This window comes from Streptomyces sp. NPDC058955 (assembly GCF_042741435.1).
GTDB lineage: Bacteria > Actinomycetota > Actinomycetes > Streptomycetales > Streptomycetaceae > Streptomyces.
The window spans coordinates 1-49,885 of the sequence record NZ_JBHYKM010000016.1; the positions used below are offsets into that span (position 1 = coordinate 1).

The window sequence follows — 49,885 nt, forward strand, 5'->3', positions numbered from 1 at the left end:
GCGCCACCGGGCGGTACAGCGACGCCGCCCGCGTGCCCTCGGTGCCGAGCCCGTCGCGGGGCCCCCGCGCCGGCCCGGGGGCGGGGGGCGGGGCCCGCCCCCGGGCCCGGGGCGGGGGGCGCCCCCCGGCCCGCGCCCCGGGCCCCGCGCCGGGGGGCGGGCGCCCCGGGGGCCGGGCGGGGGTGGGGGGCGGGCCGGGGCGCCCCGCCCCCGCCACCGTGCCGATCGGCCCCGGCCCGCGGGTCGCGGACACCCGGGCGGCGCTCGCCGTCGGCCAGGCCGCCGACCCGCACGCCACCGGCTGGCTCCGGCCGCCCGGCGGCGAGGCCGCGCCCGCGCCCTCGCCCGTGCCGCAGCAGGCCCAGCCGCAGGCGGCGCCGGAGCCCGGCCCGTGGCGGCCGTGGCGCTTCCGCATGTCGAACGACGTGTGGGGGACTCCGGTCGTCGACGGCGACCTGCTGTACGTGACCTCCTTCGAGGTGCACGCGCTGGACACCGCGTCCGGCCGGCGCCAGTTCAAGACCCGGGACGTGGCCTGGTCGATGGCCGTGGCCGGGGGCCGGATCCACGCCTCCGACGGGCCGACGCTGTACGCGCTGGACGCCACCGACGGCGGCGAGCGCTGGCGGCTGCGCACCGACGCCTGGGTGTACTCCCTCCGGGTGGACCGGGGCACCGTCGTCACCGGCACCCGGGGCGGCGGCGTCCAGGGCTGGGAGGCGTCCAACGGCGCCAAGCTGTGGGAGATCACCGGCTGTCAGACGGACTTCGAGACCCCGGAGGCGGGCCCGGCGATCCACGGCGACACCGTCTACGTGTGGCGGGACGCCCGGCTCCAGGCCCTCGACGCCCGCACGGGCACCGAGCGCTGGTCGTACCCGATCGGCGACGCCGCCTCCTGCGGGCACGTGCCGGTCCGGGTCGCGCCGGCCGAGGACGGCTGTGTGTACGTCTCGGCCGGCACCCGCGTCCTGTCCCTCGACATCGCCGCCGGGCACGTCCGCTGGCACTTCGAGGCGCCCGCCGTCTTCCTCTCCCCGCCCGCGTTCGCGCCCGGCCCGGCCGTCACCGGCGGCGGTGTCTACCTCGCCGACCACCTCGGCACGGTGTACGCCCTCGACGCCACCACCGGCCAGGACCGCTGGCGGATCGCGACCGAGCAGCGCCAGTCGTCCGAGCCGGTGCTGGTCGCGGACGGCAACGTGCACGTCGGCAGCGGCAGCGCGCTCTACACCCTGGACGCGGTCACCGGCACCCCCCGGTGGCGGTTCGCGGCCGGCTCCGAGCTGGTCGGCACCCCTGTCGTCGCCGACGGGCGGGTCCACTTCGGCTCCGCCGACCACGTCCTCTACACCCTGGACGCGACCGGCGGACAGCTCCGCTGGAAGCTCGCCACCGGCGGCGAGATCACCGGCTCGCCGGTGGTGCGCGGCGGCGTCGTGTACGCGTGCAGCAAGGACCGCTGCGTGTACGCGCTCGACGCGGCGAAGGGCACGGCCACGGGGCGGGGCTCGGCGGCCGCCCGCTAACCCCTCGGGTGTTCGTCCCGGTCGCGGTCGCGCGGCGGCTCGGCCGGGACGTCGTAGTGGCCCGGGGCGGCGTACGGCATGGCCCGGGTCTCGGCGTCGTACGGGGCCCCCGGGGGCGATGTGGCCGGCGGCTGCCCGTCGAGCGTCGGGTGCGTGGGCGGCGGCCCGGCCGGCTCCAGCCGGTGGGCCTTGGCGCGGCCGGACATGACGAGCGCGCCGAGCAGCAGCAGGACCCCGCCGCCGAAGGCGTTGGCGACGCCGTCGCCGAGGCCGCGCCCGTCCCCGGAGACCACCAGGCTCCCCTCGGCCTGCCCGACCCGGACCATCCACAGGACCGTGAAGCCGAGGACGACCAGCCCGGCGACGGCGACGAGCACCCGGGAGCGCAGCACCACGCCGAGGACGGTGACGAGGGCGGCGAAGGCGAACGGCAGCAGGATCGAGCCGATCACCTCGGCGCCGCCGTCGGTGATGCCGGTGAAGAGGTCCTCGATCGGATAGTCGCTGCCGTGACGGCCGTCGTACCAGGCACGGAAGGGGCTCCAGACGGCGGCCGTCGCTCCGGCGAGGGCCAGGACCGAGCCGACGACGTTGCGGATCATCGATCGGCCTCCTCGGGGGCTGCGCGGTCCGGCTCTCGCTGTCGACGCTACGCCCGGTGCCGGGGGCCCGCCACGCGGCGGCCGGGGCCGCCGATAGGGTGTGGCGCGCACACGGCGACGGGAGGGAAGAGACGGCGATGGTACGCACCCGGGTGAAGATGGCCGCCACGCTGACGGTCGTGGTGCTGGCGCTGACCGGCTTCCAGACGAGCTCCGGCGGCAAGGGCGGCGGCAGCGGCAAGAGCAAGAGCAAGAGCAGCGGCGGGGGCGGCTGCTCCAGCGACAAGAAGGACAACGACGACTACGCGGGCTCCGGCGGCGGCGACTCCGGCGGCGGCAGCGACAGCGGTGGCAGCGGCGGCGAGTACACCGCCGAGCCCGCGCCCAGCACCACCACCGCCATCGCGAAGGTGGTCGTCGTCGACTGTGTGAAGCCCGCGCAGAAGAAGCGCAAGGGCAGGCCGGCCCGCAAGGCGGACACCACGGCGACCCTGCGGATCACCTCGGACGCGCTGACCGAGACCACCTTCAAGGTGACGCTGGAGTTCAAGGGCGCCGCGGGTTCGGCGGTGGACTCGGCGGTCGTGGACGTGACCGTCAAGCCGTACGAGACGAAGACCTTCGACGTGAGGATGAAGAACCCGAAGGCCGTCGACCGCGTGCGGAACTGCTGGGTGTACGACGTCCGCGAGGCGTAGCCGCGCCCGACGGGCGCGCGGGGCGGCGGCTACCGCAGCCGGTGCCCCGCCGCCCGCCCCGTGAACAGCTCCGCCTGCCGGTCCGCCGGCAGGTTGCCGAGCGTCACCAGGTGCGGGGCCTGGGCGAGGGCCTGGGACCTGACGGACTCCTTGGCGGACCAGAGGGCGCGTACGGTCCCCTGGACGGCCCCGGTGGGGTACGAGGCGACGACGGCCGCCGCCTCCCGCGCGGCGGCCGCCGCCCCGCCGGGCTCCGTCACCTCGCTGACCAGCCCGGTCTCGTAGGCCCGCCGCGCGGAGATCCGTTCGGCGGAGCCCATGAGGGCCATCCGGGCGACCTCCCCGAACGGCATCCGCTGCGCCATGTGGACGGTCTCGAAGGCGCTGACCATGCCGTAGGTGGTGTGCGGGTCGAAGAAGGTCGCCGTCTCGCCTGCGATCAGGAACTCGGCCTCGCCGAGCAGGTAGAAGGCGCCCCCGCAGGCCATCCCCTCCACCGCGGCGATCACCGGTTTCCACAGGTCGTTGGCCTTGGGGCCGATGCGGAGCAGCGGGTCGTCGATGGTGTACGGGGACGAGGGCTGCGGCACCCGGCCGGCGTCGTCGCGGTCGATGCCGGTGCAGAAGGCCCGGCCGCCGGCGCCGGTGAGGACGATCGCCCGGATCCCGTCGTCGTAGCGGAACCCCCGCCAGACGGCGGCGAGTTCGTCCGCCATGGCGAGGGTGATCGCGTTGAGCCGGTCGGGCCGGTCGAGGGTGACGACGGCGACGCCGGTCTCCTCGTCCCGTTCCAGCGAGATCGTCATCCGCGCTCCAGGATCCAGCGGGGGACGGCGATGCCGTCGATCTCGGTGAAGGCGACGCGGACGGGGGCGCCGATCCGCAGGCGGGCGGGGTCGAGCGAGTTCAGGGGCGCGTCGGGGGCGGTGACGACGTTGCCGGCGAGGCGGATGCGGGGGGCGTCGGCGAGTTCGACGAGGACCGCGTTGTAGGGGGCCTGTTCGGCGTAGTCGGGGAGGAGCGGCGGGTGGGGGAGCACGTACGACCAGATCCGGCCGCGGCCGGACATGAGCCGCCACTCGGTGGCGAAGGACTGGCAGTGCGGGCAGCAGGGGCGGGGCGGGAAGCGGAGTGCGCCGCAGTCCGCGCAGCCCTGTACGCGCAGTTCGCCGCGGGCGGTGAACTCCCAGAAGGGGGCGCCGTCTTCGTCGATGACGGGGTTCAGCATCGGGTCAGCTCCTGAGGAGTAGGGCCGAGGTGGGGACGCCCTCGCCGGCGGTGACGAGGCAGGTGGCGGCGTCCGGCACCTGGGCGGTGGAGGTGCCGCGGAGCTGCTTCACGCCCTCGTTGATGAGGTTGAAGCCGTGGACGTACGCCTCGGAGAGGCCGCCGCCGCCGGTGTTGAGGGGGAGCCGGCCGCCGAGTTCGAGGGCGCCGCCCTCGGTGAAGGCGGCCCCCTCGCCGCGGCCGCAGAAGCCGTAGCCCTCCAGGGAGAGCGGGACGAGGGGGGTGAAGGCGTCGTAGATCTGGGCGACGTCGACGTCGTCCGGGCCGAAGTCGGCGGTCTTCCACAGGTGGCGGGCGGCGGTCCAGGCGGGGCCGCTGAGGGGGTCGTCGTTCCAGTAGTTGACCATGCCGTGGTGCTGGGCGGGCAGGCCCTGGGCGGCGGAGTGGACGTAGACGGGCTTCTGCCGGCAGTCGCGGGCGCGGGCGGCGGAGACGATGACGCAGGCGAGGGCGCCGTCGGTCTCCAGGCAGTTGTCGAAGAGGCAGAGGGGTTCGCTGATCCAGCGGGAGGTCATGTACATCTCGCGGGTCAGCGGGCGTTCGTACATGATCGCGGCCGGGTTCTGGTTGGCGCGGTTGCGGCAGGCGAGGGCGACGTTGAAGAGGTGGTCGCGGGTGGCGCCGTACTCGTGCATGTAGCGGCGGGCGAGCATGCCGATCTCGTCGGCGGGGCGGAGCAGCCCGTAGGGGCGGGTCCACTGGCCGGGGGTGGGGAGCTGGACGGCGGTGTTCTTCCAGGGGCGGGGGCCTGAGCCGCGTTTGCGGGAGCGCCAGGCGACGCCGACGCTCGCCTGGCCGGTGGCGACGGCGGCGGCGAGGTGGCCGACGGTGGCGCAGGAGCCGCCGCCGCCGTAGCCGACCTTGGAGAAGAAGGTGACGTCGCCGGCGCCGATGGCCTTGGCGACCTCGACCTCGTCGGTCTCCTCCATGGTGTAGGAGGCGAAGGCGTCGACCTCGGACGGGGCGATGCCGGCGTCGTCGAGGGCGGCGAGGATCGCCTGGCAGGCGAGCGCCTTCTCGGTCTCCGGGAGCTGTTTCGCGAAGGCGGTCTGTCCTATGCCGACGATGGCGGTGGCGTCCTTGAGCACCGGACCTCCTCATGGGGCAGCACTGCTGACAGCGCGTCAGGCTACAACTAATCTGACGGATAGTCAGCTACGGGACGGCTACCGGGAGGTTGGGGATGGACGTGCGCGGCGACCTGGAGTGGGGCACGATCCCGGGACTCGTCCGGTCGGCGGGGGAGCGGTGGGGCGACCGGGAGGCGGTCGCCGACGGCCGCACCCGGATCTCGTACGCCGGACTCGCCGCCCGGGTGGAGCGGTCCGCCGCGGCCTGCCTGGCCACCGGGATACGCGCCGGCGACCGGGTCGCCGTCTGGGCGCCCAACAGCCTCGACTGGATCGTCGCCGCCCTCGGCGCGGTCACCGCCGGCGCCGTCCTCGTCCCGCTCAACACCCGCTTCAAGGGCACCGAGGCCGCCGACGTCCTCGCCCGCTCCCGCGCCCGGCTGCTCTTCGTCACCGGCACCTTCCTCGGCACCTCGTACGTCGCCTCGCTGCGCCGCGCCGGGGTGCCGCTGCCGGACCTGGAGCGGGTCGTCGTCCTCGGTGACACCGCGCCCGACGAGGCCGAGTGGACCACCTGGAAGGAGTTCCTCGCCGAGGGCGACCGGGTCCCGGCGGAGCGCGTGCGGGCCCGTGCCGACGCCATCGACCCGGACGGTCCCTCCGACATCATCTACACCTCCGGCACCACCGGCCGCCCCAAGGGCGCCGTCATCAGCCACGCCCAGAGCCTGCGCTGCTACGCCGAGTGGGCCGCCCTCGCGGGCCTGGCGGAGGGCGACCGCTATCTGGTGGTGAACCCGTTCTTCCACACCTTCGGCTACAAGGCGGGCGTCCTCGCCTGTCTGATGCGCGGCGCGGTGATCGTGCCGCAGTCGGTCTTCACCGTCGACACCGTCCTCGCCAACATCGCCGCCGAGCGGATCAGCGTGCTGCCCGGCCCGCCCACCCTCCACCAGTCGCTCCTCGACCACCCGGCCCGCGCCGCCCACGACCTCTCCAGCCTCCGCCTGGTCGTCACCGGCGCCGCGGTCGTGCCGCTGCTCCTGGTCGAGCGGCTCCGCTCCGAGCTGGGCATCGGCACCGTCCTCACCGCCTACGGCCTCTCGGAGGCGAGCGGCCTCGTCACCATGTGCCGCCGCGACGACCCCGACGAGGTCGTCGCCACCACCTCCGGCCGGGCCGTCCCGGGCGTCGAGGTCCGGCTCTCCGGCTCGGGCGAGGTGCTGGTCCGGGGGCACAACGTGATGCGCGGCTACTTCGAGGACGAGGAGGCGACGGCCGCCGCGATCGACGCGGACGGCTGGCTGCGCACCGGCGACATCGGCGTCCTCGACGGGGCCGGGAACCTGCGGATCACCGACCGGCTCAAGGACATGTTCATCGTCGGCGGTTTCAACGCCTATCCGGCCGAGATCGAGCAACTCCTCGGTCTGCACCCGGACATCGCCGACGTCGCCGTCATCGGCGTCCCCGACGCCCGGCTCGGCGAGGTCGGCAAGGCGTTCGCGGTGCGGCGGCCGGGCGCGCGGATCACCGCCGACGACCTGATCGCCTGGTCGCGGCGGGAGATGGCGAACTACAAGGTGCCCCGGGAGGTCGAGTTCGTGGCGGAGCTGCCGCGGAACGCGGGCGGGAAGGTGGTCAAGGGGGAGCTGCGGAGGCGGGGTTGAGGCGGGCGGGAGACCGTTCCGGAGGATTGGAATCCGTTTACAGAAAGCCCTCCGCGGACGCAACCACTCCGCCGCGTGTACACGTCATAGAGGCGCGCACTCCCCGTCCCCCTCCGATCCGAGGAGCAGCAGGTGTCCACCCAGGAGATCCCCCTCACCCTCACCCCGCAGCAGGCCGCCACCGGAGTCGTCATCCCGGTCACCCTGCCCGGCGGCCCCACCCAGCTCCACGTCCCGCCCTGCCGCCACGGAGACGTCGTCCCCGTCCGGCTCGGCGGCGGGACCGTCCTCCTCCGCATCACCGTCGCCGGCGGCCAGGCCCCGCAGCAGCGCAGGTCCGGCGTCGCCGGCTGCCTCGTCCCGCTCCTCGTCATCGGCGCGATCATCGGCGGCCTGTACCTCCTCGACGCCAACGACGAGAAGGACACCCCCGACGCCCGGCCCACCGTCCCCACCTTCTCCGTCTCGCCCTTCCCCAGCCTCGACCTCGGCGACCTCGCCCCCACCGCGACCGCCACCCCCACCGAGGAGGAGCCCGACCCGTACGACAAGGGCACCTGCCTCAACGGCACCCTGCCGGACTCCGAGACCGCCCAGTCCGTCAGCGGCGTCGAAGAGGTCCCCTGCTCGGCCTCGGACGCCCACTACAAGGTCATCCAGACCTTCCCCTTCACCTCCGACATGAACAAGTGCAACGCCAACCCCAAGACGGAGTACGCCTTCTCGCACCGCTACACCATGAACGGCACCACCATCAGCGAGTACGTCTACTGCCTCGTCGGCCTCGGCTCCTACGCCCGCAGCTAGGGCCTCTCACGGCGCAGCAGCACGATCCCGGCCTCCTCCGACACCACCCGCCACCCCGGGTCGCCGGCCGCCTCCCGCAGGACGCCCTCCGTCGCGCCCGCCGGAAAACCGTCCGCCCGGTCCACCACCAGCCACTCCACCGCCGGCTCCCGGCCCGGCAGCCCCGGCGCCGCGAGCCGCACCACCGTCCGGTCCGTGAGGTGCGGGGCGAGTGCGTTGCTCGCCGCCACCCGCACCCCGTCCGGCACCCGCGCCACCGCCGCCCGCGCCGCCGCCTCGCGCGGACCCTCCCGCCAGAAACCCGGCGTGACGAGCTGGGCGGTCGGCTGGAGGGGCAGGAGCAGCAGGACGGCTCCGAGCGGTACGGCCAGGGGGAGCCGCGCCCCGCGCCGCAGCGCGTCCACGAGGGCCGCGAACGCGATCGGCACGAGCACGGCCGAGTAGTGCAGCCCGGGCTCCCAGTGGGACGGCACCGACGAGGTGAACCGCCAGGCCAACGTGGGCAGCAGCAGCCACGCCAGCGGGCTGCGCAGCACCAGGCCGCCGGTGACGGCGAGCAGCGCGAGGAGGGTGAGCACCTTCACGGACCAGCCGTCGAGGAGCCCGTACCCGCCGTCGACCTGCTCGGCGTACAGATAGCGTCCGTCGGGCGCGAAGCCCGGGACCACCACCTTGAGGACGAGCAGCGTGGCGAACACCGACCCGACGACGAGGAACCATCCCGTCCGCCGGTCCCGCCCGTGGTGCGCGACCAGCAGCCCGAGGACGGCGGCCGTCGCCCCCAGGTCCTCCTTCACGAGGAGCAGCCCCGCCGCCCACCAGGCCGCCGCCCGCAGCCGCCCGTCCAGATACGCCCGGCAGGCCAGCGCCAGCAGCGGCAGCGCGAACGCCACCTCGTGGAAGTCGAAGCCGACCAGCGTCTGCACGCCCCACGCCAGACCGCAGGCCGCGCCGACCACGGGACCGGCGAACGGCCGTGCGGGCAGATGCCGCTGGGCGGTCCGCCCGGTCACGTACACCGCCACCGCGACCAGCGCCGTCTGCGCCACCAGCAGCAGCTCCACCCGCGGCACCAGCCGGTACACCGGACCGAGCAGCGCCAGCACCGGATGGAAGTGGTCCCCGAGCAGCGGCAGCGCCTCGCCCCCGAAACCGGCCGGGGCCGTCGCCGTCCGGATCTCCGACGCGGGCAGCCGCCCCTCCGCCCACGACCGCACCGCCTGCCCGAAGATCCCCAGGTCGTAGCCGGTCGTCCGGAACCGGGCGTGGTTCCGCAGCGCGAACGCGGTGTGCAGGACGAACAGGACGACGGCGACGAGCGCCGGCCCCCGCCGGGACGGATCCGCCGGCCTGCGCAGCGGCGGCGCCTCGGGTGCGGTGATCATGAGCATGGGAGGCAGCTTCGGCGGCACCCCCTGAAGGGCCCCTGAAGCTCCCTGAGGAATTCCTCAGGACCGGCCCCGGCCAGAGGCGATACTCGGGGCCATGCGCATCCTGGTGATCGAGGACGAGGAACGGATAGCCGCCTCGCTGCGGCGCGGTCTCACGGCCGTCGGCTACACCGTCGACGTGGCCCACGACGGCGTCACCGGACTCCACCTGGCCCGCGAACACCGCTACGCCGCCGTCCTCCTCGACCTGATGCTGCCCGGCCTCAGCGGCTACCAGGTCTGCGCCCGGCTGCGCGCCGAGGGCAACGACGTGCCGGTGCTGATGCTCACCGCGAAGAACGGCGAGTACGACGAGGCCGAGGGCCTGGACACCGGCGCCGACGACTACCTGGCGAAACCGTTCTCGTACGTGGTCCTGGAGGCCCGGCTGCGGGCCCTCGTCCGCCGGGGCGGCGCCCGCACCCCCGCCCTCCTGGAGGCCGGCGACCTGTGGCTCGACCCGGCCCGCCGCACCTGCGGCCGGGGCGCCGAGCAGATCGCCCTCACCCCGAAGGAGTTCGCCGTCCTGCACTGCCTGCTCGGCCGCCTCGACGAGGTGGTGCCCGTCGTCGACGTCCTCGACGAGGTGTGGTCCGCCGACTTCACCGGCGACCCGAACATCGTGCACGTCTACATCAGCGCCGTGCGCAGGAAGATCGACGCCCCCTTCGGACGCGAGACCATCGAGACGGTGAGAGGCGCCGGCTACCGGGTGAGCGGCCGTGCGTGAGCCCGGCCGCCCCGTGTGGGCGACCCGCCCGGTCTGGGCGTCCGGCCTCGCGGCGACCCTCGTCGTCGGCTGCGCGGTGGCCTGGCTCCAGTACGCGGACCGGGCGGCGGGACCGCGCTCCACCTGGCCCGCCGTCCACCTGAACGACGACCGGGTCGGCCCGCAGATCGAGTGGATCACCACCTGGGGCACCTGGCTCGGGGCCCTGTACGTGGCCGTCGTCTGCCTCCTGGCTGGGAAGGGCGGCCCGTGGTGGGTACGGCTCCGGGGCGCGGCGGTCGCCGCCGTCGTGACGGCCTGCCTGTACGCCACCTACGGCCTCTGGCTCGTCCGCGAGAACGAGCACGGCAAGGTCGACGTCGCCGAGAAGGCGTTCCGCTGGGCCATCGCCTGCGTCGGTCCCTCCGCGGGGCTCATCACCGCGGCGGCGGTCGCGGCGGCGATGGGCCGGGGCGGCACCAGGATCTCCTTCCGCGGCCGGGTGGCGCTGACGGCGGCGGGAGCGACGGGCGTGCTCTTCTTCGCGGCGGTCCGCACCTTCCAGACCCTCAACGACGCGCACGACACGCTCGACAAGGTCTACTGGATCGCCGTCACCACCGGCGTCCCGCTGACGGCCCTCCTGACGGGCTTCCTGGTGCACGTCATGGTCGCCCGGGCGCTCCGCCCGGTGGAGGCGATCCGCCGCGAACTCGCCGACATCACCGGGCAGTCGCTCGACCGCCGCGTCCCCGTCCCGCCGACCGCCGACGTCATCGCCGACCTGGCCCGCACGACCAACGCGACCCTCGACCGCGTCGAGGCCGCCGCCACCCGGCAGCGCGAGTTCACCGCCGACGCGGCCCACGAACTCCGCAGCCCGCTGGCGGCGCTGCGCGCCCAGCTCGAATCGTCCCTGCGGCACCCGGAGTCGGTGGACGACTGGCGGGAAGTGGTGGCGGGGGCGGCGGCGGACGTCGTCCGCCTCCAGCGCCTCGCCGACGACCTGCTGCTCCTCGCGAGCCACGGCTCGGTCCCACCGGTCCGCGAACCGGTCGACCTGTCGGCGCTCGCGGAGGACCTGGTCCGCGAACACCAGCACCTCCCGGAGGCGGCGGCCCTCACCCTCCACTGCGAGGCCCCGACCCCCGCGGTCCTCCCGGGCAACCCGGGCCACCTGGACCGCCTCCTCCGCAACCTCCTCACCAACGCGTGCCGCCACGCCCGTACGAAGGTCACGGTCACGGTCCTGAAGTCGGCGACGGAACTGACCCTCTCGGTCCAGGACGACGGCCCCGGCATCCCCCCGCCCGACCGCACCCGCGTCTTCGACCGCTTCACCCGCCTCGACGAAGCCCGCACCCGCACCACCGGCGGCGCCGGCCTGGGCCTCCCCATCGCCAGAGACCTCGCCACCACCCACGGCGGAACCCTCACGATCGAGGACCCGGGGGAGCGAGGCGCGCTGCTGGTGGCCCGCTTCCCGGTGGGCGCTCGCCCGTCCGGATGACACCCGGCGTACCGGAACGGACTGTGGGTGGTTCAGCCGCGTCCGGCTTCCATTCGTTCTCGGATCTCGGCCGCGCGGGCGCGGACCCGAGGGGCGGGGAGGGCGGCCGGGCGGGGGTGGGGGAGTGCGGGGTGTTCGCCTCTGCAGGGGGCGCAGTCGCCGTCGTGGAGGGTGTCGGTGTAGCCGGGGGCGCCACATTTTCCGCATTCGAGGATGCGTGGGGGTGCGGGTTCACGGCGGGTGGGGAGGGGCGGGAGTTTGTCGTTGAGGCGGCGGCGGACGAGGCCGGCGGGGTGGTGGACGGGCTGGGGGAGGCCGCTGGTCATGGCGCGCAGGATGGAGGTCTCGTCGGCGTCCCGGGCGAACCACTCCTCGACGAGGGGGACGAGGGAGCGGCACTCGATGTGGGAGAGGGACAGGGCGGGGTTCTCGCGTCCGAGAGCGGCGAGGAGGATGTAGGCGCGGGAGCGGGTCTGCCTCGTGGCCTCCCGGGGCACGTCGCCCTGCTGGAAGGCGGACCACCAGGCGCTGTCGCGGGGTGTGCGGGAGAACCAGGTACGGGTGATCCACTTCCCGTCGAGGTGCTCGCGCCCCCGGCGCAGATGGCCGGCGCGCTGGATGCGGTTGAGGGAGGTGCGCAGGGCGCACTGGCCGTAGGGGAGATGCCTGGCCAGCGTCTTCACGGAGATGTCGCTGCCGTCGGGCAGGCGGTCCACGTAGGCGGCGACGGCGGCTTCGCGGGCCGGGAGATGGGCGAAGTCCTGCGGGCCGCGGGGTTCCTGGTGCGGCGCGGTGCGTTTGCCGTAGCCGGGATTGGCCAGAGGGTGTGCGGCGTCACTAAGATTGGCGTCAGTCATGGATCGACTCTGTTCTGGAGAGTTCGGTCTGGTGGCGAGACCCCCGCGGGTGTTACAGCACCTTCGGGGGTCGCCTGTTTTCGCAGGTTCAGGGGCACGGTAAAGGCATATGACACTGTGTGGCAAGTTGGCGACGCTTCGTGCTTGTCGGGCCAACTCGCCGGGTGGTAGGGCGGGTTAAGTCCAGGCCCGTACCCCTTCCGTAGAAACACGGCTCGAAGGTCGGAGCTTGAGCTTCGGGGCGGCGGGGGCCACGACCGCGCATCGTCGGGCAGCGGGCAGCGGAACGGCCCGCCCCCCGAGCCTCCCGGGTGCGGGCCGTGTCGATCCCAGGCGTTACGCGGTACCGCCGAGCTCCCCGGCCGCGACCGCGCTGACGAACGCGGACAGCTGGGGCCGGGACAGGAGCAGGGCGGGGCCGTTCGGGGCCTTGCTGTCTCGGACGGCGACGGTGTCGGCATCGACGAGGCCGCACTCGACGCACTGTGCGGTGGTGTCCGAGTACGTCGACTTCCACCAGGTGACGGGCAGGGTGGAGGCGTCGGCGATGTGGTTCATAGAGTGTTCCTTCCAGGCCCACGTGCGGGGGAGCGTCGGTACGGAGAACCTGGATGTTCACGTTCGGACGGGCTCCGAGAGAAAGCAACCGGCCCAGTTGGTCACGCATGATCGTCGGGTCGGAGGTCCGAGCGCGCAGCGCTCCCTCGGAGAGAATGGCCCACGAGGTCAGAGGCTGCTCGCGCGTCAGAATCGACTGCCGTGCGAGGCGTACCTCGGCGAGGGCGTCGACCTTGGCCTCGACCGCGTCCGACATGGCGGTCGCCCGGATGATCTCGCGCGCGTACTCCGCCGTCTGGAGGAGGCCGGGAATCGCGCCGGGCTGCCAGGTGGAGACGGAGGCCGCGTCTGCCTCCAGGCTGATCACTCGCAAGTCGAACGCCGGTGCTATACGGAATCTGCTGCTTCGTCAGGTAGTTCTACGTGCATCAAAACGACAGCAGGGGCCGGGCAGATGCCCGGCCCCTGCCGTCGGTGGTCCGATCGTGTTGCGCGCGGTCCCTGCCGGGCGGATCCCCCCTGGTTCCGCCCGGAGTCCCCCGGGACCGTGCGCTCCCCCGTCGACCGGCCCCCTGTGGATGGCACCGGCGGCTCCCCCGAAGTCGCCGCCGGTGCCGATATCCCCGAGGGAAATGGTCTACTTGACCGGCTCCGTCGTGATGTGGAGGTCGTCGGTCGAGGGGCCGTCGCCGAGGACCTTCTCGGCGATCTCGTTGGCCGGCTCGGACGTGATGTGCAGGTCCTTGGTGCCGATCTCGCCCTCTCCTCCGCCCGTGATGTGCAGGTCCTCGGGCTTGGCGATCGGGTCGGTGGCGTTGATGTCGGCCATGTCTTCCCCTCCTGAATGGGTTCTTTCGCTGGCTGGTGGACGGGGCCCGTCCGGCTGTTCCCCCGTTGGACGGCCGGGCGGGCCCCGCTGGGCCGGCTCACCCTAGTGCGTCGGGCCGACGGCCTCACCGGCGACCCGTCTGCCCCCCGACACGACGGATCGTTGAGAATTACTCTGCCGCGACGCGATAAACGAATGATGAACGAGCGAACGCTCCTGGTCAGGCGGCGAGCCGCCGGGTCAGCAGCGCCCGGACCCCGACCGCTTCCGGCGCGTTCGACTCCTCGTAGATGGCGAGCGCCTCGCGCCAGCAGACCTCGGCCCGCCCGGACTGGCCGACGGCGTCCAACGCCTGGCCGAGCACGGTGAGGATGTTGCCGCGCCGCCAGGGACCTCCGATGTCCCTCAGCACGGTCAAGGCCTTCTCCGCACTCGACGCGGCCGACCCGTAGCGCTTTGCGGCGATGTCCACCTCGGCGATGCGGAACAGCGCCATGCCTTCCCAAAGCCGCTGCCGGCAGTCCACGAACACGGCCAGAGCCTCCCGGAGCCGCTCACCGGCCGCCATGAGCTGTCCGCTCTCGGTGAGCGCCAGCCCGAGGGCATAGCGTCCGTTCGCCCCCCTGAGCGCATGCCCCATCTCGTCGTACATGCCGACGCCTTGCTGAGCCATGCTCACAGCGTCGGCGTGCCGACCGGTGGCGAGGCGGATCCGGGAGAGGTTGCAGAGTGCGGCGGCCTCTCCGGCACGGTCCGCCGCACTGCGGAACGCCGCGATGGCCGCGGTCAGATACCGGTCGGCATCCTCGTAACGCGCCTGGTAGTGCGCGATGGCGCCTTGGGCGTTCCGCGCCCAGCAGACAGGGAGGACGTCCTCCACGGACCGGGCCATGCGGACGACCTCGTCCGCTTCCCGGTCCGCCTGGTCGAAGCGGCCCTGGTGGTGGTGGACATACGCCAGGGTCAGGGCCGCGCGCCCCTCCGCCCGTACGTCGCCCGCCTTCGACGCCGCCTCCCGCAGGACGGTCGCGACCGCCTCGTACTCCTTGGAGTTGGCGCCGGACTCGGCGAGGTCGAGGGAGGCCCAGAGGAGGTCCACCGCGCGGCGGAGGGTCGTGGGGGAGGAGGCGGACTGGCGGACGCAGGCGAGGAGGCAGTGGGACTCGGCGTAGAGCCAGTCCTGGGCGTCGTGGCGGTCGGTGAAGGACAGGCCCTCGTACTCGGTGGGTTCGAGGTGGTCGACCAGGCGGTCGCCGGGGCGCTCGATGGCGTACACCCGGGCCGCCGTCGACAGGTAGAAGTCGAGGAGGCGGGAGAGGGCCGTCTGCTTCTCCGACGGGGGGTGCTCGTCCCGGTCGGCGCACGCGCGCGCGTACAGGCGGACCAGGTCGTGGTAGCGGTAGCGGCCGGGCGCGGCCGATTCGAGGAGGGACGTGTCGACCAGGGCCTCCAGGAGGTCCTCGGTGTCCCAGAGGGGGAGGTCGAGGACGGCCGCCGCCGCTGCCAGGGAGATGTCCGGGCCGTCCGCGAGGCCGAGGAGGCGGAAGGCGCGCGCCTGGGCCGGCTCCAGCTGCCCGTAGCCCAGCTCGAAGGTCGCCTTGACCGCGAGGTCGCCCGCCTGGAGCTCGTCCAGCCGGCGGCGCTCGTCCGCCAGCTTGGCGGCGAGGACCGAGACCGTCCAGGTGCGGCGGGCCGCCAGGCGTGAGGCGGCGATGCGGATCGCCAGCGGCAGGAAGCCGCACGCCGCGACCACGTCCAGCGCCGCCTCCCGCTCCGCCCGCACCCGCTCCTCGCCGACGATCCGGGTGAAGAGCTGGAGCGCCTCCTCGGGGGACATGACGTCCAGGTCCACGAGGTGCGCGCCCGCCAGGTCGACCATGCGGATGCGGCTGGTGACGAGCGCGGCGCAGCCGGCGGTGCCGGGCAGCAGGGGGCGGATCTGGGCGGCGTCCCGGGCGTTGTCGAGCAGGATCAGGACGCGGCGGCCGTCCAGCGTCGAGCGGTAGAGGGCCGCCCGGTCCTCCAGGGAGTCCGGGATGGCCGAGTCGGGCGTGCCGAGGGCGCGCAGGAAGGAGCCGAGGACGGTCTCGGGCGCGGCGGCGCGGGCGCCCGCGCCCTGGAGGTCGACGTACAGCTGTCCGTCGGGGAAGTGCGGCCGGGCCTCGTGGGCCACGTGCACGGCGAGGGTCGTCTTGCCGACGCCGCCGATGCCGGCGAGCGCCGAGACCGCCATGACGGACCCCTCGGCGGTGGCGAGCCGCGCGCCGAGTTCCCGGACGAACGCGGCCCGGCCGGTGAAGTCGGCGACGGTGGCGGGGAGCTGGGCGGGGCGGGAGACCGGCGCGGCGGCGGGGGCCTGCTCCTCGACCGGGCGGGCCAGTTCGGCGTCGCCCTGGAGGATGCGCTGCTGGAGCCGGGAGAGTTCGGGGGTCGGGTCGACGCCGAGCTCGTCGGCGAGGAGCCGGCGGGTGTCGGCGTACACGGCGAGGGCCTCCGCCTGCCGTCCGCTGCGGTAGAGCGCGAGCATCAGCAGTTCGCGCAGCCGCTCGCGGAGCGGGTGCGCGGCGGTGAGCGCGGTCAGTTCGGAGACGGCCTCGGCGTGCGCGCCGATCTCCAGGTCGACGTCGACGCGGGTCTCCAGGAGGGTGAGCCGCCACTCCTCCAGGCGGGTCCGCTGGGCGTCGGCGTACGGCCCGGGGACGGAGGCCAGGACCTCGCCGTCCCACAGGTCGAGGGCCTCGGCGAGCCGGGCGCGGGCGGCGGCCCGGTCGCCGCCGGCCCGCAGCTTCTCGGCGTCGGCGGCCAGTTCCCGGGCGCGGGTGAGGTCGAGCGCGGTGGTGCGCAGCGCGTAGCCGCCGGACTCGCTGACCAGGACCTCGGCGCCGAGGACCTTGCGGAGCCGGGAGGCGTACGTGCGGAGCGCGGCGAGCGCCTGGGAGGGGGGTTCCTCGCCCCAGAGGGCGTCGATGAGTTCGGCGGCGGTGGCGGTGCGGCCGCTGCGCAGGAGCAGGGCGGCGAGCAGGGCCCGCTGCTGGGGCGAGCCGGTGGCCAGCGCCTCCCCGTCCCGCCAGGCCCGTACGGGCCCGAGCACGCCGAACCGCAGCCCGGTGCTGGCGTCCCGCGCCTCGGGGACCGCCGCGACCGCCGTGGCGGGGGCCGTCGCGCCCGGATCGTCCGCCGTCGGTCCCGTGGCGTCTCCGGCCGTCCCCGCCCGCTGCCGGGGCACGCCGAATCCGGGCCCGGCCCCGTGCCCGCCGGGGCCCTGCGCCGGGACGCGCGGCCCGTTGTCCTGCCCCATGGCTCCCCCTCCCCCTACCGGTGGTATCGCCCCGGACAGTCTGCCTTGTCCGGAGGGAGCGCGTCAGCATCGGGGCGCTGTTGTGGAGGAGCTGTGACCGGGACCGGCCGTCACGATAGCTGACGGTTCGTCAGATCGGCGCTACCGTGAAGGACATGGAGACCCAGGAGACCTTCCCCAGGATCATCTCGGTGGACGACCACACCGTGGAGCCCCCGCACGTCTGGCGCGACCGGCTCCCGTCCCGGTACCGCGACACCGGCCCGCGGATCGTCCGCGCCCCGCTGAAGGAGATGACCTTCCTCGGCGGCAGGTTCGCGCCCGTCATGGGGGCGCCGGGCGACGACGGGCCGATCGGCGACTGGTGGGTCTACGAGGACCTTCACCGTCCCCTCACCCGGCTCGACACGGCCGTCGGCTACGACCGGGACGAGATACGCCTCGAAGTCATCACCTACGAGCAGATGCGGCCGGGTTCCTTCTCCGTTCTGGACCGGCTCGCCGACATGGACGTCAACCACGTCCAGTCCGCGCTCTGCTTCCCGACCTTCCCGCGCTTCTGCGGGCAGACCTTCACCGAGGCGTCCGACCGCGAGCTGGGCCTGCTCTGCGTCCGCGCGTACAACGACTGGATGGTCGAGGAGTGGTGCGGCCCCGAGGCGCACGGCCGGCTGATCCCGCTCACCCTCATCCCGCTCTGGGACCCGGAGCTGGCCGCCGCCGAGGTGCGGCGGAACGCGGCGCGGGGCGTGCGGGCGGTCGCCTTCTCCGAGATCCCGCCGCACCTGGGGCTGCCCTCGGTCCACACCGACCACTGGGACCCGTTCCTCCGGGCCTGCGACGAGACCGGCACGGTCGTCGCGATGCACATCGGCTCGTCCAGCCGGATGCCGTCCACCTCGGCGGACGCGCCGCCGGCCGTCGGCTCCACGATCACCTTCGCCAACTGCTGCTTCTCGATGGTCGACTGGCTGATGAGCGGCAAGTTCGAGCGCTTCCCGAACCTGCGGATCATGTACGCGGAAGGCCAGATCGGCTGGATCCCGTACATCCTGGAGCGGGCGGACGTCGTCTGGGAGGAGAACCGCGCCTGGGGCGGGGTCGCCGACAAGGTCACCCGGCCGCCGTCGGAGCTCTTCGCCGGGCACGTCTTCGGCTGCTTCTTCGACGACGCCTTCGGGCTGCGCAACCTGGACGCGATCGGCGCGGCGAACGTCCTCTACGAGACGGACTACCCGCACTCCGACTCCACCTGGCCGAAGTCCAAGGAGGTGGGGGAGGCGCAGATGGGCCACCTGCCGCCGGACGTCGTCGAGCGCATCGTCCGCGGCAACGCCGTCGACCTGCTGGGGCTGAGCCCGGAGGGCCTCTGGAGGCCGTGAGGCGCGGGGCGGGGTCCCTCCAGGGCCTCCGCCCCGTGCCGCCTAGGGCAGGACGTTCCGGACGTTGTGCTCGCTCACGTCGGGCGCGTGGCGGGCGACCGTTCGGTAGTCGTCATCGTCGTGGAGGACGGTCAGTCCGTGGTGAGCGGCGGTGGCCGCGATGATCAGGTCGACGGCCGAGGCGCTCCGATGCTCCCCGGCCCTCGCCATCCGGCGCTGTACGGAGTCGATCCAGCGGCCGGCGTTCTTGGGCACCGCGACGTCGGGGTACAGCTCGGCGAACATCTCGGCGATCTCGTCGTACTCGCGGCCGTTCCGGGCGCTGTGCAGGAACTCGGCGCGCTGGGGGTAGCACGACGCGATCGTCTCGGCGTCGATCGCGTCGTACCAGGCCGACTGGAGTGCGGGGTCACCGAGCAGCCGGACGAGTCCGGACGTGTCGAGAAGGTAGATCACCCTGCGTCCTTCTCGGCCCGGTGCCGCTGTTCGGCGTCCTCGACCGCCCCCCAGTGGCGTGCCCGCTCGAAGTGGCGCCCGATGCGTGCCGCGCGCTCCTGACGGTCGGCGTAGAACCGCAGGGCCAGGTTGACGGCCTCCTTCTTGGTGCGCGCCTTGGACAGGGCCATGGCCCGCTCCAGCGCGTCCTCGTCTATGTCGATCTGGGTCACAGCCATGCGGGGCCCTCCGTTCTGTGGGTCATGTACAAAAAATTGTACTCCTTCCACATGTCGCCCGCACGGCGATGTGGCAGGACCCTTGCCTGATGGTCCGTCAGGCGACAGCATGGCCCCGTCGCCGTAACTGACGAATCGTCAGATGAGGGGGTCCCCATGGTGGTCTACGGCATGCAGCTGCCGGTCCAGTCCCAGTCCGTGATCTACGCCGAGCCCTGGGAGGCGACCGCCGGGCCCGGGGACCTGCTCGCCGTCGCCCGGGCCGCCGACGCGCACGGCTTCGACTACGTGGCCTGCTGCGACCACGTGGCCATCCCGCGCCGGCTCGCCGCCGGGATGAGCACCGTCTGGTACGACCCGGTCGCCACGCTCTCCTTCCTCGCCGCCGCCACCGAGCGGGTCCGGCTGCTCTCGCACGTCGCCGTCGTCGGGCTGCGGCATCCGCTGGTCACCGCCAAGGCGTACGCGACCGTCGACCACCTCTCCGGCGGCCGGTTGGTCCTCGGGGTGGGGGCGGGGCACGTGCAGGAGGAGTTCGAGGCGGTCGGGGCGGACTTCGCGCGGCGCGGCGCGGTCCTCGACGAGACCCTCGACGCGCTGCGGGCGGCGCTCGGCCCGGAGGAGTACCCGGAGCACCTGGGGGAGCGGTTCGCCTTCAAGGACCTCGGGCAGCGGCCCCGGCCCGCGCAGGAGCGGGTCCCGGTCTGGGTCGGCGGCTCCTCCCCGGCGGCGGTGCGGCGGGCCGCGCTCAAGGGCGACGGCTGGCTGCCGCAGGGCGACCCGCGGGACGTGCTGGCCCGCCGGATCGAGCGTATCCGGCGGCTGCGCGAGGAGGCCGGGCTCACGGAGCCCTTCGTCGTCGGCGCGATCGCCGAGCCGCTGTACGTCGGCACCCCCGGCTGGGAGGTCGGGCGGCGCACGCTGGCCGGCCCGCCGGAGGAGCTGGCGGCCTCGCTCCGGGCGTACGGGGCGATGGGCGTCGACCAGCTCCAGGTGCGGTTCCGCAGCCGGAGCCGTACCGAACTCATCGACCAGATGGCGGCCTTCGGGTCGGAGGTCGCCCCCATTCTGTAGGGAGTACGCGCATGGGCAAGCTGGACGGGCGGGTCGCGATCGTCACGGGGGCGGCGCGCGGGCAGGGCGAGCAGGAGGCGCGGCTCTTCGCCGCCGAGGGGGCGAAGGTGGTCCTCGCGGACGTGCTGGACGGCCCCGGCGAGGCGCTCGCCAAGGAGCTGGGGGAGGAGCGGGCCGCCTACGTCCACCTGGACGTGACCCGCGAGGAGGAGTGGGCGGACGCGGTGGCCGCCGCCAAGGAGCGGTTCGGGAAGGTCGACGCGCTGGTGAACAACGCCGGCATCCTCCGCTTCAACGAACTCCTCTCGACCCCCCTGGAGGAGTTCCGGGCCATCGTCTCGGTCAACCAGACCGGCTGCTTCCTGGGCATCCGGGCGGTCGCGCCGGAGATCGCGGCGGCCGGCGGCGGCACGATCGTGAACACCGCCTCGTACACGGGCCTGACCGGCATGGCCGGGGTCGGCGCCTACGCGGCCTCCAAGCACGCGGTGGTCGGCCTGACCCGGGTGGCGGCCCTGGAGCTGGCGGCGAAGGGGATCCGGGTGAACGCCGTCTGCCCGGGCGCGATCGACACCGCCATGAGCAACCCGGAGGGGGTCGACCCGGCCGCCACCGCCGAGCTGTACCGCACGCTCGTGCCGCTCGGCCGGATCGGCCGCCCGGCGGAGGTGGCCGCCCTCGCCCTCTTCCTGACCTCGGACGACTCCTCGTACGTGACGGGCCAGCCGTTCGTGATCGACGGCGGCTGGCTGGCCGGGGTCTCCCTGTTCTGACCGCACCTGACGACTCGTCAGGTATTGACACGGCGCAGCACATCCAAGAATCTGACGACACGTCAGAAACTCACGAGGACGGTGACTTCCGTGGAATTCGGGATCTTCGTACAGGGATACGTCGGCAAGCGCGCCGAGACCGATCCCGAAGCCGAGCACAAGGCCCTCATGGAGGAGACCGAGTACGTCATCCAGGCGGACAAGTCCCACTTCAAGTACGCCTGGGCCTCCGAACACCACTTCCTGGAGGAGTACTCGCACCTCTCGGCCAACGACGTCTACCTGGGCTACCTCGCCCACGCCACCGAGCGCATCCACCTCGGCTCCGGCATCTTCAACCCGCTCGCCCCGGTCAACCACCCGGTGAAGGTCGCGGAGAAGGTCGCCATGCTCGACCACCTCTCCGCCGGCCGCTTCGAGTTCGGCTCCGGCCGCGGCGCCGGCTCCCACGAGATCCTCGGCTTCTTCCCGGGCATCACCGACATGAACCACACCAAGGAACTCTGGGAGGAGACCATCGCCGAGTTCCCCAAGATGTGGCTCCAGGACGAGTACGTCGGCTTCCAGGGCAAACACTGGTCCCTGCCGCCCCGCAAGATCCTCCCCAAGCCGTACGGCGCCTCCCACCCCGCCATGTGGTACGCCGCCGGCTCCCCGTCCTCGTACGCCATGGCCGGGAAGATGGGCCTCGGCGTCCTCGGCTTCAGCGTCCAGAAGGTCTCCGACATGGAATGGGTCGTCGAGTCCTACAAGAACGCGATCAAGGAGGCCAAGGCGGTCGGCGACTTCGTCAACGACAACGTCATGGTCACCTCGACCGCGATCTGCGCCGAGACCCACGAGAAGGCCGTCGAGATCGCCGTCGGCGGCGGACTGAACTACCTCCAGTCGCTGCTCTTCCGCTACCACGACACCTTCCCCCGGCCCGAGGGCATCCCCGAGTGGCCCGAGCTGCTCCCCGAGTACTCCGCCGAGATCATCGAACTCCTCATCGCCGAGGAGCTGATGATCTGCGGCGACCCGAGCGAGGTGCTCGCGCAGTGCCGGCGCTGGGAGCAGGCCGGCGCGGACCAGCTCTCCTTCGGCCTGCCGATCGGGATCTCCTACGAGGACACGATGAACACGATCAAGCTGATCGGCGAGCACGTGATCCCCGAGATCGACACGGACCCGATCCACCGCACGACCCGCTTCCGCCAGTCGGCGGGCTCCTGACCGAGCCGGCCCGGACGGGCGCCCCCCATGGCGGGCCGGCGCCCGCCCCCACCCACCCCCGTGTGGGCAGGCGTCCCGCTGGGGGTCCCCCCTGGACGAAGTCCTTGGGGGAGGGACGGGTGGGCACACGGGACGGCGCCCTTCGCGGCGCCTCCGCGTTCCGCGCCTGGACCCGCACCCCTAGCGCGGCGCCGTACCGGTGCGGGCCCAGGCCCGGAAGCCTCACGCGCCGGCAAGGGCGCCGTCCGTTGTGCCCACCCTCCCCCAAGCTCTCGGCTTCGCTCGAGCAGGGGGGACCCCCATCGCCCCAGCGGAACGATTGCCCACAACGGGCGGCGGAACACAAGCGCGAGCCGTCGGCTTCCCGGGCCGTCGGCTCGTCACCCGCCCCGGCCGGCGGCCGTTCCGCGGCGGCCCCGGCCGGGGCACACGCGTGGCCTTGGACAGAAAGGGACGTCATGCTCGACCACCTGATCAAGGGCGCCACCGTCGTGGACGGCACCGGCGCCCCCGCCCGCGTCGCCGACGTCGGCATCCGCGACGGCCGGATCGTGTTCCCGCCCCCCGGCGCGGAAGCCCGTACCACCGAGGACGCCACCGGACTCGTCCTCGCCCCCGGCTTCGTCGACCCCCACACCCACTACGACGCCCAGCTGTTCTGGGACCCGTACGCCACCCCCTCCATGAACCACGGCGTCACCACCGTCGCCGGCGGCAACTGCGGCTTCACCCTCGCCCCGCTCCACCCCGACCGGCCCGAGGACGCCGACTACACCCGCCGCATGATGTCCAAGGTCGAGGGCATGGCCCTCGCCGCGCTCGAAGAGGGCGTCGACTGGAGCTGGTCCACCTTCGGCGAGTACCTCGACGCCCTGGAGGGCCGGATCGCCGTCAACGCCGGCTTCATGGTCGGCCACTGCGCCCTGCGCCGGTACGTGATGGGCGAGGACGCCGTCGGCGGCGAGGCCACCCCCGAGCAGCTGGCGCGGATGACCGCCCTCCTCAAGGAGGCCATGGAGGCCGGCGCCTGGGGCCTGTCCACCACCCAGTCGTCCACCCACTCCGACGGCGACGGCGCCCCCGTCGCCTCCCGCCACGCGGGCCCCGCCGAGCTGATCGCCCTGTCGAAGGCGGTCGGCGAACACGAGGGCACCCAGCTGGAGGCGATCCTCGCGGGCTGCCTCGACCAGTTCTCGGACGCCGAGATCGACCTCTTCGTCGAGATGACGGCCGCCGCCGGACGCCCCCTGAACTGGAACGTCCTCACCATCGACGCCGCCGTCCCCGAACGCGTCCCCCGCCAGCTCACCGCCTCCGAACGGGCCCGCAAGTCCGGCGGCCGGATCGTCGCCCTCACCATGCCGATCCTCACCCCCATGAACATGTCCCTCGGCACCTTCTGCGCCCTCAACCTCATCCCCGGCTGGGGCGAGATCCTCGGCCTCCCCGTGCCCGAGCGGATCGCGAAGCTCCGCGACCCCGACGTACGGGCCGAGATGCTGCGGCGCGCCGACTCCCGGGAGGCCGGCGTCTTCCGCCGCCTCGCCCACTTCGGCCGGTACGTCATCGGCGACACGTACAGCCGCGAGAACGAGGGCCTGACCGGCCGGGTCGTGAAGGACATCGCCGCCGAACGCGGCCAGGACCCCTTCCAGTGCCTCGTCGAGATCTGCGCCAACGACGACCTCAGGACCGTCCTGTGGCCGATGCCCACCGACAACGACCCGGCCTCCTGGGCGCTGCGCGCCGAGACCTGGCAGCACGAGGACGTCATGCTCGGCGGCTCCGACGCCGGCGCCCACCTGGACCGCATGTGCGGAGCCCCGTACACCACCCGCTTCCTCGGCGACTGCCTGCGCGGCCGGAAGCTGGTGCCGCTGGAGCAGGCCGTGCGGATGCTCAGCGACGACCCGGCCCGGCTCTTCGGCCTCCGCGAGCGGGGCAGGATCGCCGAGGGCTTCCACGCCGACCTGGTCCTCTTCGACCCGGAGCGGATCGACGCCGGACCGGCGACCCTCGTCCACGACCTGCCCGGCGACAGCCCGCGCCTGGACTCGCGGGCGGTCGGGATCGTCTCCGTCCGCGTCAACGGGGTGGAGACCGTCAGGGACGACGAGGTGACCGGGGCGATCCCGGGCAGGGTGCTGCGCTCGGGCCGTGACACGAGGACGGTGGGCACCCGGTGAGGTCGGAGAAGCTCTACATCGGCGGCGAGTGGACCGAGCCCGACGGCGGCCACTACGAGGTGGTCAACCCGGCCACCGAGGAGGTCGTCGGGCTCGCCCCCGAGGCGTCCAGGGACCAGGTGTACGAGGCGGCCGCCGCCGCCCGCGACGCCTTCGCCCGCTGGTCGCGGACCAGGCCCGAGGAGCGGGCCGCGATCCTCGACCGGGCCGCCGCGATCATGGCCCGCGACGCCGACGCGCACACCCTCCTCGCCCGTGCCGAGACCGGCGCCACCACCGGCACCGCCCGCGGCATGCAGGTCGCCGTCGGCTCCGCCCGCTTCCGGCGGTACGCGAAGGGCGCCCTGGAACCGGTCGAGGAGGCCCTGCCGCCGCAGATCAACGAGGCCGGCCCGATGGGGAGGGCCGGCGTCTTCGGGGCCGTCGCCGTGCGCCGCCCGGTCGGCGTCGTCACCTGCGTCACCTCGTACAACAACCCCTGGGCCAACCCGGCCGGCAAGATCGCGCCCGCGCTCGCCATGGGCAACACCGTCGTGGTGAAGCCGGCCCCGCAGGACCCGCTGTCCGTCTTCGCCATGGTCCGCGCCCTGGAGGAGGCGGGCGCCCCGGCGGGGGTGGTCAACCTGGTCACCGGCTCCGCGCCCGCCGTCGGCGAGGCCGCCGTCGACTCCCCGGACGTCGACATGGTCTCCTTCACCGGCTCCACCGCCGTCGGCCAGGCCATCGGCGAGGTCTGCGGCCGGGCCATGAAACGGCAGCTGATGGAGCTGGGCGGCAAGGGCGCCGCGCTCGTCTTCGACGACGCCGACCTGGACTCGGCGGTCATGGGCATCGGCACCACCTTCGCCTTCTACAGCGGCCAGATCTGCACCGCCCCGACCCGCGTCCTCGCCCAGCGCCGGATCTACCGGCAGCTGATCGAGAAGCTGACCGGCTACCTGGCCTTCATGAAGGTCGGCGACCCGGCGGAGCAGGGCACGGTGGTGGGCCCGGTGATCTCGGCGGCCCACCGCGACCGGGTGGAGTCGTACGTGGAACTGGGCCGCAAGGAGGGCGCCACGGTCGTCGCCGGCGGCGAGCGCCCCGCCTTCGACCGCGGCTTCTACGTGGCCCCGACGCTGCTCGCCGACTGCACCAACGAGATGCGGGTGGTGCGCGAGGAGATCTTCGGCCCGGTCGTCGTGGTCGTCCCCTTCGACGACGAGGAGGAGGGGATCGCCCTCGCCAACGACAGCGACTACGGCCTGCTCGACTACGTGTGGTCCGGCGACGTGGCCCGCGCCTTCCGGGTGGCCGCCCGGCTGCGGGCCGGCGGCGTCGGGATCAACACCATCGGCCGGAACATGGAGGCGCCGTTCGGCGGCTTCAAGAAGAGCGGGATCGGCCGGGACGTGGGCTCGTACGCCCTCCACGCCTACAGCGAGCTGCAGGCGGTGGTCTGGCCGGGCTGACCGGTCGGTACAAAGGCCGGAACCCAGTCCTCCCAAGGGTTCCGGCCCTCCCGCCGGACGGCGGGAAAATTCCTCGGGAAAATTTGGAAACGGACATTCCGGGCTTCGCTGCGGTTCCCGCATATCGGACACCCGGCGGTCGACCTACCGGTTGGTCGGTCCTGCGGGGTGGTCGATCTTTCAATCATTGGCAGGTGTCCGGTCTGACCTCTCAATGCAAGGCATTGATCGATCACCTGAGCGGAGTCCGATCCTCCGGATAAGGAAACCGCAGCACTTAACGTCCTGTTCATGACTCAGGTGGAAGCACGGCCCCAGGCCGGAGACACGGTAAGGGGCGTCACCGCCCCGGGCGACACGCAGGGCGTGCGCACGAAGGGCCTCGGCGGCAACTCCGTCGGCCTCTTCGGCAACGCGATCATCGGCATCTCGACCGTCGCTCCGGTCTACTGCCTGACCTCCACCCTCGGCTCCACCGCCGGCGAGGTCGGCCTCCAGATGCCCGCCGTCTTCCTCGCGGGCTTCCTCCCCATGCTCCTCGTCGCCTTCGCGTACCGGGAGCTCAACCGGGCCATGCCCGACTGCGGCACCTCCTTCACCTGGACCGTGAAGGCGTTCGGCCCCAAGATCGGCTGGATGTGCGGCTGGGGCCTGGTGATCGCCACGATCATCGTGCTCTCCAACCTGGCCGGCGTCGCCACCTCGTACTTCTGGCTCCTCGCGGGCGAGATCTCCGGCAGCGAGTCCATCGCCGCCCTGGACGACAACAAGGCCGTCCACATCGTCACCTGCCTCGCCCTGATCGCCGTCGCCACCGCGATCAGCTACCGCGGCATGACGGCCACCAAGGGCGTCCAGTACACCCTCGTCGGCCTCCAGCTCGTCGTCCTCGCCGTCTTCGTCGCCCTGGCCCTCTCCAAGGCCGGCTCCTTCGAGACCTCGGTCGACTTCTCCTGGTCCTGGATGAACCCCTTCGCGGTCCAGTCCTTCGCCGCCTTCACCGCCGGCCTCTCCCTCTCGATCTTCATGTACTGGGGCTGGGACGCCTGCATGGCGACCAACGAGGAGACCGTCGGCAGCGAGAAGACCCCCGGCCGCGCCGCGCTCATCGCGATGGTCGTCCTGGTCGGCTCCTACCTCGCCACCGGCATCGCCGCGCAGATGGCCGTCGGCTCCGGCGACCAGGGCCTCGGCCTCGCCAACCCGGAGACCTCCGACAACGTCTTCGCCGCCCTCGCCGGCCCGGTCATGGGCCCCGTCCTCGGCGTCCTCCTCTTCGTCGCCGTCCTGGCCTCCGCCGCCGCGAGCCTCCAGACCACCTTCATCCCGGTCGCCCGCACGGTCCTCGCCATGTCCACGTACGAGGCCCTGCCGAAGTCCTTCACCAAGGTCCACCCCGTCTTCAAGACCCCCGGCAAGGCCACGATCGTGGCCGGCATCGCCACCGGCGCCTTCTACACGGTGATGACCCTGGTCAGCGAGCACGTCCTGGTCGACACCATCTACGCCCTCGGCCTGATGATCTGCTTCTACTACGCGCTGACCGCCTTCGCCTGCGTCTGGTACTTCCGCGCCGAGCTCTTCCGCTCCGCCCGCGACCTCGCCTTCAAGGGCCTCATGCCGCTCCTCGGCGGCCTGATGCTCACGGCGGTCTTCGGCAAGACGCTCTACGACATGTGGGACCCGGCCTACGGCTCCGGCTCCGCCGTCCTCGGCGTCGGCTCGGTCTTCGTCATCGGCGTCGGCCTGCTCCTCCTCGGCGTGGTCATCATGCTGGTCATGCAGCGCCGCAGCCCCGCCTTCTTCCGCGGCGAGGTCCTGACCAAGGAGACCCCGTCCCTGGTGGTCGCCGACTGACCCTCGGCACGCACACCTGAGTCACCCGGAAACGCGAAGGTGGCGGCCCCGTGGGGGGTGCCGCCACCTTCGTCCGTTCTCCGGGTTCAGTGCTGCCCGGGCAGCAGCCTCTCCACCGCCGCGTTGGCGGCCGGCATGTCGGCGGCCTGGGCGGGCTTCGCCTTCGGGGTCAGGACGCCGCTCAGCGGGACGACGGACGGGAGGTTCAGGCCGCCCGTGTCGGCGGCGGCGGTGCCGGCGGAGGCGAGGGCGCCGGTGGCGGCGACGGCGGTCAGGGCGGCTGCGGTGAGGATCCTCTTCATGACCGCTCCAACGGGGACCGGGCGGCAGCGGTTACGACGGCACTCCTACGATCACGCCATGAGCGAGCGGTACGGGAACGGCGACGGGGAATGGCGGCTGCGGCCGGGGCGGGCCGAGGACGTCGAGAGCGTCGCGGAGCTGCGGGCCGTCGTGATGCGCGCCGACCTGGAGCGGCTCGGGCGGTACGACGAGCGGCGGGTCCGGCAGCGGCTGCGGGACGGCTTCTCGGTCGCGTACACCTCGGTGATCGAGACCCCGGACGTGCCGCTCGCCGGCTGCGTCACCCTCCGGCCGGAGGGGACGGGCCTCTGCCTGGAGCACTTCTACCTCGCCCCGGACCTCCAGGGCCGCGGGCTCGGCACGGCCGTCCTGCGGCACCTGCTCGACCGGGCCGACGCGGCCGCCGCCCCCGTCCGGCTCTCCGTCCTCCAGGGCAGCGCCGCCCGCCGCCTCTACGAGCGGATGGGGTTCACCCGGGAGGCGGAGGACGAGGTGGATGTGTACATGGTCAGGGAGCCGGCGCCTCGGCGATGAGGGCGGTCGCGACCGTGCGGAAGCCGAGGCGGGCGTAGAGGCGCTCCACGTCCGCGTCCGAGGCCGTCAGGAAGACCAGACCGGCCCCGCGCGCCCGGGCGTCCGCGACCAGCGCGGCGGTCACTGCCAGACCCAGGCCCCGGCGCCGGGCCTCCGGGCGGGTGCCGACGCCGACGACCTCCGCCACCTCCCCGACGGGCTGCACCTGGCCGCCCGCCAGGGCCTCCCCGCTCACCGCGTCGAAACCGGCGGCGAGGACCGTCAGACCGGCGGCGATCCGCGCGGCGACCCGGGCCGCGTCACCGGGGCCCGGGGTCGCGCCGAAGGCCGCGTACGGGGCGGCGACGGCCGCCGCCAGCTCCGGATCGTCCGCGCCGACCGTCCGCACGCGCGCCCCCGCCGGCTCCGGTACGGCGAGCGGCGCGCCGTCCAGGACCATCAGCGGATGCTCGTGCACCACGAGCCCGCTCTCCTCCACGGCGGCCCGCAGCCCCGGCGTCGTCTCCGCCACCCACTCGAACGCCTCCGGCACCCCCAGCTCCCGCTGCCGGGCCCGCACCCCCTCCACGGCGGCCACCGGCACCGGCCCCGCGTGCCCCAGCGCGGGCCGCGCGTAGAAGGGCCAGCCGTCGGAGCCCTCGCGCACGAACAGGGTCAGCGGCCCGAAGTCCTCCCCGCGGGCGGAGCTGCGGGGCACGGCGTCGTAGTACGTCTCGATTCGGTTCAGCACGCGCGCCACGGTAGGCCCGGCGGGGGAGACGGGCACCCGGATTTCCCCCGCCGTTCCCGCCGACAACAGCCGTCCGGCCCCTCGGAATCGCGCGCCGCAGCCCCTACCGTGCCGTCATGCGGATCTCGACCACGATCTTCCTGACCGACGAGACCATCTCGCCCGTGCGGCTCGCCCGCGAGCTGGAGGCGCGCGGCTTCGCCGGGCTCTATCTGCCCGAGCACACCCACATCCCCGTGTCCCGGGAGACCGAGCACCCGGCGGGCGGCCGCGCCGCCCGCGAGTACGAGCGGACCCTCGACCCCTACGTCGCCCTCGCCCAGGCCGCGGCCGTCACCGACCGGCTCGCGCTCGGCACCGGCATCACGCTGCTCGCCCAGCACGACCCGATCGCCCTGGCCAAGCAGATCGCCACCCTCGACCACCTCTCCGGCGGGCGCCTCACCCTCGGCATCGGCTACGGCTGGAACCGCGAGGAGGCCTCCGACCACAACGTCGACTGGCCCGCCCGCCGCGACCTCGTGCACGACCGGCTCGCCCTGATGAAGGCCCTGTGGGCCCCCGAACCCACCGCGTACGAGGGCGAGTCCGGCTACTCCGTCCGCGCCTCGGAAGCCTGGCCCAAGCCGGCCGGCGGCGCGCCCCGGATCCTCCTCGGCGGAGCCGCCGGCCCGAAGCTGTTCCGGGCGATCGCCGAGCACACGGACGGCTGGATGCCGATCGGCGGCCGCGGCCTGACCGAGTCCCTCCCGGTCCTGCGCCGGGCCTGGGAGGAAGCGGGCCGCGACCCGAAGGCCCTCCAGGTCGTCCCGTACGCCGTCCTCCCCACCCCCGGCAAACTCGCCCACTACGCCGAACTCGGCTGCGAGGAGACCGTCCTCCAGCTCCCCCCGGCCGGCGGGACCGAAGTCCTCCGCGTCCTGGACGCGTACGCGGAGCACCTGGGGTGACGGGCGGATGACAAGGTGCGGGACCCCGGCCCGGCACCGGGGCTCCCGCTCGTATGCTCGGGGCATGACGGACCACCAGACCGGCCGGGAGGCCGACCAGCAGGGGGCTGCCCCGACCAGGAACGCGATGCGGCGGGCGCTGCGGCGGGCGCGGGACGGGGTCGCGCTCGACGTGGCCGAGGCGGCGGTGCTGCTGCGGGCGCGCGGCGAGGACCTGGACGAGCTGGTCGGCGTGGCGGGGCGGGTGCGGGACGCCGGGCTCGAGGCGGCCGGGCGGCCGGGGGTGATCACGTACTCGAAGAGCGTGTTCATACCCCTGACCCGGCTGTGCCGGGACAAGTGCCACTACTGCACCTTCGTCACCGTGCCGGGCAAGCTGCGGCGGGACGGCCACGGGATGTTCCTGTCGCCGGACGAGGTGCTGGACATCGCCCGGCGCGGTGCCGAACTCGGCTGCAAGGAAGCGCTCATCACGCTCGGCGACAAGCCGGAGGAGCGGTGGCCGGAGGCGCGGGAGTGGCTGGACGCGCACGGGTACGACGACACCCTGGCGTACGTGCGGGCGATGTCGGTGCGGATCCTGGAGGAGACCGGGCTGCTGCCGCACCTCAACCCGGGCGTGCTGTCGTGGACGGACTTCCAGCGGCTGAAGCCGGTCGCCCCGTCGATGGGCATGATGCTGGAGACCACCGCCACCCGGCTGTGGTCCGAGCCCGGCGGTCCGCACTACGGCTCGCCCGACAAGGAACCGGCCGTGCGGCTGCGGGTCCTGGAGGACGCGGGGCGGTCGTCCGTGCCGTTCACCTCGGGGCTGCTCCTCGGGATCGGGGAGACGTACGAGGAGCGGGCGGAGTCGCTGTTCGCGCTGCGGCGCGTGGCGCGGGCGTACCACGGCGTCCAGGAACTGATCATCCAGAACTTCCGGGCCAAGCCGGACACGGCGATGCGCTCGATGCCGGACGCCGAGCTGGACGACCTGGTCGCGGCGGTGGCCGTGGCCCGGCTGATCATGGGTCCGTCGGCCTGCCTCCAGGCGCCGCCGAACCTGGTGGACGCCGAGTACGAGCGGCTGATCGCGGCCGGCATCGACGACTGGGGCGGCGTCTCGCCCCTCACCATCGACCACGTCAACCCCGAGCGGCCCTGGCCCCGCATCGACGAGCTCGCCGCGCACTCCCGCGCCGCCGGCTTCGAGCTGCGCGAACGGCTCTGCGTCTACCCCGAGTTCGTCAAGCGCGGCGAGCCGTGGCTGGACCCGCGGATCATGCCGCACGTGCGCGCGCTCGCCGACCCCGAGACCGGCCTCGCCGACCCGGACGCGGTCGTGCGCGGCCTGCCGTGGCAGGAGCCGGACGAGACCTTCACCGCCACCGGCCGGACCGACCTCTTCACGGCCATCGACACCGAGGGCCGGACCGGTGACCGGCGGGCCGACTTCGACGAGGTGTACGGCGACTGGGAGGCGCTGCGGGAGGCCGCCGCGCCCGGCATGCTGCCCGAGCGGATCGACGCCGACGTGCGCGAGGCGCTGGCCGTCGCCGCCGACGACCCGACGAAGCTCACCGACCCGCAGGCCCTCGCCCTCCTGCACGCCGACGGGCCGGCCCTGGACGCGCTGTGCGCGGTCGCCGACGACGTGCGCAAGTCCGTCTCCGGCGACGAGGTGACGTACATCGTCACCCGGAACATCAACTTCACCAACGTCTGCTACACCGGCTGCCGCTTCTGCGCCTTCGCCCAGCGCCGCACCGACGCCGACGCGTACACCCTCTCCCTGGACCAGGTCGCCGACCGCGCCCAGCAGGCGTGGGACGTCGGCGCGGTCGAGGTCTGCATGCAGGGCGGCATCCACCCCGACCTGCCCGGCACCGCGTACTTCGACATCGCCCGGGCCGTCAAGGAGCGGGTCCCGGGCATGCACGTGCACGCCTTCTCGCCGATGGAGGTCGTCAACGGCGCCACCCGTACCGGCCTGTCCATCCGGGAGTGGCTGACGGCGGCGAAGGAGGCCGGGCTCGACTCGATCCCCGGCACCGCCGCCGAGATCCTCGACGACGAGGTCCGCTGGGTGCTGACCAAGGGCAAACTGCCCACCGCCACCTGGATCGAGGTGGTCACCACCGCCCACGAGCTGGGCATCCGGTCGTCCTCGACGATGATGTACGGGCACGTCGACCAGCCCCGCCACTGGCTCGGCCACCTCCGCACCCTCGCCGGGATCCAGCAGCGGACCGGCGGGTTCACGGAGTTCGTGACCCTTCCCTTCATCCACACCAACGCGCCCGTCTACCTCGCCGGCATCGCCCGCCCGGGCCCGACGATCCGCGACAACCGCGCCGTGACCGCGATGGCCCGCCTCCTCCTCCACCCCCACATCCCCAACATCCAGACGAGCTGGGTCAAGCTGGGCACGGAGGGCGCGGCGGAGATGCTGCGGTCGGGCGCGAACGACCTCGGCGGGACGCTGATGGAGGAGACCATCTCCCGTATGGCCGGGTCGAGTTACGGCTCGTACCGCTCCATCCGCGACCTGGAGGCGATCGCGGAGGCGGCGGGCCGCCCGTCCCGCCCCCGCACCACCCTCTACGGCGAGGTCCCCGCCGAGCGCCAGGCGGCCGCCCGTGCCTCCGACGGGCACCTGCCGGAGCTGCTGCCGGTGGTGGAGGGCTGAGGGTCGGGTCCCCGGGCGCGCCGGGCGAAGCTCGGGTGAACTGTGGTCAAAAGCGGCCTGAAGGGCGTCCGATCACATAAGTCTTTGCACCCCGAACGGACACACCCGGTCGATTAGAGTGCTGCGGAGACCGGTGAGAGAACGGGACCTCGGACGGGGGAGGGCACGTCGTGACCACCACTGCCGCGGCCGTGTGGGGCCGCGCCGAACAACAGGACTTCCGCTCGCGCGTCCGCGGCTGTCTGCTCGGTGCGGCCGTCGGCGACGCGTTCGGCGCGGGCGCGCACGAGCGGACGCTGAAGGAACTCCGTGAGGCGCACGGCGACGCGGGCCTCACCGAACCCCCGGACGGCACCCTGCCCGTCACCGCCGCCACCCAGATGAGCCTCTTCACCGTCGACGGCCTCATCCGCGCCCACGTCCACCGCGACAGCGGCGTCTGGCACCCGCCCACCGACGTCCACCGCGCCCAGCTGCGCTGGGCCGCCACCCAGCGCGACTGGGGCCCCGACGAACGGCGCCGCGACAACGGCTGGCTCGGCCGCCAGGAGTGGCTCTACGCCCGCCGCCGGCCGCCCCGCGCCTGCCTCACCGGCCTCGGCGACGAACGGCTCGGCACCCTCGACCAGCCCAAGAACCCCGACGCCGGCGACTCCGGCGCGCTCGCCCGCTCCGCGCCCTTCGGCCTCCTCGTCGGCTGGGAGCCGCAGCTCGTCTGCCAGCTCGCCGTCGAGTGCGCCGCCCAGACGCACGGCGCGCCCGCCGCCACCCTGGCCGCCGGCGCGCTCGCCGTGACCGTGCACGGCGTGGCCCGCGGCGCCTCCGTCGAGGCCGCCGCCGGTACGGCCCTGGCGCTGCTGGCCGCCCGCGCCGGCCACGAGCCCGTCACCGAGGCCCTGACCCGCGCCCTCGGAGCCGTACGCGAGGGCGTCCCGGACGCGGACCGGGTGACCGCCCTCGGGGCGGACCAGGACACCGCGGAGGGACAGCTGGCCGCCGCCGTCTACTGCGCCCTCGTCGGCGAGGACGTCCGCCACGGGCTCCGCCTCGCCGCCAACCACGACGGCCCCTCCGCGGTGACCGCCGCGGTCACCGGCGCCCTCCTCGGCGCCCAGCACGGCGAGACGGCCCTCCCGCCGGCCTGGCTGGCGGCGCTGGAAGGCCGCGGCACGATCCTCGAACTGGCCGACGACCTGTCCCTGGAACTCACCCAGGCCGCCACCCTCCACACCCCCACCTGGCACACCCGCTACCCGACGCCATGACGCCGCCGAGCCCTCACCGCATCACCTCTCCCGCGTTCACCAGCAGCGACTGACCCGTGATCGACCGCGCCCGCGCCGACGCGAGGAAGGCGACCGCGTCCGCGACGTCCGCGTCCGTGGCCAGGTCCGGCAGCGCGACCCGGGAGGTGAGCCGGTCCAGGACCGCAGCCTCCTCCACCCCCTCCGCCTGCGCCGTGAAGCGGACGAACGCCTCCACCGGCGGGCCCCACATCCACCCCGGCAGCACCGTGTTGACCCGGATCCGGTCGGGCCCCAGCTCCCGCGCCAGCGAGTACATCGCCGAGGTCAGCGCCCCCTTGGACGCGGCGTACGCGGCCTGCTGCACCTGGGTCGGAGCGGCGACGGCCGACTGCGTGCCGATGAGGACGACCGAGCCGCCCCCGCCCGCCCGCAGTGCCGGCAGGCACGCCCGGGTCATCCGCAGGGTGCCGAGCAGGTTGACGTCGAGGACGCCCTGCCAGGTGGCGAAGTCGGCGTCGGCGAGGCCGCCGAAGTACGAGTCCCAGGCGGCGACGTGGACGACCGCGTCGATCCCGCCGAACCGTTCGACGGCCAGCGCGGCCAGCGCCTCGCACTGCCGCTCGTCGGTGATGTCGGTGGCGAGGTGCGCGGTGCGCCCGCCCGCCGGGTCGATCGCGGCCGCCGTCTTGGCCAGATTGGCCTCGGTGCGGGCGCCGAGGACCGCGTTGCCCCCGTCGCGCACCACCGCCTCCGCGACCCGGTGGCCGAGTCCGGTCCCGACGCCCGACACGACGACCGTCTTCCCCTGGAGCAGCATCCGGGTGCCTCCCGCCTCTGGTCACTGATCTGACGGTCCGTCAGAGTAGGTGGCCCGAGCCGCACTGGGAAGGGAGACGACGGAGGATGAGCGACGCCGAGACGTACGGGGAGCTGGCCGCCACCGGGCCGTACGGGGTCCGCCCCGGCCACGCCCTGATCACCATGGTGGAGCCGCACCCGGGCCACGAGTACGCGTACAACCGCTGGTACGAGGACGACCACTACTACGCCGGCGCGATGGCGATGCCCTGGATGTACGCGGGCCGCCGCTGGGTCGCCACCCGCGACCTCCAGGAGCTCCGGACGCCCGAGAAGTCCGCCGTCGCACAGCCCGTCACGGCCGGCTGCTACCTCTCCACCTACTGGATCACCGACGGCCGCTACGACGAGCACATGAAGTGGACCGTCGCCATCAACAAGCGCCTCAACCGCGACGCCCGCGTCTACCACGACCGCACCCACGTCTTCACGTCCTTCCAGGACCACGAGACGACGGTGTACCGGGACGGGGCGGCCGGTCCGCGCGACTTCCACGCCCTCGACCACCCCTACGCGGGCCTGGTCCTCCAGGTCGTGGACTGCGCGGGCCCGGCGGAGCGCGCCGCGCTCCTGGAGCGGCTGGCCGCCCGCGAACTCCCGCGCCGGCTGGCCGGTTCACCGGCGGCGATGGTGACCGTCTTCCGCCCGACGCCGCTGCCCGGCGACCGCATGACCTACGTGAAGCAGGTGGAGGGCGTCGACACCCGGCTCACCCTGCTCTGGTTCCTGGAGCGGGACCCGCGCGACTGCTGGGCGGAGCACTTCGCGGACCTCGACGGGCTCGCGGGAGGGGAGGGGCGGGTCGAGCTGGTGGCGCCGTTCGTCCCGACCGTGCCCGGGACGGACCGGTACGTGGACCGGCTGAGGTGACGGACTCCCACCGGGTCCGGACATGAGAGAGCCCTCTCGGCCAGGACGGCGGACCGGACGAGAGGGCGGCTCCACGGATGGTGCCTGCGGTGCTGCGAGGCTCAGAGGGCCCCGTTGCTCACCTGGCCGACGAAGGCGTTCCACGAGCCCGGTCCGAAAGAGAGAGACGGGCCCTCGGGCGCCTTGGAGTCGCGGACGGCGATGGCGGCGACGACCGGGGACTTCACCTCGACGCAGGCGCCGTTGCCGCCGGAGTAGGAGGACTTGGTCCAGTTGTCGGTGGCACCCTGGATGATGGCCATGATGTGCTCAGCTCCGGTTCTGCCCGAGGGGCGTGAGAGTCGGTGCCGGCGTGATCTCCACCGGCCTGATCGACGCTACTCGCCGGTCCCGAGCGGCGGGACCGGCGTTCACACGACCGGGTGACATATGCCAACTGAGCTTCCGACGAGCCGAGTCGGGGGTGTACCGTGTCCGCCCCTGCTGGTTCAGACCTGCCGCAGACCCCTCGTCCCCGCCGGGCCTGTCCGCACCTGCCTGACCTGCCCCAACCGCCCCGGACCGCCCCGAGTGCCGGGACTGTCAGCCCTGGGCGTAGCCCTTCGCGATGTCGGCCACGAACTCCCGCGTCTGCTCCACGCCCAGCGCCTGCGCCCGCAGGTGCTCGTACATGTAGCTGTACTTCGAGACGTCCGGCCCCTTCTCCAGGTACAGGTCGCTCGTCACGCCCTCGATGTAGACGACGCTGGAGTCGGAGGCGTCCGGGAACTCCAGGATCGAGTACTGGCCGCTGATGCCCGGGTGCGCGCCCGTGTCGAAGGGCAGCACCTGCACGGTCACGTGCGGCAGGTGCGACTGCTCGACGAGGTGCTCCAGCTGCTCGACCATCACCTGCCGGTTGCCGACCACCCGGCGCAGCGCGGCCTCGTCGATGACCGCCCACAGGCGCAGCGGGCGCTCCTCGTCGCGGATCCGGTCCTGGCGGCGGGTGCGGACGGTGGCCCGCTTCTCGATGTCCGCCGGCGTCGACTCGGGGAGCGCGCCGGAGATGACGGCGGTGGCGTACGCGCGGGTCTGGAGCAGACCGGGGATGATCTGCGGCTCGTAGACGCGCAGGCTCTGCGCGTCCGTCTCCAGGCCGATGTAGACGCTGTACGGGATGTCGCCGAAGGCGTGCCACCAGCCCTGCTGCCGGGAGTCCTTGGCCATCTGCATGAGGGAGTTGACCATGGCCTCGTCCTCGACCTCGTACACCCCGCACAGGTCGCGCACGTCGCGCTGGCTGATGGAGCGGCGGCCGTTCTCGAGCCGGCTGATCTTGGACTGGGAGACGAGGAGGCGCTCGGCGACCTGCTCGGCCGTCATGCCCTTGCCCTCACGGAGCTTGCGCAGCTCCTGGCCCAATCGGCGTCGCCTGACGGTGGGGTTGACACTGGACGCCACGGAAACTGCACCTCCGGCTGCTGTCTGCGATGCGTAGCTGTGAGTATCTACTGCTTGGCAGACTGCCACCAAAGGTGCGGCATGCGCTGGGAAAACGCGACAACGACCGTGCGGGTGCTCGGATTCGACGCGGATGTGCGGGACGCCCGGAGGCGCCCCGCACACCTCTGTGCGGCTCCCGGAGGGTTCGTGTGCGTGGTGCGTGGTGCGTGGTGCGTGTGTGCGTGTACGCGCGCGTGGTGCGTGACGTACGGGGGGTGGTGCGTCCGCCTCAGTGGGCGGCGGCGCGGGCCATGCTGCCCCGCGGCTGGGCGGGGACGCCCTGACCGCTCCGGCGCGGCTGTGCGGCCGCGCCGTTCTGGACGTCCATGACGGCGTGCGCCACGAGACCGCCCATGGGGTCGTGCCGGATCAGGTCGCGCAGCCGGGACCGCGACGACCGTCCTTCGTTGCCGGGGTACAGGTGCTTGCCGAGACCGACCGCGTGGGCCAGTGCGGCGAGCGCCGCGGTCCGCGGGTCCGGCGGTACGCCGGTGCGGATCGCACTGTCCAGCCGGGCCCTGATCTCCCGGCTGATCGCCGTGTCCGTCGCCTGGTAGCGAGTCGTCGGCAGCACCCCGCACATCTGGCCCTCCACGGCATGCACCATGCCGCATCGCTCCAGATGCGAGAGATACGTCTGGCGGAGCCCCAGCCGGGGCCCGCCGATCCAGTGGACGGCCCGGACCGGACTGCCGCGCCTGCGCAGCAGTTCCAGTGCGGAGTCCAGAGTCGGATCTCCGGTCGGCCGTGGCATCACCACGGCGATACGATCCCCGTCAGGGGCTATCCGTCCTGCCAGAGCCAGCTCCACTAGCTGTGCTCCGGCAAGGCCCAGGTCGAGCGACTGCGGCTGCGCTGTGGTACCCGTGGCCGGGTCCAGAGCGAGCAGCAGAAGCTCCTCCGGAATGGTTCTGCGGCTCCTGCCCATCCATGCCTCCCCGCGTGGATGAATGACAGGGTGACCCCTCTCACATTCATCTGTCGAGAGTGCCTGGGTGGTTCGTCCGGGAACCAGTAGGTATGTCGTTCTCGTCTAGCACGGGAGCCAAGGGGTTCACACAGGACACTGGTAGACGGTTCGGACGTACGTATGACGCATGGAGGAGGCACGGTGGCGGGCGAGTCCCCCGACAGGGCGGAGCAGCAGGGGTCGTCGGAGGGGAAGACGACGGCGGCGGCGCCGACGGTTGCGTCCTCGGGGACCCCGGCGTCCGCGGTGTCCGCGCCGGACCGGGTGGACCAGCCGACGGCGGTCTTCAAGACCCTGGCGCCGCGCACCCCGGAGGACGACGCGGAGAAGCCGGCCGACGAGCCCGCGGCGCGACCGGAGGGCGAGGGCGGCGACCGCCTGAAGCAGGCCGTGGCGGCGTGGGTCGCGACGGCGGCGCCGGACGGGGCCGAGGACGAGGCCGGGACCGGGGACGGTGCGACCGGGGCCGAGGCCGGGGACGAGGCGCCCGAGGCGTCTCAGGCGTCCGTGGCGGCCGAGGAGCCCGTGTCCGCGCCGGAGGAGCCCTCGACGGCCTCGGCGGCCTCCGGGGCCGACCGGGACGCCGACGAGGCGCCGAAGGCGGCGGAGCCGTCCTGGTTCGCCGCGAAGAAGCCGGCGGAGCCGAAGGCGGAGAGCCCGAAGGCCGAGAGCCCGAAGGCGGAGAGCCCGAAGGCCGAGACGCCGGCGCCGAAGGCGGAGGCGCCCAAGGCGGAGACGCCGAAGACGGAGGCGCCCGCGCCCGAGGCCGAGACGGAGGCCCCCGCCCCCCGGGCCGAGGAGCCGGTCGACCAGCCGACCACCATGTTCCGGGCCGTCCGTCCGCCGGCCGCGCCCGCCGTGGACCAGCCGACGACCGCGTTCAAGCTGCCGCGCGGCGCCGCGGGCCCCGACTCCGACAGCGAGCGGACGAGCACCTTCGTACCGCTCCGCCCGGACATCCCGGCCGAGCAGAAGAAGCCCACCACCGCTTCCGCCTCCGCCGCCTCCGCCGACAAGCCGGCGGCCGGGTCCGCTCCGGCGCCGGCCGCTCCCGCCGCGCCGCGGACGCCCCGGCCGACGCCGGCGAAGGCCGCCGTGCCCTCGCCCGCCCCGGCCCCCGCCCCCGTCCTCGGCGAGCCCGAGCGCACCCGGCAGCAGCCGCTCCCGCCGCTGCCCCCGCTCGACCTGCTGGCCGAGCTGACGAACACCCCGCCCCCGCCGCCGAACGCCTGGCGCACGACCATGCGGCGGGTCCGGATCTGGACCCCGCTGGTCCTGCTCCTCCTGATCGTCTTTGCGATCGTGCAGATGGTCCGGCCGCTGCCGGCGCCCGCGCTGAAGCTCTCCGCCGCGCCGTCGTACACCTTCGAGGGCGGCCCGCTCCAGATGCCGTGGCCGAACGAGGGCCAGGGCGCGGTGGAGGTCGAGGGCGTCGGCTCCATGGGCACCTGGGGTCCGCAGAAGCCGGCCCCGATCGCGTCCGTGACGAAGACGATGACCGCGTACGTGATCCTCCGCGACCACCCGATCAAGGGGAAGCAGGGGGGTCCCGAGATCACCATCGACAAGAAGGCCGCCGACCAGGCGAACGCGGTCCACGAGTCGACGGCGGCGGTCAAGGAGGGTCAGACCTACTCGGAGAAGGAGCTCCTGGAGCTCCTGATGATCCCGTCGGCCAACAACGTGGCCCGGCTGCTCGCGCGCTGGGACGCCGGCTCGGAGCAGGCGTTCGTCGACAAGATGAACGCCGCCGCCAAGGACCTGGGCATGACCCAGTCCCGCTACACGGACCCGTCCGGCCTGCTCGACTCCACCGTCTCGACCCCGCAGGACCAGCTGAAGCTGGCGAAGGCGGTCATGCAGTACGACGTGTTCCGCGAGATCGTGAACATGCCGAACGTCACGGTGGACGGCATCGCCGGCCGCATCGAGAACAACAACAACATCCTGCTCCACGACGGTGTGAACGGCATCAAGACCGGCTCGTCCACCCCGGCCGGCGGCAACCTGCTCTGGTCGGCGAACACCGTCGTCGACGGCGAGAACCGCCGCATCCTCGGCATCGTGATGGGCGCCAAGAACGCGAAGATCCTCAACCAGAAGCTCCAGCTCGCCATCGACAACAGCCTCAAGCTGATCCAGCAGGCGCAGAAGGACGTGACCTCCGCGTCCGTCGTCGAGAAGGGCCAGGTCGTCGGCTACATCGACGACGGCCTGGGCGGCCGGACGCCGGTCGTGGCGACGAAGGAGCTCAAGGCGGTCGGCTGGCCGGGCCTCAAGGTCCGGCTGGCGCTGACCGACGGCGGCAAGGCCGTCCCGCACGCCGGCAAGGCCGGGGACGTCGTCGGCACGATCTCGATCGGCACGGGCACCGGGAAGGTCAGCGCCCCGGTGGCGCTGAAGACCGACCTGGTGGAGCCCGGTTTCGACAAGAAGCTGACCCGGGTGGGCTGACGCGCGGGCCGCACGGCCGGCTGACCTGATCGGGTGGGCGCCCCGGACGACCGGGGCGCCCTGCTGTTAGCGTCTTCGGGGGACGAGACGCGACACGCGGAGCCGCGCGGGACGCGAGACGGGCAGAGGGAAGCAGCACGGGAAAGGGCCGCAGTGACCACCGCCGAGCCGACACGCGCGGACCGCAGCACGGCTGCCGCGCCCCTTTCCCTACGGGAACCCGAACGGGCCACCGACCGGGAGACCGCCCCGGGAGCCGACCCGTCGGCCGGCCCGGGAGCCGATCCCTCGGCCGGCCGGGAACCCGATCGAGAACCTGACCGAGATCCCTCTCGGGAACCCGCTCGTGAACCCGCTCGTGAACCCTCTCGGGAACCCCGACAGGCCCGCACCACCACCCCCACCCTCCCCACCCCCACCACCCCCGGTTCACCCTCGCGAATAGTGCTCCCGAACCAGCGCTCCGCCCCCGAGCGGACCACGCCCCCGACGCCGCCGCCGGCCCCCGCTCCGCCGCGCCGGCGCAAGCGCCGCTACCCGGTGATGGTGGCGACGGGCGTCGCCGCGCTGCTGCACGTCGTGTGGTTCTTCTACTTCGCGAACAGCGGCGGCGACCTCGCGGCGCAGGACGCCTGGGCCGAGTTCGTCGGACGGCACCCGGACTCCGCGTACAACCTGGCCTGGTACGGGGGCATGCACCCGGTCTCGTACAGCGTGGTCTCGCCGTACGTGATGTCGGTGCTCGGCGTCCGCTCGACCATGATGATCGCGGGGACGCTCTCCGCCGCCCTGACCGCGCTGATCCTCGTGCGGGTCCCGGCCGTCCGGAACCCCATGGCGTGCTCCCTCGCGGGCGTCTTCGCCTTCCTCTGCAACGCCCTGTCGGGCCGGGTGACCTTCGGGCTCGGCATGATGTTCGCGCTCGGCGCGGTCGCCGCCGTCTTCTGCTGGCCGCACCGCTGGCGCCGCAAGCGCTGGGCGAAGGCGGCCGTGGCGGTGCCGCTGTCCGGGCTCGCGACGGCGTGCAGCCCGGTCGCCGGCCTGTTCCTCGGGGTCGTGGCCGCGGCGCTCTTCCTCAACAAGCGGCGCCCGGGGGCGTACGCGATCGGCCTCGCCCCGGTGGCGATCGTCGCCCTCTCCTCCTGGCTCTTCCCCTTCTCCGGCACCCAGCCGATGGCCTTCGCCTCGACGGCGCTGCCGCTGGCCTTCGGGATCCTCGTCCTCGTCCTCGTGCCGAGCGACTGGCGCACGGTCCGCACCGCCGCCGCCTGCTACACCGTCGGCACCTTCCTGACCTGGCTGATCGACTCCCAGATCGGCTCGAACATCTCGCGGCTGCCGATGCTCTTCGCGGGCGTGGCGCTGCTGGCCGCCCTGCCGTACGCGCGCCCGCGCTCGCGCCGCTGGTACGCGCTGGTCGTCGCCTTCCTCGGCCTGAACTTCTGGATCGGCTTCAAGGGCGTCGACGACGTGATCCGCACCCGCCCCGACGCCTCCTGGGCCTTCGAGGTGGCGCCGCTGATCAACCAGCTGCAGGTGCGGGACGCCCGCAAGGCGCGGGTCGAGGTCGTGCCGGCCTCCAGCCACCGCGAGTCCTCCGCGCTCAGCCCGTACATCAACCTGGCGCGCGGCTGGAACCGCCAGGCGGACATGGAGCGCAACCCGCTCTTCTACGACGACACCCTCAACGCCGTGAACTACCGCGAGTGGCTGCACCGCTGGTCCGTCCGGTACGTCGTCCTCCCCACGGGCGCCCCCGACTCGGGCGCGGAGCGGGAGGCGGAGCTCGTCGCCCAGGGCCTGCCGTACCTGAACCAGGTGTGGGCCGACGCGAACTGGCGGCTGTACGAGGTCGCCGACGCCACGCCGCTCGCGGACGCCCCGGCCCAGGTCGAGCGCGCCGCGGAGAACGAGGTCGTCCTCCGCCTCGACCGCCCGGCCCGGATCAAGATCCGCGTGCCGTGGTCGCCCTGGCTGGCGCTGATGGACGAGAACGGCGGCAAGCTGGAGCCCCCGCAGGAGACGGAGGAGTCCAAGCTGGCGCGGGAGGAGTCCGAGAAGGAGATCCCGAAGGTCTTCGCCAACGAGAACGGCTGCCTGCTGAAGGCGGAGCCGGACGAGGAGGGCGACGAGTGGACCGAACTGATCGCCCCCAAGGCCGGTACGTACCGCCTGGCGGCCCCGTACAAGCTCTTCCCGCGCGGCACGGCCTGCCCGGAAGAACTCCGCTGACGGTCACTCATAAGGAGGGTGAACGCCCGGGAAGGCTGCGACCCGGTGGACTCCGGGCCTAGGGTCGTCCCATGCGGCAGGAACAAACTGAATCGGGGACGGCGGACGTGACGGACGCGGGAGACGTGGCGACGGACCTGAGGCCCGACCCCGAGGCACCGGCCTCCGACACCCGGCCGCCGAAGCGCCGCCGCCTCTCGCCGTGGGTGGAGTACCCCCTGCTGGCCGCGGTCGCGCTGGTCCTGGCCTTCCTGATCAAGACCTTCCTGGTGCAGGCGTTCCTGATCCCCTCGGGATCCATGCAGAACACCCTCCAGGAGGACGACCGGGTCCTGGTCGACAAGCTCACCCCCTGGTTCGGCTCGGAGCCCGACCGCGGCGAGGTCGTCGTCTTCCGCGACCCCGCCGACTGGCTCGCCGGCCACGAACTGAAGCCCCCCAGCACCACCCAGAAGGTCCTCGGCTTCGTCGGCCTGATGCCCGCGGCCGGTGAACAGCACCTGATCAAGCGGGTCATCGGCGTGGCCGGCGACACCGTCGAGTGCCAGGGCACGGGCCCGGTCAAGCTCAACGGCCGGCCGCTGGACGAGCCGTACGTCTACGAGGGCAACACCCCGTGCAGCAACGACGCCGGCGGCCAGTTCCGGATCACCGTCCCGGCCGGCCACCTCTGGGTGATGGGCGACCACCGCCAGCACTCCCAGGACTCCCGCTACCACCAGAACGACGGCCGGGGCGGCATGGTCCCCCTCACCGACGTGGTGGGCCGGGCCGTCGTCGTCGCCTGGCCGGTCCCGAACTGGTCCACCCTCCCGGTCCCGGACACCTTCGAAGCCCAGGACTGACACGCACCGAGCACCGCGCACCGAGCACCGAAAGCGAGCCCCAGATGGCCATCATCGTCACCTTCGACTTCCCCGGCGCCGGCCCCGACCTCTACGACACGGTCATCCACCGCGTCACCGCCGGCCAGGGCTTCACCCGCTTCGAGGACGTGTCGAACCCGGGCCTCATCTCCCACGTGGCAGGCCCGGTGGACGGCGGCTTCCGCGTGACCGAGGTCTGGGAGAGCCCGGAAGCCCTCGAATCCCACGCCAAGACCTTCGCCCCCATCCTCGCCGACCTCGGCTACGCCGACGCCCAGCCCACCATCACCCCGGCCCACAACGTCGTCGTCGCCTGACCCCCGCCCCCGCGCAAAGCGAAGGACCCCCACCGAAACCGGTGGGGGTCCTTCCGCCATGGTGCCCCCGGCAGGATTCGAACCTGCGACACCCGCTTTAGGAGAGCGGTGCTCTATCCCCTGAGCTACGGAGGCGGGGCCGGGGACAGCCTAGCGGATGGGGGGTTGGGGGGTGGGGTCGTGGGTCAGACTGGGGGTCGGTCGGAGGAGGAGTGGTGGGGTTGAGCGGGGACCTGGGGCGGCTTGTCGGGGGTGGGGGGCCGTTCGAGGTGCGGGACGGGGTGTATGTGCGGGGGCCCCGGACCTTGCGGGAGTTCGTCGAGGTCGTGTGGGGGTTCGGGGACCGGGTCTTCCTCGTCGACGACGGGGGGACGGTCACGTACCGGGAGTTCTTCGACGCCGCCTGCGGGCTGGCGCGGCGGTTGGTGGGGGAGTACGGGCTGCGGCGGGGGGACCGGGTCGTCGTCGCCATGCGGAACCTGCCCGAGTGGCAGGTCGCCTTCTGGGCGGTTCAGCTCGCCGGGCTCGTCGCCGTGCCCTTGAACGCCTGGTGGACGGAGGAGGAGTTCGCTTACGTGTTGGGGGACTGCGAGCCGGGGCTGTTGCTCGTCGACGGGGAGCGGGTGCCTCGGGTGCGGGCCTGGGCGCGGCGGGCCGGGGTGCCGGGGATCGTGTTCCGGGGGGAGGCGGAGGACGGGTTCGTCGCGTACGAGGCCGATGACGATCCGCTGCTCGGGCCGCCGGACGTCGAGGTGCTCGGGGAGGACGACGCCACGGTCTTCTACACGTCGGGGACCACCGGGCGGCCCAAGGGGGCCGTCGCCACGCAGCTCGCGCAGGCCGGCGCCGCCATGCATCCGCGGTACTTCGCCGCGGCCGCGGCGCTCGCGCGCGGGGAGCGGCCGGGGGGTGGGGCGCCGGTCGTGTCGCTGACGACGTTCCCCTTCTTCCACGTGGCCGCCTTCACCTCGCTGTACGCCGTGATGGCGGGCGGCGGGACGCTCGTCATGATGCGGAAGTGGGATCCCGCCCGGGCGCTGGAGCTGATCCGGGAGCACCGGGTCACGCATTATGCGGGGGTGCCCACCACCGCCCTTCAGCTGCTCGCGCTCGCCCGGGAGAGCGGGGATCCGCTGGAGTCGCTGGTGCTGCTGAGCACGGGCGGGGCGGCGGCGCCGCCGGGGGTCACCGGTGGGCTCGCCGCGGGGTACGGGGAGCGGATCGATCCCCGGAACGGGTACGGGCTCACCGAGACCTGCGGTGGCGTCCTCGCCAACGTCGGGGCCGAGTACCGGGCCCATCCGGGCAGCGTGGGGCGGCCGTCGCCCGCCACCGAGGTGCGGATCGAGGGGGCCGGCGAGGACGGGGTCGGCGAGCTGTGGCTGCGCGGGCAGTCGCTCTTCCGCGGGTACTGGCGGAACGAGGCCGCCACCCGGGCGGCCTTCGCGCCCGGTGGCTGGTTCCGGACCGGTGACCTCGCCCGGGTGGACGGCGAGGGGCGGGTCACGATCGTCGACCGGCTCACCGACCTGGTGATCCGGGGCGGCGAGAACGTGTACTGCGTGGAGGTCGAGCAGGCGCTGCAGGCCCATCCCGACGTGCTGGAGGCCGCCGTCGTCGGGGTGCCGCATCCGCTGCTCGGCGAGGAGGTCGGGGCCGTCGTACGGCTCCGGCCGGGCGCCGCGGCCGACGTGGAGGCGCTGCGGGCGCACGTCGCCGCGCGCCTCGCCGCCTTCAAGGTGCCCGCCCACGTCCTCGTACGGACGGAGGAGCTGCCGCGGAACCGGGCCGGGAAGCTGCTCAAGGGCGCGCTGCGGGGGCTGGTGGCTCCCGGGGGCCGGTGAGGGGGGTCGGTGAGGGGGCCGGTGAGGGGGCCGGTGGAGGGGGGCCGGGCCTCCTCAGCCCCTGCTCACCCGGACCCGGAAGGTGCCGTCCGCGCTCTCGTCGACCACGCCTATCCGGATGCCGTGGGTGCGGTCCGTGAAGGTCTCGCCCGGGCGGTAGGGGGCGTCGGAGAGTTCCGCGTGGACGTTGGGGCGGCGGGTGCAGCCGCCGCTGGCGTGGTCGCTGTCGGAGACCGTCACCGGGCCGTGGCCGGTGTCGACGTCGGACTCGACGCGGTAGACGAGGACGCCCGGTTCGCAGACGGCCTCGTCGTTGCCCTCGCGGGTGCGGACCTCGACGGCGTATCCGGTGGTGTCGGAGAGCGGGACGAAGACGAGTTTGGGGCCGCCGGCGACGGCCAGCGGGGTGAGCAGGTGCTCGCTGGTGCCGGTGGCGGAGGCGCAGCGGATCTGGTCGTTGTCGAGCCAGCCGAGCTTCCACTTGTGCCAGCCGAGGAGGTCGTTGTTGGCCCCCCAGTCCTCGGACATGATGTCCCAGTGGCCGACCGTGCCGCCGCCGTCGGCGGTGTAGAGGTCGGGGAGGCCGAAGACGTGCCCGTTCTCGTGGGGGAGGACGCGGTAGCCGGTCTGCGGGTAGCTGCCGGAGCCGTCGTCCTGGCGGCTGTAGACGAAGGACGTGTTGGCGAGCGGGACGCCGTCGGCGTAGGGCGCGTCGTCGTTGCCGGAGAAGGTCACGGACAGGACGGTGTCCAGGGCGGAGGGGCCGGCGTTCGGCGTGACCAGGACGTTGACCAGGTCGTAGGCGCTGAAGTCGACCTTCGCGTCGGACGCCTTCACGATGTCCTCGACGAAGGAGCGGTAGCCCGGTTCGTAGGGGGCGCCGCGCTCGATGCCGTACGAGGAGAACGGTCGTGGCATCCGCAGCCAGTCGGGTATCGGGGTCTCGGCCTGGTACTGGAGCCGGCCGTAGGAGCTGACGCGGAACCAGTCGGAGGTCTGCGGGAAGAACTCGCGGAAGCGGGCCATGGCGGTGCCCTCGCCGCGCGCGTCGGGGAAGTCGACCATGAGCGTGAGGGCCCGGATCCGGCCGGTGGAGCGGGCGTACCCGGGGGCGGTCGGCAGTCCTTCCGACATCTGCACGCCCATGGAGGTGGCGATGCGGCACGGTCCGAGCCGGGTGGTGTCCGGCGCGGCGGCCACCGGGCCGGCCGAGGCCGGGGCGGGCCCGGGGAGCGTGGTGCTCGCCGAGACGAGCACGGTGAGCAGAAGGGCCGTGGTCGCCGCGAGGGCGACCGGTCTGCGTATCCGCCGGCGGGTGTGCTGCATGCGGTCGCCTCTCCGGTCGGGGCCAGGTCAGCGGCGTGGTGCCGTGCGATCAGCCTGTGCGGAGCGGTGCGGGGGCGCGCGCCGGGTGGACCGATCGTGGGTATCCGGCGACGGGGAGTGCGGTGTGAGCCAGGTCACATCGCGAGCCGAAATATCCGGGGATTCCTTCCCCGTTTAGGAGAGAGTCCGACGAAGTGGGGACTGTTTCCCCGGATGGCTCCGAAAGGCTGAGGAGGTCCTGGCGTGAGTGGCGCACCCGAGGTGAGTGGCGTGGTCCGCGCCGGCGGGCCGGACGCGGCGGACGCCGCGCCGGTGCGGCGCGTGCCCCGGCCGCGCGCCGACGCCCTGCGGAACCGCGAGCGGCTGGTGACGGCGGCCCGCGAGATGTTCGTGGAGTTCGGCCCCCTCGTCCCCTACGACGAGATCGCCCGCCGGGCCGGCGTCGGCAACGCCACGCTCTACCGGAACTTCCCCGAGCGCGCCGACCTCGTCCGCGAGGTCGTCCTCTCCCTGACCGCCCGGGTCGCCGAGCTCGCCGAGCGGGGCGCCGCGTCGGTCGTCAGCGGCGAGGCGGACGCCTTCGAGGCGGTCCGGGGCTTCGTGCACGGCGCCGCCGACGAGCGGGTGGGCGCGCTCTGCCCGATGCTCGACGCGGGCTTCGACCACGACCATCCGGACCTCGTCGCCGAGCGGGACCGCCTGGAGGAGTCCGTCGAGGCGCTGCTCGGTCTGGCGCACGCGGCGGGCCGGCTCCGCCCGGACGTGGGCGCCGGCGACCTGCTGGTCGGCATCTCCCAGCTCACCCGGCCGCTGCCCGGCACCGGCTGCGCCGCCTTCGCGCCCTTCGTCCACCGTCATCTCCAGCTCTTCCTCGACGGCCTGGAGGCGCCCGCCCGCTCCGTGCTGCCGGGCTCGGCCGTGACCCTGGAGGACCTGAGACGCGACGCGTGACGGCGGCCCTCCGCCCCTGACCCCTCGCCGGCCCTCCCCGGCGGCGTACGGGCTCACAGACCTGCAGAACTTCCTTTTTCTTCGCTTTCGCACCAAGAGGTGGCTACCCCCATGCCCGGAACCGCCGAGACCGCACGGTCGACGGCCGCCGTCCAGCCCGACCCCGGTCGCTGGAAGGCCCTCGTCTTCATCGCCCTCGCCCAGCTGATGGTCGTGCTCGACGCGACCATCGTGAACATCGCCCTCCCCTCCGCCCAGCAGGACCTCGGCATATCGGACGGCAACCGGCAGTGGGTCATCACCGCCTACGCCCTCGCCTTCGGCGGTCTCCTGCTCTTCGGCGGCCGCATCGCCGACCTCTGGGGCCGCAAGCGCACCTTCGTCGTCGGTCTGATCGGCTTCGCCGCCGCCTCCGCCCTCGGCGGCGCGGCGACCGGCGAGGCCATGATGCTCGGGGCCCGCGCGCTCCAGGGCGCCTTCGGCGCGCTGCTCGCGCCCGCCGCGCTCTCGCTGCTCGCGGTGACCTTCACCGACGCCAAGGAGCGCGCCAAGGCGTTCGGCATCTACGGCGCGATCGCCGGTGGCGGCGGCGCCGTGGGCCTGATCCTCGGCGGCTTCCTCACCGAGTACCTGAACTGGCGCTGGACCTTCTTCGTCAACATCCCGTTCGCCATCGTCGCCGCCGTCGGCGCCTACCTGGTGATCCGCGAGCCGGCCGGCGGCCGCAACCGCTCCGCGCTCGACATCCCCGGCGTGATCCTCTCGACGCTGGGCCTGGTCGCGCTCGTCTACGGCTTCACCCGCGCCGAGTCCGAGGGCTGGAGCGACGCCGGCACGATCGGCATGTTCGTGAGCTCGGTGGTGCTGCTCGGCGCCTTCGTCCTCGTCGAGGCCAAGGTCAAGAACCCGCTGCTGCCGCTGCGCGTCCTCACCGAGCGCAACCGCGGCGGTGTCTACCTGTCGCTCGGCCTCGCCGTCATCGCGATGTTCGGCCTCTTCCTCTTCCTGACCTACTACCTCCAGGTCGTGAAGGGCTACTCGCCGGTCATGACGGGCTTCGCGTTCCTGCCCATGATCGCGGGCATGATCATCGGCTCGACCCAGATCGGTACGCGGCTGATGACCCGGGTCCCGCCGCGGCTGCTCATGGCTCCCGGCTTCCTGACCGCCGCCATCGGCATGCTGCTCCTGACGCAGCTGGAGGTCGGCACCTCGTACGCCGGTCTGATCCTGCCCGCGCAGCTGCTGCTCGGCCTCGGCATGGGCACCGCCTTCATGCCGGCCATGTCGCTCGCCACGCACGGCGTGGAGCCGAAGGACGCCGGTGTGGCCTCCGCGATGGTCAACACCTCGCAGCAGGTCGGCGGCGCCATCGGTACGGCCCTGCTGAACACGATCGCCGCCTCCGCGACGACCGCGTACCTCACCGACCACGCGGCCGGCGCGACCACCCCGGCCGCCCAGCAGCTGCTCCAGCTCCAGGGCATGGTCGAGGGCTACACCGCCGCGATCTGGTGGGCGGTCGGCATCCTGGTGGTCTCTGCGGCCATCGCGGCCGTGATGATCACGACCGGGAAGCCGGACACCGGCGCGGTCGCCGGCTCCGGCGAGGGGGCCGACGGCGAGGTGAAGGTGCCGGTCATCGCGCACTGACCCCGGCGCCCCCGTCGCGCACCGACCCCTTGCGCGCACCGCCCCTTCCGGGGCCGCCGGGGCGGGGGCCGGGCGGCCGGGACGGGGCCGGGGCGGGTCGGGGCCCCCCCGCGCCACGGCCTACGCCCTAACCCGCCTGGTAGTGCCGCGCTGGTGGT

Annotated in this window: 43 protein-coding genes, 1 tRNA gene and 1 pseudogene; 25 read left to right on the forward strand and 20 right to left on the reverse strand. The window is 73.3% G+C overall.

The window, feature by feature from the left end; genetic code table 11:
- The coding region (locus tag ACFW1I_RS09410) for a PQQ-binding-like beta-propeller repeat protein (RefSeq protein WP_384667940.1) at positions 1-1,529 on the forward strand (1,529 nt) is incomplete at its 5' end.
- Here the strand turns inward: ACFW1I_RS09410 and ACFW1I_RS09415 are convergent.
- On the reverse strand, positions 1,526-2,131 hold the full coding sequence (locus tag ACFW1I_RS09415) for a hypothetical protein (protein WP_384667942.1): 606 nt from the start codon (positions 2,129-2,131) through the stop codon (positions 1,526-1,528). The genes ACFW1I_RS09410 and ACFW1I_RS09415 overlap by 4 nt on opposite strands.
- 137 nt (positions 2,132-2,268) lie before the next feature.
- On the opposite strand from ACFW1I_RS09415, the gene ACFW1I_RS09420 reads away from it, so the two are divergent.
- On the forward strand, positions 2,269-2,829 hold the full coding sequence (locus ACFW1I_RS09420) for a hypothetical protein (protein ID WP_384667944.1): 561 nt from the start codon (positions 2,269-2,271) through the stop codon (positions 2,827-2,829).
- 29 nt (positions 2,830-2,858) lie between these two features.
- On the opposite strand, the gene ACFW1I_RS09425 is transcribed toward ACFW1I_RS09420, so the two are convergent.
- The 3 genes from ACFW1I_RS09425 to ACFW1I_RS09435 are packed head-to-tail and all read right to left on the reverse strand — an operon-like array spanning position 2,859 to position 5,204.
- The gene (locus ACFW1I_RS09425) at positions 2,859-3,635 is read right to left on the reverse strand and encodes an enoyl-CoA hydratase/isomerase family protein (RefSeq protein ID WP_384667947.1); all 777 of its coding nucleotides are present in this window, start codon (positions 3,633-3,635) and stop codon (positions 2,859-2,861) included.
- Positions 3,632-4,057 carry a Zn-ribbon domain-containing OB-fold protein gene (locus tag ACFW1I_RS09430; RefSeq protein WP_384667950.1) on the reverse strand — a complete coding sequence of 142 codons (426 nt, stop codon included), beginning with the start codon at positions 4,055-4,057 and terminating at the stop codon, positions 3,632-3,634. Before ACFW1I_RS09430 ends, ACFW1I_RS09425 begins: the two co-directional genes overlap by 4 nt.
- A 4-nt stretch (positions 4,058-4,061) precedes the next feature.
- Positions 4,062-5,204 (reverse strand): lipid-transfer protein, encoded by a 1,143-nt coding sequence (locus ACFW1I_RS09435; protein WP_384667952.1) that lies wholly within the window; start codon positions 5,202-5,204, stop codon positions 4,062-4,064.
- A 101-nt stretch (positions 5,205-5,305) separates the two neighbouring features.
- On the opposite strand from ACFW1I_RS09435, the gene ACFW1I_RS09440 reads away from it, so the two are divergent.
- Positions 5,306-6,856, forward strand: a complete 1,551-nt coding sequence (locus tag ACFW1I_RS09440; RefSeq protein WP_384668106.1) for a FadD3 family acyl-CoA ligase — start codon at positions 5,306-5,308, stop codon at positions 6,854-6,856.
- 132 nt (positions 6,857-6,988) lie between these two features.
- Entirely contained in the window at positions 6,989-7,663 is a 675-nt protein-coding gene (locus tag ACFW1I_RS09445; RefSeq protein WP_384667954.1) for a hypothetical protein, read from the forward strand.
- Here the strand turns inward: ACFW1I_RS09445 and ACFW1I_RS09450 are convergent.
- Positions 7,660-9,054, reverse strand: a complete 1,395-nt coding sequence (locus ACFW1I_RS09450) for a DUF2079 domain-containing protein (protein ID WP_384667957.1) — start codon at positions 9,052-9,054, stop codon at positions 7,660-7,662. The two genes, ACFW1I_RS09445 and ACFW1I_RS09450, sit on opposite strands and share 4 nt — an antisense overlap.
- A gap of 94 nt (positions 9,055-9,148) precedes the next feature.
- On the opposite strand from ACFW1I_RS09450, the gene ACFW1I_RS09455 reads away from it, so the two are divergent.
- Both ACFW1I_RS09455 and ACFW1I_RS09460 read left to right on the forward strand, forming a co-directional pair.
- Positions 9,149-9,823 (forward strand): response regulator transcription factor, encoded by a 675-nt coding sequence (locus ACFW1I_RS09455; RefSeq protein WP_384667959.1) that lies wholly within the window; start codon positions 9,149-9,151, stop codon positions 9,821-9,823.
- On the forward strand, positions 9,816-11,312 hold the full coding sequence (locus ACFW1I_RS09460) for a sensor histidine kinase (RefSeq protein ID WP_384667961.1): 1,497 nt from the start codon (positions 9,816-9,818) through the stop codon (positions 11,310-11,312). The genes ACFW1I_RS09455 and ACFW1I_RS09460 overlap by 8 nt, the downstream gene beginning before the upstream one ends.
- 32 nt (positions 11,313-11,344) lie before the next feature.
- Here the strand turns inward: ACFW1I_RS09460 and ACFW1I_RS09465 are convergent, their stop codons facing one another.
- From ACFW1I_RS09465 to ACFW1I_RS09485, 5 genes and pseudogenes are all read right to left on the reverse strand, one after another.
- Positions 11,345-12,169: a hypothetical protein gene (locus tag ACFW1I_RS09465; protein ID WP_384667963.1), complete on the reverse strand. Its 825-nt coding sequence runs from the start codon at positions 12,167-12,169 to the stop codon at positions 11,345-11,347.
- Positions 12,170-12,505: 336 nt separating this feature from the next.
- Positions 12,506-12,727 (reverse strand): DUF397 domain-containing protein, encoded by a 222-nt coding sequence (locus ACFW1I_RS09470; RefSeq protein ID WP_384667965.1) that lies wholly within the window; start codon positions 12,725-12,727, stop codon positions 12,506-12,508.
- Positions 12,728-12,785: 58 nt separating this feature from the next.
- Positions 12,786-13,094, reverse strand: a pseudogene (locus ACFW1I_RS09475) (DUF5753 domain-containing protein); the annotation flags it as partial.
- Positions 13,095-13,364: 270 nt separating this feature from the next.
- Complete coding sequence (locus ACFW1I_RS09480; protein ID WP_384667966.1) at positions 13,365-13,556, reverse strand: hypothetical protein; 192 nt, start codon at positions 13,554-13,556, stop codon at positions 13,365-13,367.
- A 220-nt stretch (positions 13,557-13,776) separates the two neighbouring features.
- Positions 13,777-16,854: a BTAD domain-containing putative transcriptional regulator gene (locus ACFW1I_RS09485; protein ID WP_384667969.1), complete on the reverse strand. Its 3,078-nt coding sequence runs from the start codon at positions 16,852-16,854 to the stop codon at positions 13,777-13,779.
- A 155-nt stretch (positions 16,855-17,009) separates the two neighbouring features.
- Between ACFW1I_RS09485 and ACFW1I_RS09490 the strand changes: the two genes are divergently transcribed.
- Positions 17,010-18,236 (forward strand): amidohydrolase family protein, encoded by a 1,227-nt coding sequence (locus ACFW1I_RS09490; protein WP_384667970.1) that lies wholly within the window; start codon positions 17,010-17,012, stop codon positions 18,234-18,236.
- 42 nt (positions 18,237-18,278) lie between these two features.
- Here ACFW1I_RS09490 and ACFW1I_RS09495 read toward each other — a convergent pair whose 3' ends face one another.
- Positions 18,279-18,692, reverse strand: a complete 414-nt coding sequence (locus ACFW1I_RS09495; protein ID WP_384667972.1) for a PIN domain-containing protein — start codon at positions 18,690-18,692, stop codon at positions 18,279-18,281.
- Entirely contained in the window at positions 18,689-18,910 is a 222-nt protein-coding gene (locus tag ACFW1I_RS09500) for a type II toxin-antitoxin system VapB family antitoxin (protein WP_384667975.1), read from the reverse strand. The genes ACFW1I_RS09495 and ACFW1I_RS09500 overlap by 4 nt, the downstream gene beginning before the upstream one ends.
- Before the next feature lie 156 nt (positions 18,911-19,066).
- Between ACFW1I_RS09500 and ACFW1I_RS09505 the strand changes: the two genes are divergently transcribed.
- From ACFW1I_RS09505 to ACFW1I_RS09530, 6 genes are all read left to right on the forward strand, one after another.
- Entirely contained in the window at positions 19,067-19,984 is a 918-nt protein-coding gene (locus tag ACFW1I_RS09505) for a TIGR03619 family F420-dependent LLM class oxidoreductase (RefSeq protein ID WP_384667977.1), read from the forward strand.
- Between the two features lie 11 nt (positions 19,985-19,995).
- The gene (locus tag ACFW1I_RS09510) at positions 19,996-20,757 is read left to right on the forward strand and encodes an SDR family NAD(P)-dependent oxidoreductase (RefSeq protein WP_384667980.1); all 762 of its coding nucleotides are present in this window, start codon (positions 19,996-19,998) and stop codon (positions 20,755-20,757) included.
- Between the two features lie 90 nt (positions 20,758-20,847).
- Positions 20,848-21,972: an LLM class flavin-dependent oxidoreductase gene (locus ACFW1I_RS09515; RefSeq protein ID WP_384667982.1), complete on the forward strand. Its 1,125-nt coding sequence runs from the start codon at positions 20,848-20,850 to the stop codon at positions 21,970-21,972.
- A gap of 458 nt (positions 21,973-22,430) precedes the next feature.
- Positions 22,431-24,158 (forward strand): amidohydrolase family protein, encoded by a 1,728-nt coding sequence (locus ACFW1I_RS09520; protein ID WP_384667985.1) that lies wholly within the window; start codon positions 22,431-22,433, stop codon positions 24,156-24,158.
- Positions 24,155-25,609: an aldehyde dehydrogenase family protein gene (locus tag ACFW1I_RS09525; RefSeq protein ID WP_384667987.1), complete on the forward strand. Its 1,455-nt coding sequence runs from the start codon at positions 24,155-24,157 to the stop codon at positions 25,607-25,609. Before ACFW1I_RS09520 ends, ACFW1I_RS09525 begins: the two co-directional genes overlap by 4 nt.
- Positions 25,610-25,900: 291 nt before the next feature.
- On the forward strand, positions 25,901-27,466 hold the full coding sequence (locus tag ACFW1I_RS09530; RefSeq protein ID WP_384667989.1) for an APC family permease: 1,566 nt from the start codon (positions 25,901-25,903) through the stop codon (positions 27,464-27,466).
- A gap of 86 nt (positions 27,467-27,552) precedes the next feature.
- On the opposite strand, the gene ACFW1I_RS09535 is transcribed toward ACFW1I_RS09530, so the two are convergent.
- Entirely contained in the window at positions 27,553-27,768 is a 216-nt protein-coding gene (locus tag ACFW1I_RS09535; protein ID WP_384667992.1) for a hypothetical protein, read from the reverse strand.
- A 58-nt stretch (positions 27,769-27,826) separates the two neighbouring features.
- Between ACFW1I_RS09535 and ACFW1I_RS09540 the strand changes: the two genes are divergently transcribed.
- Complete coding sequence (locus ACFW1I_RS09540) at positions 27,827-28,303, forward strand: GNAT family N-acetyltransferase (RefSeq protein ID WP_384667994.1); 477 nt, start codon at positions 27,827-27,829, stop codon at positions 28,301-28,303.
- On the opposite strand, the gene ACFW1I_RS09545 is transcribed toward ACFW1I_RS09540, so the two are convergent.
- The gene (locus ACFW1I_RS09545; protein WP_384668108.1) at positions 28,278-29,042 is read right to left on the reverse strand and encodes a GNAT family N-acetyltransferase; all 765 of its coding nucleotides are present in this window, start codon (positions 29,040-29,042) and stop codon (positions 28,278-28,280) included. The genes ACFW1I_RS09540 and ACFW1I_RS09545 overlap by 26 nt on opposite strands.
- Before the next feature lie 107 nt (positions 29,043-29,149).
- On the opposite strand from ACFW1I_RS09545, the gene ACFW1I_RS09550 reads away from it, so the two are divergent.
- The 3 genes from ACFW1I_RS09550 (at position 29,150) to ACFW1I_RS09560 (ending at position 33,919) form a co-directional block, all read left to right on the forward strand.
- Positions 29,150-29,983 (forward strand): TIGR03619 family F420-dependent LLM class oxidoreductase, encoded by an 834-nt coding sequence (locus ACFW1I_RS09550; protein ID WP_384667997.1) that lies wholly within the window; start codon positions 29,150-29,152, stop codon positions 29,981-29,983.
- Positions 29,984-30,047: 64 nt separating this feature from the next.
- Positions 30,048-32,654 (forward strand): bifunctional FO biosynthesis protein CofGH, encoded by a 2,607-nt coding sequence (locus ACFW1I_RS09555; protein WP_384667999.1) that lies wholly within the window; start codon positions 30,048-30,050, stop codon positions 32,652-32,654.
- A 170-nt stretch (positions 32,655-32,824) separates the two neighbouring features.
- Positions 32,825-33,919 carry an ADP-ribosylglycohydrolase family protein gene (locus ACFW1I_RS09560; RefSeq protein WP_384668000.1) on the forward strand — a complete coding sequence of 365 codons (1,095 nt, stop codon included), beginning with the start codon at positions 32,825-32,827 and terminating at the stop codon, positions 33,917-33,919.
- A gap of 13 nt (positions 33,920-33,932) precedes the next feature.
- On the opposite strand, the gene ACFW1I_RS09565 is transcribed toward ACFW1I_RS09560, so the two are convergent.
- On the reverse strand, positions 33,933-34,718 hold the full coding sequence (locus tag ACFW1I_RS09565) for an SDR family oxidoreductase (RefSeq protein WP_384668002.1): 786 nt from the start codon (positions 34,716-34,718) through the stop codon (positions 33,933-33,935).
- Between the two features lie 86 nt (positions 34,719-34,804).
- Between ACFW1I_RS09565 and ACFW1I_RS09570 the strand changes: the two genes are divergently transcribed.
- On the forward strand, positions 34,805-35,629 hold the full coding sequence (locus tag ACFW1I_RS09570; protein WP_384668004.1) for a hypothetical protein: 825 nt from the start codon (positions 34,805-34,807) through the stop codon (positions 35,627-35,629).
- A 101-nt stretch (positions 35,630-35,730) separates the two neighbouring features.
- On the opposite strand, the gene ACFW1I_RS09575 is transcribed toward ACFW1I_RS09570, so the two are convergent.
- The 3 genes from ACFW1I_RS09575 to ACFW1I_RS09585 all read right to left on the reverse strand — a co-directional run bounded on the left by ACFW1I_RS09575 (position 35,731) and on the right by ACFW1I_RS09585 (position 38,042).
- A complete protein-coding gene (locus tag ACFW1I_RS09575) occupies positions 35,731-35,931 on the reverse strand; it encodes a DUF397 domain-containing protein (RefSeq protein WP_319008591.1) in 201 nt (66 codons plus the stop codon).
- Positions 35,932-36,211: 280 nt separating this feature from the next.
- On the reverse strand, positions 36,212-37,072 hold the full coding sequence (locus ACFW1I_RS09580) for a helix-turn-helix domain-containing protein (RefSeq protein WP_384668006.1): 861 nt from the start codon (positions 37,070-37,072) through the stop codon (positions 36,212-36,214).
- 271 nt (positions 37,073-37,343) lie between these two features.
- Complete coding sequence (locus tag ACFW1I_RS09585) at positions 37,344-38,042, reverse strand: GPP34 family phosphoprotein (RefSeq protein WP_031013478.1); 699 nt, start codon at positions 38,040-38,042, stop codon at positions 37,344-37,346.
- Positions 38,043-38,204: 162 nt separating this feature from the next.
- Between ACFW1I_RS09585 and ACFW1I_RS09590 the strand changes: the two genes are divergently transcribed.
- The 4 genes from ACFW1I_RS09590 to ACFW1I_RS09605 all read left to right on the forward strand — a co-directional run bounded on the left by ACFW1I_RS09590 (position 38,205) and on the right by ACFW1I_RS09605 (position 43,953).
- Positions 38,205-40,538 carry a D-alanyl-D-alanine carboxypeptidase gene (locus ACFW1I_RS09590; protein ID WP_384668009.1) on the forward strand — a complete coding sequence of 778 codons (2,334 nt, stop codon included), beginning with the start codon at positions 38,205-38,207 and terminating at the stop codon, positions 40,536-40,538.
- A gap of 543 nt (positions 40,539-41,081) precedes the next feature.
- The gene (locus tag ACFW1I_RS09595; RefSeq protein ID WP_384668110.1) at positions 41,082-42,770 is read left to right on the forward strand and encodes an MFS transporter; all 1,689 of its coding nucleotides are present in this window, start codon (positions 41,082-41,084) and stop codon (positions 42,768-42,770) included.
- 71 nt (positions 42,771-42,841) lie between these two features.
- Entirely contained in the window at positions 42,842-43,615 is a 774-nt protein-coding gene (gene lepB / locus ACFW1I_RS09600) for a signal peptidase I (protein ID WP_384668011.1), read from the forward strand.
- Positions 43,616-43,659: 44 nt separating this feature from the next.
- Positions 43,660-43,953 (forward strand): hypothetical protein, encoded by a 294-nt coding sequence (locus tag ACFW1I_RS09605; RefSeq protein ID WP_384668012.1) that lies wholly within the window; start codon positions 43,660-43,662, stop codon positions 43,951-43,953.
- Between the two features lie 59 nt (positions 43,954-44,012).
- Here the strand turns inward: ACFW1I_RS09605 and ACFW1I_RS09610 are convergent.
- Positions 44,013-44,088, reverse strand: a tRNA-Arg gene (locus tag ACFW1I_RS09610).
- Between the two features lie 77 nt (positions 44,089-44,165).
- Here ACFW1I_RS09610 and ACFW1I_RS09615 point away from each other — a divergent pair.
- Entirely contained in the window at positions 44,166-45,797 is a 1,632-nt protein-coding gene (locus ACFW1I_RS09615) for a class I adenylate-forming enzyme family protein (protein WP_384668014.1), read from the forward strand.
- Positions 45,798-45,851: 54 nt separating this feature from the next.
- Here ACFW1I_RS09615 and ACFW1I_RS09620 read toward each other — a convergent pair whose 3' ends face one another.
- Positions 45,852-47,123 carry a M6 family metalloprotease domain-containing protein gene (locus tag ACFW1I_RS09620; protein WP_384668017.1) on the reverse strand — a complete coding sequence of 424 codons (1,272 nt, stop codon included), beginning with the start codon at positions 47,121-47,123 and terminating at the stop codon, positions 45,852-45,854.
- A 270-nt stretch (positions 47,124-47,393) separates the two neighbouring features.
- On the opposite strand from ACFW1I_RS09620, the gene ACFW1I_RS09625 reads away from it, so the two are divergent.
- Positions 47,394-48,074: a TetR/AcrR family transcriptional regulator gene (locus ACFW1I_RS09625; protein WP_384668112.1), complete on the forward strand. Its 681-nt coding sequence runs from the start codon at positions 47,394-47,396 to the stop codon at positions 48,072-48,074.
- Positions 48,075-48,185: 111 nt separating this feature from the next.
- On the forward strand, positions 48,186-49,727 hold the full coding sequence (locus tag ACFW1I_RS09630; RefSeq protein WP_384668020.1) for an MFS transporter: 1,542 nt from the start codon (positions 48,186-48,188) through the stop codon (positions 49,725-49,727).
- Positions 49,728-49,885 lie beyond the last annotated feature (158 nt).

What these genes read in the sequence shown, in the direction of transcription:
- ACFW1I_RS09605 (WP_384668012.1), top strand. Translation starts at nt 43,660, where the DNA reads ATGGCCATCATCGTCACCTTCGACTTCCCCGGCGCCGGCCCCGACCTC.
- ACFW1I_RS09505 (WP_384667977.1), top strand. Translation starts at nt 19,067, where the DNA reads ATGGTGGTCTACGGCATGCAGCTGCCGGTCCAGTCCCAGTCCGTGATC.
- ACFW1I_RS09630 (WP_384668020.1), top strand. Translation starts at nt 48,186, where the DNA reads ATGCCCGGAACCGCCGAGACCGCACGGTCGACGGCCGCCGTCCAGCCC.
- ACFW1I_RS09420 (WP_384667944.1), top strand. Translation starts at nt 2,269, where the DNA reads ATGGTACGCACCCGGGTGAAGATGGCCGCCACGCTGACGGTCGTGGTG.
- ACFW1I_RS09465 (WP_384667963.1), bottom strand. Translation starts at nt 12,169, where the DNA reads ATGACTGACGCCAATCTTAGTGACGCCGCACACCCTCTGGCCAATCCC.
- ACFW1I_RS09510 (WP_384667980.1), top strand. Translation starts at nt 19,996, where the DNA reads ATGGGCAAGCTGGACGGGCGGGTCGCGATCGTCACGGGGGCGGCGCGC.
- ACFW1I_RS09425 (WP_384667947.1), bottom strand. Translation starts at nt 3,635, where the DNA reads ATGACGATCTCGCTGGAACGGGACGAGGAGACCGGCGTCGCCGTCGTC.
- ACFW1I_RS09520 (WP_384667985.1), top strand. Translation starts at nt 22,431, where the DNA reads ATGCTCGACCACCTGATCAAGGGCGCCACCGTCGTGGACGGCACCGGC.
- lepB (WP_384668011.1), top strand. Translation starts at nt 42,842, where the DNA reads ATGCGGCAGGAACAAACTGAATCGGGGACGGCGGACGTGACGGACGCG.
- ACFW1I_RS09570 (WP_384668004.1), top strand. Translation starts at nt 34,805, where the DNA reads ATGAGCGACGCCGAGACGTACGGGGAGCTGGCCGCCACCGGGCCGTAC.
- ACFW1I_RS09555 (WP_384667999.1), top strand. Translation starts at nt 30,048, where the DNA reads ATGACGGACCACCAGACCGGCCGGGAGGCCGACCAGCAGGGGGCTGCC.
- ACFW1I_RS09575 (WP_319008591.1), bottom strand. Translation starts at nt 35,931, where the DNA reads ATGGCCATCATCCAGGGTGCCACCGACAACTGGACCAAGTCCTCCTAC.
- ACFW1I_RS09535 (WP_384667992.1), bottom strand. Translation starts at nt 27,768, where the DNA reads ATGAAGAGGATCCTCACCGCAGCCGCCCTGACCGCCGTCGCCGCCACC.
- ACFW1I_RS09470 (WP_384667965.1), bottom strand. Translation starts at nt 12,727, where the DNA reads ATGAACCACATCGCCGACGCCTCCACCCTGCCCGTCACCTGGTGGAAG.
- ACFW1I_RS09530 (WP_384667989.1), top strand. Translation starts at nt 25,901, where the DNA reads ATGACTCAGGTGGAAGCACGGCCCCAGGCCGGAGACACGGTAAGGGGC.
- ACFW1I_RS09485 (WP_384667969.1), bottom strand. Translation starts at nt 16,854, where the DNA reads ATGGGGCAGGACAACGGGCCGCGCGTCCCGGCGCAGGGCCCCGGCGGG.
- ACFW1I_RS09450 (WP_384667957.1), bottom strand. Translation starts at nt 9,054, where the DNA reads ATGCTCATGATCACCGCACCCGAGGCGCCGCCGCTGCGCAGGCCGGCG.
- ACFW1I_RS09480 (WP_384667966.1), bottom strand. Translation starts at nt 13,556, where the DNA reads ATGGCCGACATCAACGCCACCGACCCGATCGCCAAGCCCGAGGACCTG.
- ACFW1I_RS09550 (WP_384667997.1), top strand. Translation starts at nt 29,150, where the DNA reads ATGCGGATCTCGACCACGATCTTCCTGACCGACGAGACCATCTCGCCC.
- ACFW1I_RS09490 (WP_384667970.1), top strand. Translation starts at nt 17,010, where the DNA reads ATGGAGACCCAGGAGACCTTCCCCAGGATCATCTCGGTGGACGACCAC.
- ACFW1I_RS09430 (WP_384667950.1), bottom strand. Translation starts at nt 4,057, where the DNA reads ATGCTGAACCCCGTCATCGACGAAGACGGCGCCCCCTTCTGGGAGTTC.
- ACFW1I_RS09565 (WP_384668002.1), bottom strand. Translation starts at nt 34,718, where the DNA reads ATGCTGCTCCAGGGGAAGACGGTCGTCGTGTCGGGCGTCGGGACCGGA.
- ACFW1I_RS09585 (WP_031013478.1), bottom strand. Translation starts at nt 38,042, where the DNA reads ATGGGCAGGAGCCGCAGAACCATTCCGGAGGAGCTTCTGCTGCTCGCT.
- ACFW1I_RS09590 (WP_384668009.1), top strand. Translation starts at nt 38,205, where the DNA reads ATGACGCATGGAGGAGGCACGGTGGCGGGCGAGTCCCCCGACAGGGCG.
- ACFW1I_RS09500 (WP_384667975.1), bottom strand. Translation starts at nt 18,910, where the DNA reads ATGGCTGTGACCCAGATCGACATAGACGAGGACGCGCTGGAGCGGGCC.
- ACFW1I_RS09415 (WP_384667942.1), bottom strand. Translation starts at nt 2,131, where the DNA reads ATGATCCGCAACGTCGTCGGCTCGGTCCTGGCCCTCGCCGGAGCGACG.
- ACFW1I_RS09455 (WP_384667959.1), top strand. Translation starts at nt 9,149, where the DNA reads ATGCGCATCCTGGTGATCGAGGACGAGGAACGGATAGCCGCCTCGCTG.
- ACFW1I_RS09620 (WP_384668017.1), bottom strand. Translation starts at nt 47,123, where the DNA reads ATGCAGCACACCCGCCGGCGGATACGCAGACCGGTCGCCCTCGCGGCG.
- ACFW1I_RS09595 (WP_384668110.1), top strand. Translation starts at nt 41,082, where the DNA reads ATGGTGGCGACGGGCGTCGCCGCGCTGCTGCACGTCGTGTGGTTCTTC.
- ACFW1I_RS09540 (WP_384667994.1), top strand. Translation starts at nt 27,827, where the DNA reads ATGAGCGAGCGGTACGGGAACGGCGACGGGGAATGGCGGCTGCGGCCG.